This window comes from Oceanicaulis alexandrii DSM 11625 (genome assembly GCF_000420265.1).
Taxonomy (GTDB): Bacteria; Pseudomonadota; Alphaproteobacteria; order Caulobacterales; family Maricaulaceae; genus Oceanicaulis; species Oceanicaulis alexandrii.
This window is the reverse complement of the sequence record NZ_ATUP01000001.1, coordinates 2425238-2481247: the sequence shown is the minus strand read 5'-3', so window position 1 is coordinate 2481247 and position 56010 is coordinate 2425238. Positions and strand designations below refer to the sequence as shown.

Below are 56010 nucleotides of genomic sequence, written 5' to 3'. Positions count from 1 at the left end.
ACGCCGATGATGGGCCAGGTGGAATACCAGCTGTTCCGTCCGTCGCGCGACGGCCAGTCCATCCGCCTCAATTACCTGCCGGGCGACGCCTCGGCTTCTTTTGAGCGGCTGGACGCCCTGCCTCCGTCTTGCGGCGCAGAAGACCTGACCACGGAAACCGCAATCTTTGATGTTTTCGCCAGCGTGATGGCCCGGCATTACAGCTTCTTTGATGCGCGCGGCGTGGACTGGGATGCACAAATCGCGGCGGCTCATCCTCATGTGCAGGACGGCATGGGCGAAGCGGCGCTGTTGGCTGTGCTGGCAGGCCTTCTGGACCCGCTGGGCGATTCCCACACCAAGCTGATCGGGATGGTGGACGGTGAACCGCGCCGCGCCCAGGCAGGCCTTGGAGCCACCTTGCCGATGATCCGGAACGGCATGGGCGAAGGCGCTTGGCTCAATGGTCTTGTCGATCAGCTCTTCAACGACGTGCTCGACCCCGGCGCCGAGCTGATCGCCGACCGGGTGATCGTGGGCGAGATCACGCCCGAAAGCGGCGCGCCGATCGGCTACATCCAGATCTTCACCATGGGCGGCTTCACCACTGAGCACACGCCGGGAAGCCTTGAATGGTCACAGGCCGAGCTTGCCGCGCTCTCTGACATTCTTGATGACGCCCTCACCCGGTTTGCGGACCATCAGGCGATCATTCTGGACCTGTCCAACAATCGCGGCGGCTATGACGCCGTCACCCGCGCCATTGCGGCCCGCTTCACTGATGAGGCGTTTCTCGGCTATCGCGTCAGCGTGCCCGGCGCGCCCGAGGCGACGGAAGACTATGAGATCACGCCCCATGACGGCGTGCGCTTTACGGGCCCGGTCTATGTGATGACCAGCGATGTGACGGTGTCGGGCGGGGAGATCACCACGATGATGCTACGTCAGCTGCCCAATGTGATTCAGGTGGGCGGCGTTACGCGCGGCGCGTTCAGCACGCCGCTCGCCAAACCCTTGCCCAATGGCTGGTATCTGGAACTGTCCAACGAAGTGTTTGAAGACGGGTCAGGCGCCGTATTTGAAGGCCGCGGCCTTCCGCCCGCCATCATGGTCGACATCTATCCCGAGGCCGCCCCCGTCGCCGGCCATAGAGCTGCGATCGAGCGCGTGGTCGGGATGATCGAGGGCGGTTAAGCCGGCTCGATCACCGCCTCGACCGAACGCCGCAGCGAGCGCGGCGCCGCGGGGCCTCTGCCGACGCGCAGCAGCAGGTTGGGGCGCCGCCCCGGCGCGCCCATCAGGGCGGCCAGTTCAGGGCGCAAGGACGCCACTTCCACGGGCTGGTTGAGATAGGCGGTCTTGAGACCCAGCACTGTGGCTTCCAACTGCAGGCGTTGAGCGGCGCGCCCGGCCTCCATCCAGCCGCGCGGCGAGTTCTCCTCCGCCATCAGGGCGATCAAACCGCCGCTGCTCTCGATCTGGCGGGCGATCTTGGCGTTCTCGGCGTCTGCGGTGAACACCAGACCAAACAGGCGCCGCCCCAGCCAGCCGGGCAATTGCGGATTGCCAGAGGACGCCGCGAACAAGCCATCGCGCAAACGCGCCGCCTCCGCCTCGTTAAAGCGGATCCAGTCGCGCAACTCCCTCACAAAGGCAGGGTCTGCGATCTGGGCGCTATTGCCTTGGATGATCAGCTCCGTCAGCCGCGTCTTGTCCGCGGCGCCGTCAAAAACGGTCGCGGACACCTGACCGCCTTGCTCGACCGCTGCGATCAGCCGGGCGCGCTCCTCAGCGCTCAGCGCCGAGCCGGCATACTCCAACCGCGTGCACTGGCGCTGCGGGATGACGTCAAACCGGGGCGAGGCTTCAGCGGCGCCGGAGGCCAGCGCCACAGACAGCCTCTCGCCCTCCATGTCGACTTCGCCTCCCAGACCCGATGCGCGCGCAGCAAGGCTGAGATTTTCCGCCGCGCAGCCCAGCGAGGCGAACAGGTGATGATCATCGGGGTCCACGACCGGCGTACGGCGTGAAAAATCCGGCGACAGCTCGATCACAGGATCAGACACCGTAAAGCGCCAAGGCTGGGTGTTGTGCCCGCTCGCCGCCAGACTGGCGTATCGCACCAGCTGCTGGTGCGAGCGAGGAAAAGGCGCCGTGACGGGCTCCGCCGGGGCGCTCAGGGCTTCAGCAAGCGCGTCATAGCCCTCATCGCCGGACGAACAGGCCGTCGCTGCGCCGCCCAGCACCAATGCGCCCGCTGCAAAGCTCTGCCGACGCGTGATCGTGCGAGTTGAGCCTGAAAGACCGGTCCGCATGCAACCACCCTCCCGTCTTCACAGGCAAAGGGTCGATCATCATGGCAGGTCGCGTCAACGCAAAAGCCAGGCGCTGCGACGCTATGGCCCGGCCGGAAAGACCTCAGGCCAAAGCCGCCGCGGCGTCAGCCTGGCGGCCCAGCGCGTCCAGCACTTTCGCGGTGATGTGCTTGGCGTTCAGCCCTGCCGTCTCGTACATGGCGTAGGGGCTGTCCTGATCCTGGAACACGTCGGGCAAGGTCATGGTGCGGATTTTCAGCCCGGCGTCGAGCGCGCCGTCTTCGGCCAGGAAGTGCAGCACAAACGCGCCGAAACCGCCCACAGCGCCCTCTTCAATGGTGATCAGCACTTCGTGCTCGCGCGCCAGCTCACGGATCAGATCATGATCGAGCGGCTTGGCGAAGCGGGCGTCCGCTACGGTCGGATGAAGGCCATAGGCCGCCAGCTCTTCCGCGCTTTTGAGCACTTCGCCCAGACGCGCGCCGAAGGACAGGATGGCGACGCCGGAGCCTTCGCGCACGATGCGGCCCTTGCCGATCTCCAGCGGGATCAGTTCCTTGGGAATTTCAACGCCCAGACCCTCGCCGCGCGGATAGCGGAAGGCGCTCGGGCGGTCGTCGATTTCATTGGCGGTGGCGACCATGCGCGCCAGTTCAGCTTCGTCGGCGGCGGCCATCACCACCATGCCCGGCAAGGCGCCCATATACCCCACATCAAAGGAGCCGGCATGGGTGGCGCCGTCCGCGCCCACAAGCCCGGCCCGGTCGATGGCGAAGCGCACCGGCAGCGACTGGATCGCCACATCGTGGACGACCTGATCATAGCCGCGTTGCAGGAAGGTCGAATAAATCGCGGCGTACGGCTTGAGCCCTTCAGCGGCGAGGCCGGCTGCAAACGTGACAGCGTGCTGCTCGGCGATTCCGACGTCAAACGCCCGATCGGGGAAGCGCGCGGCGAATTTGTCCACGCCCGTCCCGCCGGGCATCGCGCCGGTGACGGCGCAAATCTTGTCGTCGGATTCGGCCAGCTGGATCAGCGCATTGGCGAAAACGCCCGTATAGCTCGGAGCGGCGGGCTTGGATTTCTGCTGCTCGCCGGTGATCACATTGAACTTGGCGACGCCGTGATACTTGTCGTCGGCGGCCTCGGCAGGGGCGTAGCCCTTGCCTTTCTGGGTCACCGCATGGATCAGGATGGGGCCTTCGCCCGCATCGCGCACGTTGCGCAGCACGGCGACCAGCTGGTCCATGTCATGGCCATCGATCGGACCCACATAGCGAAAGCCCATTTCCTCAAACAGGGTGCCGCCCATGGCCATGCCGCGCAGATACTCTTCAGCCCGGCGCGCATGCTCCTTCACGCCCAGCGCTTCAGCGACGCCTTTGCCCAGCTTGCGGATGGAGTTGTAGCTTTTCGAGCTGACCTGGCGCGCGAAATAATGGCTCATCGCGCCTACGGGCGGGGCGATGGACATGTCATTGTCATTGAGGATGACGATGAGGTCCTTGTTCATGTCCCCGGCATTGTTCATGGCCTCATAGGCCATCCCTGCGGACATGGAGCCGTCGCCGATCACCGCGATGACCTTGCGGCCTTCTTCATGCTTGAGGTCGCGCCCCACGGCGAAGCCCAAGCCCGCCGAGATCGAGGTCGAGGCGTGCGCGGCGCCGAACGGGTCGTATTCGCTTTCAGACCGCTTGGTGAAGCCTGACAGGCCGCCGCCCTGACGCAGGGTGCGGATGCGGTCGCGGCGTCCGGTCAGGATTTTGTGCGGATAGCATTGATGGCCCACATCCCAGATCAGAATGTCGCTGGGCGTATCAAACACATGGTGCAAGGCGACCGTCATTTCGACCACGCCGAGCCCCGCGCCCAGATGCCCGCCGGTCACAGATACCGCATCAATCGTCTCAGCCCGCAATTCGTCCGCCACGGCCTTGAGAAAGTCGAGGTTGCGGTTTTTAAGATCATCGGGAGACTCGATCTGGTCGAGATGCGGAGTGTCAGGCATGCGCCGTGTCCTTATTGTCTTCTTCTAAGCTAGGCGTCAGGACTGCCGGGCCAACACATAATCCATCAGCTCACGCAGCATATCAGCATCCTTGCCGAACGGATCGAGATGGGCCTTGGCCTGATCGGCCAGCCGCGCCGCCCGGTCCCGGGCGTCCGCGACGCCCAGTATGGAGACGAAATTGGCTTTTCCTTGACCGGCGTCCTTGCCGGTGCGTTTGCCCGTCAGGCTTTCATCCCCTTCGGCGTCCAGAAGGTCATCGACGATCTGGTAACATAATCCCAGGTCATGCGCGAAGCCTTCTAGCGCAAGCCGGTGCGCTCGATCCGCATGACCGATCAGGGCGCCCGCCTCGGCGCAGAAACTGATCAGGGCGCCGGTCTTCATCCGCTGGCACCGGGTGATGATCCCGATATCGGTTTCCTCGCCCGCCTCGACCGCCATGTCGATCATCTGACCGCCCACCATGCCGCGCGGCCCGGCGGCTTTCGCCAGCCGCATCACCAGCTCGGCGCGCACGGCGGCATGCTCATGGGTTTCAGGGTCCGCCAGCAGTTCATAGGCCTGGCTTTGCAAGGCGTCGCCCGCCAGAACGGCGGTCGCCTCGTCATATTCGCGATGCACAGTCGGCCGTCCGCGACGCAGGTCATCATCATCCATGCACGGCAGATCATCATGGATCAGCGAATAGGCGTGCACGCATTCCACCGCGCAGGCGGCACGCAGCAAGGCCCGCTCATCGCCGCCCACCAGATTGCCCGTCTCGATCAGCAAGAAGGGGCGCAAGCGCTTGCCCGGTCCCAGGGCCGCATAGCGCATGGCGGAAATGACGCGTTGCTCCGGCCCGTCCGGACGCTCAAGCAGCGCGTCGAGCGCCACCGTCACCCGGTCCGCGGTCTCGGTCAGATGGTCAGAGAATGCGCTCATGACACCCGCGCTCCGTTCGGCGCGTCGCCGTCTGCGTTCAGAAGCAGGATCGAGCCGTCGGCATCGGGTACGCCCAGCACCAGCACTTCAGAGCGAACAGGGCCGATCTGGCGCGGCGGGAAATTCACCACCCCCAGCACACGGCGGCCCACCAGCGTCTCGGGCGTGTAATGGTCGGTGATCTGGGCGGAGCTTTTGCGCTCGCCGATCTCCGGACCAAAATCGACCCACAGCTTGATCGCGGGCTTGCGCGCTTCAGGAAACGGCTCGGCGCGCACGATCGTGCCCAGTCGGATATCCGTCCTGAAAAAGTCCTCGGGCGCGATGTCGGGCTGTGCGGGGCCTGCGCTCATGGGATCAGTCCAGACCCGCCGGCTCGGCGGAGATCGCGCCGTCAGCGTCCACCACGATCTTTTCGACCTTGAGCTGGGCTTCTTTCAGGCGCGCTTCGCAATGCGCCTTCAGCGCGGCGCCGCGCTCGTACATGGCGATGGATTTTTCCAGCTCCACCTCGCCGCGCTCAAGCTGCGCCACAATGGTCTCGAGCTCTCTGAGCGCGGTCTCAAAGCTCATCTGGGCGATTTCGGCGGTGGGGGCGTCAGTCATCGCTACTGCCTTCTCATCGGGGAGGTCACGCTCCCACAATCGCGAAAGATCGCGCCGGATCAAGCCGCCAATGCGCTAGCGTTTCAGCTCATAGCGGCGCCAGGACCAGTATCCGTCACCGCCATCGCGCACGCAGGTCCAGCCCTGAGCCTTGAGTTGGGGGCGCAGCATGCGATTGAACCAGCCATGCGCGAATAGCGCCACGGCGCCGTCCTGAGAGGCTTCAACCAGCTTTTCCGCGGCGGCCGCCGCGCGCACTTCGGCCTGGGCCCGGCTCTCACCGTCGCGTGAAAAGCCCAGCCACCATGAACACCGTGCATAAACACCCCAGGTCCGCGCCTGCAGTTTCAAAGGCAAAGGCGGCGGCGGCAAGGGCGCTTCCACAAACAGGGCGTCATGCTCGATTGGCCGGTCGCCCACAGCCGCGCGGGCTGTTTCGATGGCGCGCGGCAGCGTGGAGGAATAGAGCGTTTTGGCCATCGCGGCCTGTTCAACAAGACTGTCCGGCGCGCTCTGGCCGGGTTTCAATCCGGCGCGATCATAAGCCGCCCACCAGTCCACATAGCCGCGCCAGTCCATACGCGCCCGACGGTCAGCGTCAGGCTCGCCATGGCGTGCGATAATGATGGGACCCGGCTGGGCCGGGCTGTCGGCTTTGGTCATGAACGGTCTTGAGCGATCTTGATGAATACGCGCCGCCATCCCTGCCTCGCCCAGGCCCGATGACGCCAGCTCCACGCCCCCCGTCGTGCGAGCGTCAGCTCCCATGAGTCAAGCGTGAGGGGAGTGGTACCCGCCCTCCCCCACAGAGACAAGCCGGGAAGACGCGCGCGTGTGCTAACAGGCCGATGCGGCGTTGCAGGACTGCGCCTGCGATCAATTGAAGGCCCGGCCGTGGCGCAGCGCTTCAGACATGCTGCCATAAATGATTCGGGCGAGGACAGGCGCCGCCCCGGCGATGCTCATCGCCGGGGCTTGTTTGGCCTAATGGCTGGGATCAATGCTCATGATCTTGACGCCTTCAGGGGCTTTGGGCTCCTCGGGCACGAAGAAGTCCGGCAGCAGCTCCTGTGACGGGTCGACGGCGAACTGATCAAGATCGGTGACGCCTTCGCTGACCAGGAAGCTGTCATCGATCAGGAAATTGCCGGTGAACTCGGACGCCGGCTTGGTGAGCACGCGATAGGCGGTCTCGGCCAGGATGTCGGGCTTGCGGCAATTCTTGAACGCCTCTTCACCCGCCAGCACATTGGCGATAGCGGCGGTGGCGACGGCGGTGCGCGGCCAGATGGCGTTCGCGGCGATCTTGCCCTTGAACTCGCCCGCCCAGCCCAGAATGCACAGGCTCATGCCGTATTTGGCCGAGGTGTAGGCCACGTGCGGGGCGAACCATTGCTCGCGCATGTCGAGCGGCGGGGACAGCGCCAGAATGTGCGGGTTTTCGGACTTTTCGAGGTAGGGCAAGCATTTCTGGGTCACCAGAAAGGTGCCGCGCGCATTCACCTGATGCATCAGATCCCAGCGCTTGATCGGCGTGTCCTTGGTGGGCATCGGGAAAATGGCGGAGGCGTTGTTGACCACGATGTCGATGCCGCCAAACGTCTCGACCGCCTTGGCGACGGCGGCGTCCACGCTCGCCTCGTCGCGGATGTCGCACACCAGCGGCAGCGCCTTGCCGCCCGCTTTCTCAACCGCTTCAGCGGCGGTGTAGATCGTGCCCGCCAGCTTGGGATGGGGTTGGTCGGTCTTGGCGGCGATGACGATATTCGCGCCGTCGCGTGCGCAACGCTCAGCAATCGCCTGACCAATGCCGCGGCTGGCGCCTGTGATGAAAAGGGTCTTTCCCTTCAAGCTCATAAAAATTCTCCCGCTCCTGGATGGAGCGGGAGAATAACAGCGTTATGCTCGAAAGGACAGGGCCTTTGAGACAGTGTCTGAGACCAAGAGTCTAGATCGGCCGCCAGACGCGCCAGCCCGGACAGGTCATGCCTTCCTCGCGGCGGCAGGAGGCGAAGGTGAACAGCACCGTCCAGGCCTTGCCCACCACAAGATCGCGATGCACATAACCGATCCCGCGCGAGGCGCGGCTGTCCAGCGAGGCGTCGCGGTTGTCGCCCATCAAGAACAGATGGTTCTCCGGCACGTTGAACGGCCCGACATTGTCGAGCGCCGCATTGTCGGCGCGCTCGTAAATCTCATGCACATTGCCGCCTGGCAGGGTCTCCAGATAGACGGCGGCCTCAACGGCCGCGCCCGCCCGGTCGCGATATTGAACCACGCCTTCAGGATCGCGCGGCACCAGCTCGTCATTGATGTAAAGGCGACCTGCGCGCATCTCGATCCGATCACCGGGCAGGCCGATGACGCGTTTGATCAGATTGATGCCCTGAGCGGGATCACGGACCACGACCACATCGCCACGTTTGGGGGTGGAGCCGAACAGGCGCCCCGACCAGTTGCCCGGCAGCACATAGCCAAGCCCCAGCGGCAAGGAATGACGCGAATACCCGTACGCGAATTTCGACACCAGAACGCGGTCTCCCACCTGAATGGCGGGCTGCATACTTTCTGACGGAATGTGGAAGGCGGCGAACACGAACGTGACCAGCACGAACCAGACCGCCACAACGCCCCCAAGGAAGCGGATTGTCTCACCCACTTCCGCAACCGCCTTGCCGCCGAAACGGCGTACTTTTTCATTCATTTCAGCTTTACCGCCGTTCCATAGGCGAGCACTTCCGCTGTGCCTTCCATGACCGCAGCAGTGGAAAAACGGAAGGTGACGACCGCATCCGCTCCCATTTCTTCGGCATGGCTGACCAACCGGCCCAGCGCTTGTTCCCGCGCCTCGGCCATCAGCTTGGTGTACTCGCTGACTTCGCCCCCGACCAGATTGCGCAATCCGGCCACAAAATCACGTCCAAAAAAACGTGCGCGAACCACGCTGCCGCGCGCAATCCCGATGACGGCTTCGACTTCATGGCCGGGAATATCGTCGGCCATGGTCACAAGCACGGGGGCGCGCGTCGCGGGATGTTCAGGGGTGTTGCTCATGGAAAGCCCTTCAAAACAAACCTGTTAACCCAGCAAATTGCTCGCGCCACAATCACACAGAGAAAGTTAAAGATTAACTCGCACCGGTCAGTTCACAATGCTTATTGGCGCCTGACAAGGCAGCGAGTGACAGGCTCTTCACTTGACGCAGCAGGAGTGACTGAGCTGAGTTATAAAGGTCACAGAATGAGCAGCAGACAGTTTGCGGAGTAAAGACATGGCCCCCACCGACACCCAGGGTGACGCCCCGACCAGCGCGCGCGATCAGAACGGGGACCGCATCCTGGCGGTGATCAACTACGCCTTGCTGCTTGTGGGGATCGGCAACGGTCTGACCGTGCTGATCGCCGCCATTCTCGCCTATGTGCGCAAGGATAACGCCGACCCGCTGGTGAAAAACCATTTCCAGTTTCAGATCCGGACCTTCTGGTACTGGCTGGCCATGGTGGTGGTCGGCTTGCTGACCTGGGTCTTCCTGATCGGCATGCTGATCCTGCTGATCGCCAATATCTGGCTGGTGATCCGGTCGGTGGTGGGGATGATCCGTCTTGTGGACGGACGTCCGCACTCTGACCCGACCGGGTTCTGGGTCTAGCGCCTAGGCGCTGGCCAGCACCGCTTCGCCCGGACCGAACACCGGATCATAGCCCAGCTTGATCTCACCCAAGAGGCCCGCCGCGCCGGCCAGCGCGGTCTGGGCGAAGATGTTGGCGATGGCGATGCGCGCCTGAGCGTAGCTCTCCTCGCCATCGGCTTCCTTGAGTTTGCGCTGCGCCGCGACGGCGCCCACGCAGAGCAGCCAGCCGCCGGTCACGTCGCCCGCCAGTTTGAGATAGGCCGTGGCGCCGGCGAGGCGGTCAGCGTCGCTGGCGTCCAGCATCCATTTGGTGGCGTCTTCCAGTGCGTCGCAGGCCGGTTTCAGGGCTTCGGCCAAGACCGGCAAGTCCGGGTTCGAACTGGTGATGCAATCCTCGACGGTCTGGCGCACATCCTCGATCAGTTCGGCCATGGCTGTCCCGCCATCGCGCGCCAGCTTGCGGCCCACAAGGTCGATCGCCTGAATGCCGTTGGTGCCTTCATAGATCGGCGCGATGCGCGCATCGCGCAAATGCTGGGCGGCGCCGGTTTCTTCAATGAAGCCCATGCCGCCATGCACCTGAACGCCCATGGACGCCACGTCCACGCCCATATCGGTGCACCAGGCCTTGGCGATCGGGATCATCAGGTCTTCGCGGCGCTTGGACCAGGCCTTCTCATCCGCGTCATCCATATGCTCGCCCAGATCGGCTTCGACCGCAGCGTGATAGCAAATGGCGCGGCCCGCCTCGATTTTAGCCTTCATCACCGCCAGCGTGCGGCGCACATCGGGATGATGAATGATCTCGTGCGGGCCATGATCGTCCATATTGATGGCGCGGCCCTGCTTGCGGTCCTGCGCGTAGGCGAGCGCTTGCTGATAGGCGCGCTCGGCGATGCCGACGCCCTGCACGCCCACATTCAGACGCGCCGAGTTCATCATGATGAACATCGCGGCCATGCCCTTGAACTCGTCACCCAAGAGCCAGCCTTTGGCGCCGTCATATTCCATGGTGCAGGTAGGCGAGCCGTGAATGCCCATCTTGTGCTCAAGCCCGATGGCCTGAAGCGTGTTGCGCTCGCCCGGTTCGCCGTTCGCATCGGGAATGAATTTCGGCACGATGAACAAGGAAATGCCCTTGGTTCCTGCCGCCCCGTCCGGCGTGCGCGCCAGCACCAGATGGATGATGTTGTCAGCGCAATCGTGTTCGCCCCAGGTGATATAGATCTTCTGGCCCGAAATCGCCCAGGAGCCGTCGCCATTCGGCTCGGCCTTGGTGCGCAGCGCGCCCACATCCGACCCGGCGCCCGGCTCGGTCAGGTTCATGGTGGCGGTCCATTCGCCAGACATGATCTTGCCCAGATAGAGTTCGCGCTGTTCATCGGTGCCCACGGCGATCAGGGATTCAATGGCGCCGAACGACAGCATCGGCCCCAGGCCGAACGCCATGTTGGACGATTGCAGCATCTCCATCAGCGCGCAGCCCAGCGCCTTGGGCAGGCCCATGCCGCCCATATCGGTTGAAAACTGCAGGCCTTGCCAGCCGCCCTCAACATATTGCGCATAAGCGTTCTTGAACCCGTCCGGCGTGGTCACGGCGCCGTCTTTCAGGGTGCAGCCCTGCTGGTCGCCGGTCCAGTTGAGCGGCGCCAGCACGTCATTGGCGAGCTTGGCCGCCTCATCAAGGATGGCGGGCGTCAGGTCGGAGGAGAATTCGGGAAACACTCCCGTCGCCTTTACGCTGTCCAGCGCAGCGATTTCTTCCAGGGCGAAGCGGATATCGCGAACCGGGGCGCGGTAGCTCATGGTGACTTCCCTTCCAGCAGGATCATTTGGTCCGAACATAGCGCGTTTGCTGCAAAGCGGGAGTCGCCCGGATGGGATTTGATCAGAGCGCTCGCATCACAGCTCTTTCCAACCTAGTCTCACAGGCAGAGGAGACCGGCTTATGACAGTGCTGCGCACGCTCACCCTCACGCTGATCGCAACTCTACTCAGCGCCTGCGTCTCGGCGCCCACGCTGGAGCCGGCGCGTTTGCCGCCCGGCGAGTGGCGGCTGGATCCAGCCCACGCCAGCACGCTCTGGCGCATCCGGCATATGGGCCTGTCCTGGTATACGGGGCGGTTCGACGCCATCGAGGCGCAGCTCAGCTTTGACGCCGACAGCCCGGAAGACGCCCGACTGACCGCCATTATCGAGACGGCCTCCCTCTCCACGGGCGATCCTGACTTTGACCAGACCCTGTGCGGCGCCAGCTGGTTTGACTGCGACGCCCATCCGCAGATCGTCTTTCGGTCTGAGCGGATAGAGGTGACCGGCCCGGACACCGGCCTGATCCACGGTCAGCTGACCCTGAAAGGGGTCACACAGCCAGCCGTTCTGGAAACACAGTTTTACGGCGGCGTCTTCAACCCCCTCGAAGCCCGTCAGGCCTTGGGGTTTGGCGCGGATATGACAATTAACCGCACTGAATTCGGGGTCGGACGGCTTCCCGGAAACCTGATCGGCGATACAGTGGTCATCCGTATCGAAGCGGAATTCCTTCGCGACCGAGGAGACTAAGCCATGTCCGCCACCACCACATCGCATCGCTATACGACTGTCGCCATCATCCTGCACTGGGTGATCGCGGCCATGCTGGTGTCCATGGTGTTTGTGGGCTGGTGGATGGAAGATCTCCGCCACGCCTTGCTCGACGGTACGGGCTCGCTGACGCTGACCCAGGCCGTCTATAACTGGCACAAGACGGCGGGTCTGATCATTCTCGTTCTGTCGCTGGCGCGGCTGGCCTGGCGCTTGACCCATAAAGCGCCGCCCCTGCCCGAAGGCATGAAACCCTGGGAGCGTTTCGCCGCGCAGTTCACTCATATCGCCTTTTACGGCGTCATGCTCGGCGCGCCGATCATGGGCTGGATCACGGCGTCGGCCTCAAGCTTCCCCTCCAAGCTTTTCAATCTGGACGGTTTGCTGCTGCCCCATTTGCCGGTGCCGCAAACCGAAAGCTTCGCCTCGCTGGCCGGGTCGGTCCATGGCGCCTCTGGCTGGGCGATCCTGATCCTGCTGGCGCTGCACGCGGGCGCCGCGCTGAAGCACCACATCCTGGACCGGGACGGCGTCCTGACCCGCATGATTCCGGGGCTGAACATTCCGCCGCAGACGGGTCGCGACTGACCCTTTCCAGTTCGGAAGCGGAGCTGTGCGCGGGCGACGTCTTGTGGCGCTCTCAGATCGACGTATCTGTACGGGCATGACGTTTCCCCGCTCAGGAGCATAGCCATGCGTCCCTTGTTCGCCCTCGCCCCGCTCGCCCTGCTGGTGACCACCCCCGCCCTCGCCCAGTCTGACGCCTGGATCGTGGATTACGACGCCAGCTCGGTGGGCCTTCAGACCGAGGTCTTCGGAACCACGATCCAGGGCGATTTCCCGCAATTCTCCGCTGATATTCGCCTCGATCCCGAGGACCTGTCCGACGCCCGCATTGAAGCGGTCGTGCAGGCGGGATCTGGCCAGCTTGACCCGACCGAACGCCAGTCCGACATGGAGGGCGAAGCCGGTCTGAATCCGTCTGAGCACCCCGAGATGCGCTTTGTGTCTGAGACAATCACGCGCGAAGGCGACGTCTACACAGCCCTTGGAACCCTGACCATCAAGGGCGTTTCGCAAGAGCAAGCGCTGACCTTCACCCTCGACATCACGGACGGTCGCGGCGTTGCGGATGGCGGTTTCACCCTCGCGCGCCGTGATTTTGGCGTCGGGGCTGGCGATTGGGGCGCCGCCGCCGCCCAGATTGATGTGCGGGTGCATATCGAGGCCGAGCGCGAAGACTAGCCTGATTGCACCGCCCGCTGACGAGCGCTACCTAACCGGCATGACACGCCCCAGCCCGCCCCCTGACACGCCGATCCTGCCGGCGGACGATCCAGATGCTCTGGACCAGGCCGCCCGGATCCTGAAGGCGGGGGGCTGCGTGGCCGTTCCGACCGAAACCGTGTACGGGCTGGCGTGCGACGCCACGAACGCGCAGGCGGTAGCGGGCGTGTATGAGGCCAAGGGACGTCCCAGCTTCAACCCGTTGATCTGTCATGTGGATACGCTGGAGCGCGCCAGAAGCCTTGTTCAACTGGATGATCAAGGCCTGGCGCTGGCCGAACGCTTCTGGCCCGGACCGCTGACGCTGGTGGCCCCCAAACGCACCCCCTCTCCCGTCAGCGAACTGGCGGCGGCGGGTCTGGACAGTCTGGCTGTGCGTTTGCCGTACTCAGACACCTTGCGCACGCTGGTCCAGCGTCTGGACGCGCCTTTGGCCGCGCCCAGCGCCAACGCATCCGGCACGATCAGCCCCACCACCGCCGAACATGTGAAAGACAGCCTGAACGGGCGCATTCACCTGATCCTGGACGGCGGCCCCTGCCCTGTGGGCGTGGAGAGCACCATCGTCTCTGTGCTGGATCCGGCTCATCCGGTGATTTTACGCCCGGGCGGGATCGCCAGGGATGCGCTGGAGGCGGTGATCGGGGTGATGCAGCGCCCGACGCCAACGAATCACAGTGCGCCGACAGCGCCCGGTCAGCTCACCTCCCACTACGCGCCGAACGCGAGTGTGCGCCTGAATGCAACCCAACCCCACAACAACGAGTCCTTTTTGGGGTTTGGCGCGCAACCCAAAAGAGAAGGCGTTGTATTTTTTGATCTTTCCCCAAGCGGTGACCTAGTCGAAGCGGCCGCGAACCTGTTTACTGGCCTGCGCTGGCTGGACAGAGTCAGCGATCGCATCGCTGTCGCGCCGATACCGGAAACCGGATTGGGCGAGGCGATAAACGACCGCCTCAGACGTGCAGCTGCAGAGCGTTAGAACAACTGCTCAAGGTTGTGTTCAGACTCTGGATGATAAGACGCAAGCTATGCAAAACGGTCTCTACATCGCCTCCTTCCGCACCCCGCTTGATGACGCCAAGGGCGTGATCATCATCCAGGACAGCCGCGTACTGGGTGGAGATTCGGGTATGTATTATGTCGGCAGCGTTTCGGGTCCCGAAAACGAGCTGCAGGTGAAGATGGTGGTCACCAATCACGACCCCTCCCGCCTGTCGGTCTTTGGTGAGTTCGACAAATTCGCCCTCACCCTGACCGGAAAGCGCGAAGGCGACGCCTATGTCTTCCAGGGCCGGGCGGACGCCGCTCCCTCCATGCGCTTCGAAGCTGTTCTGGAAAAAGCCGCAGATTAACCGCGGCGGACGTCTTTGGGCTCTTGTTCTACCCAATGCGGCGGTTGCACACTGCCCGTATGAGCACCGAAACCCTGACCGCCCTGAAAGCCGCCCTCGACCCCAAAGCGTGGAGCGAGGATCCTGATGAACTCGCCCCCCATGTGCGCGATTGGCGCGGGCGGTATCAGGGCGCGTCACCTCTGCTGCTCAAACCCTCCACCACCCAGGAGGTGAGCCGCATCCTCTCCATGTGCAATGAAGCCGGCGTGGCGGTGATCCCGCAAAGCGGCAATACCGGCCTGGTCGGCGGCTCGACGCCCCAGGGTGAAGTCGTGCTGTCGTTAAAGCGCATGAACGCCATCCGCGCCATCGACGCCGATAACGACTCACTCACCTGCGAAGCGGGCGCGATCCTTGAAAGCGTGCAAGGCGCCGCGAAAGACGCCGGCAAGCTGTTTCCCTTGTCTCTGGGCGCGCAAGGCTCGGCGATGATCGGCGGGCTGATCTCCACAAACGCAGGCGGCGTGCACGTGCTGCGCTATGGCATGATGCGCGAGCTGGTGCTGGGCCTGGAAGCCGTCCTGCCTGATGGCCGAGTCCTGTCTGACCTGTCGGGCCTGCGCAAGGACAATACCGGCTATGACCTCAAACAGCTCTTCATCGGCGCGGAAGGCACGCTGGGCGTGGTCACCGCCGCCACGCTGAAGCTGTTCGCCCGCCCCGCCTCCACCGCTGTCGCCATTGCGGCTGTCGAGAGCCCGGCTCAGGCGGTCGAGTTGCTGGGCCATATGAAAGACGCCACCGGATCGGTCGCCGCGTTCGAACTGATGCCGAAAATCGGGCTGGACCTCGCCGTCCATCATTTGCCCGGCGCGCGCCATCCGCTGGACTCAGACCCTGCCTGGACGGTGCTGGTCGAGCTTGTGAGCCCGGAAACCGATCGCGCCCAGTCGCTGATGGAAAGCGCGCTCGAAACCGCCTTTGAAAAGGGCCTCGTTTCTGACGCGGCGCTGGCGCAGACCGAAGCGCAAATGGCTGAGTTCTGGGCCCTGCGCGAAGGCATTCCCGAGGCGGAGAAAGCCCATGGCAAAGCCGCCAAGCACGATGTCTCGGTGCCCGTCTCGCGCATGGCCGCCTTTATGGAAGAAGCCACCGCCAAGGCCGAAGCCATGATGCCCGAAGCCCTGGTCATCGCCTTCGGCCATGTGGGCGACGGCAATGTTCACTTTAACGTCGCGCGCAAGACGCCCGGCTCAGGCGATGATTTCGTCGCCGCCTGCGCCCCGGTCACAGAAGCGATCTATGACCTGGTGGACAAGCATGGCGGGTCTATCAGCGCCGAGCATGGCGTCGGCGTGCTGAAACGCGCTGAGCTGGCGAAACGCAAACCTGTTGAAGTCGCGGTGATGCGCGCGATCAAGCAAACCCTCGATCCCAACGCCATCATGAACCCGCGGGTGATGCTGGATATAGGCTGAGCCTATAGCTCCGGCTGGTGAAATTTATTGGCGCCGTCGCGACCCGCCCCCTATCTCTGCCTCATAGATGACGGAGACGCCCATGCTGATTCTGCTTTCGCCCGCCAAGAAGCTCGATTTTACAAAGCGCGGTCACGCCCCGACCGCGACGCGTCCGGCCCTGATGGATCGGACGAAAGAGCTGTCGAAAACCACTGCGAAACTGTCGGCGAGCGAAATCAAATCCCTGATGCATCTCAGCGATGATCTGGCGGATTTGAACCGGGAGCGGTTCAAGGCGTTTGATCCAGACAGCACCGAAGGCCGCCCTGCCGCCATGGCGTTTAACGGCGAGGTGTATTCAGGTCTCGACGCACCGTCCCTCAGCCCGGAAGACCTGCAATGGGCGCAGCAGCGCCTTCGCATCCTGTCGGGCCTTTACGGCGCCTTGCGGCCGCTCGATACGATCCAGCCCTATCGTCTGGAAATGGGCACGCGGCTGAAAACGCCCAAAGGCGGCAATCTCTATGATTTCTGGGGCGAGGATATCGCCGATCTGCTGAAGTCCGATCTTGAAGGTCATCCGTCAAAAACCGTGATCAACCTGGCGTCCAACGAATATTCCAAGGCGGCGAAGCTGAAATCACTGGGCGTCCCGGTGATCAGCGTCGACTTCAAGGAAGAAAAAGACGGCCAGCTGCGCGCCCTGATGGTCTACGCCAAGAAGGCCCGCGGCCTGATGGCGCGCTGGATCATCGAGAACCGGATCGAAGACCCCCAAAAGCTGCCTGAGTTCAATGTGGACGGCTATCGCTTCGATGCAGACGGCTCGACGGAATCCACCTTGTTGTTCACCCGTCCCCAGCCGCCGAAGAAAAGCTAGCGCAAAGCGCGTGCGAGCCTGATATCAGGAGCTTTGCGGACTTGACGCGGGTGCGAAATTCATCACCTGTTGAAGCTCTGGAGAATTGCCTGTTCGGAGACCCTGCATGAGCTCGATCCGCGTGGACCTGTCCGGTCATGTCGCCGTCATCACCGGCTCCACATCCGGCATTGGCCTGCACATGGCCGAAGGGTTGGCCGCGAACGGCGCCGACATCGTGCTCAATGGTCTGGGCGATCCGGACGTCATTGAGAAAGAGCGCCAACGCATCGCCGAAACCCATGGCGTCAAAGTGCGCTATCATGGCGCCAACATGCTCAAGGCCGATGAGATCGCAGACCTGATCGCCTTCACCGCCCGCGAACTGGGCCGTCTGGACATTCTGGTCAATTGCGCGGGCATCCAGCACGTGGCGCCGATCGAGGACTTCCCCGCCGACAAGTGGGACGCCATCATCGGCATCAACCTGACCAGCGCCTTTCACACGATGAAGCACGCCGTGCCGATCATGCGCGAACAGGGACGGGGCCGGATCGTCAACATCGCCTCCGCCCACGCCTTGCGCGCCAGCCCGTTCAAGGCGGCCTATGTGTCGGCCAAGCACGGTCTGATGGGACTGACCAAGACCGTGGCGCTGGAAACCGCTGAAGACGGCGTCACGGTGAACTGCATCAATCCGGGCTATGTGAAAACGCCGCTCGTTGAGAACCAGATCGCGGACACCGCCAAGGCGCGCGGCATTTCCGAAGAAGAGGTGGTGCGCGATGTCATGCTGTCCGCCCAACCCACCAAGAAATTCGTCACCTATTCAGAGCTGGTGGGCGCGCTTCTCTACCTGGTCAGTGATGACGGGGCGAATGTGAACGGCAACGCCATCACGATTGATGGCGGATGGACGGCGAAATAGCGATGACAGGGTCGGCTTCCTCTCCGTCGACCCGCAAGCGGTCAGCTTCGCCCCGGCCGGTCTCGCTGGCTCTACAGGGCGGCGGCGCGCACGGCGCTTTCACCTGGGGCGTTCTGGACGCCCTGCTCGAAGACGGGCGCCTGTCCACCAAAGCCATCAGCGCCACCAGCGCCGGCGCCATGAACGCCTGCGCCTTGGCCATGGGTCAGATGCGCGGCGGGCCGGAGGGCGCGCGTGAAGCGCTGGATGACTTCTGGCGAGCGGTGTCCCGGGCGGGCGGCGGCTTCATGCGCGCGCCGGGCCTGTTCAAGTTCGCGCCCTGGCTGGACGCCCTGACCCGGCTGACCAGCCCCTATGACACCAACCCGTTCGGATATGATCCGCTGAGCCATATCCTGGACCGGCAAATCGATTTTGACGCCGTGCACGCCTGCCAGGACATCCAGCTGTTCATCGCCGCGACTTGCGTGACGTCCGGACGCAGCCGGGTCTTCAGCGGCGAAGCGGTGACGCGCGACGCGGTGCGCGCCTCGGCGACCCTGCCCTTCATCCATCAGGCGGTCGAGATTGAGGGCGAACCGTTCTGGGATGGCGGATTCACCGGCAACCCGGCGCTCTGGCCGCTGTTTTACGCCGAGGCGCCTCATGATGTGCTGATCGTGCACATCAATCCCATGGAGCGCGCCGGCACGCCGAAAACAGCCGAAGACATCCTCAACCGGGTCAACGAGATCACCTTCAACGCCAGCCTGCTGGCGGAACTACGCGCGATCGCCTTCGTCAAGCGCCTGATCAAGGACGATTTGCTCAAGGATCCGCGCAAGGCCCGGCTGAGCGATATCCGCCTGCATTCGATCCGGGCAGATGACGCGCTGTCGCAGTTTCCCGCCTCCAGCAAGTACGACGCCAGCTGGGGCTTTCTCACCGATCTGCGCGACCGGGGCCGCGAGGCGGCGAACACCTGGCTGGAGACCTGCTTTGATAAGGTCGGCCATGACTCAAGCGTCGACGTCCGCAAGGAATTTCTGGGCGATTAGGCTTCGTCGGACACGATCAGCCTTGAATCGTTTTCACGCACGGCGTTCACCCGGTCCGAGGCTTTGCGCAGGGTCAGCGCACCCTCTGGCGGCGCCTTGAGATAGGGCTGCGGGTCCGTCTCCGGGTTCAGCCAGTCGGCAAACCGCCCCTCGGGGATGAAGACCGGGCTGCGATGGTGGATATGGGCGATGTCCGCGCTGGCCGCCGTGGTGAGAATGGCGAAGCTGTCCACGCGGTCAGCGCCCTCGCCCCAGCGCTCCCACACCCCCGCCATCACCATGGGCTGGCCGTCAGTGCGGGTGATGTACCAGGGCTGTTTGCGCCCCGACTCCTCTGTCGACCATTCATAAAACCCGTCCGCGGGGATCAGCGCCCGACGACGTTGCAAGGCCTGGCGGAAGCTGGGCTTGTCGGCGGCGGTTTCAGACCGGGCGTTGATCAGCGGTTTTGATCCGTCAGGGCCGGTTCTGGACCAGTGCGGCACCAGCCCCCAGCGCACAGCCGTCAGACGAAAATCAGCCTGCCGTCCGAGCCGAATAATCGGCAAAGCCTGGGTCGGCGCCGCATTCCAGCTGGGCGGATAATTCAAACGATCCAGCTTTCCGAACAGGGCTTCGAGCTGGACCAGGTTCAAACTCATGACATAACGACCACACATACCCTTTCCTCCCGTCTGCATGCAGCGAGGTCAAGCATGAAGGATCTGCCCCGTATCAGCGTCGGCCTTGTGGTCTGGCGCGAAAACGAGGTGCTGCTCATCCGGCGCGCCAATCCGCCCTATCAGGGCTGCTGGTCCATTCCCGGCGGCAAGGTGGAGTTCGGTGAAACCCTGCACGAAGCCGCCCTGCGCGAGCTGAAGGAAGAGACCGGGATCCATGCCGAGATTGAAGGCCTGATCGACATCTTTGAATCCATCACCGAGCATGGCCATTACGTGATGGCGGATTACAGCGCGCGCTGGCGCGCCGGCGAACCCCGAGCCGGCGATGACGCGCTGGAGGCGGCGTTCTTCCCGTTTGCACGCGCCAGCGCGAACGTCTCATGGGACATCACGCGCACCGCGATCCAGCAAAGCGCCCGCAACCGCGGGCAAAAGCCTTGAATTCGCCCTGTTCCGCGTTCAGGAAAAGGGCATGGTGATTAGAGCTCTTATCCTGGTGCTTGGCGTGTGCGCCTTGCTGGCGTCTGTGGCGGACGCCCAGACGATTCGCAGGCCGCCGAGCTATGTGGACCCTTATCCGGTGGAGTCCCTCGCCCGCGTAATGGGTGAAATGCACTATCTCGATTTCGCCTGCAAAGGACGCGACTCCCAAGGCTGGCGCGAAGCCATGCTCGAGCTTTTAGAGCATGAAGCGCCCACGCGCGGCTCTTACCGGCAACGCCTTGTGGATCGCTTCAATGAAGGCTTCCGCATCCAGGAACGCCGCACGCCCCGCTGCGGCGCGGAAGAAGAGATGGTGCGTCAGGCGCTGGCCGCCGAAGGCGAGACGCTCGCTGAGCAATTGCGGCGCACCTATCTGCAATAAGGCCTGTCAGGCGCCTGCGGTTTCCGCCAACAGCGCCAGCGCGGCGCGTTCCGCCGCCTCCACCGACAAGGCGCCCATCAGCGATTGCGTGCTGGTGTCCGCCAGGCTCCGCCGATCAGCTTCGTCAAAACGGTCCCCCGCCCGCACGATGCAGGCGCGCGCCCCCCATGGCGAATAAAGCCGCTCATCAGTGGGGCCAAACAGACCCAGGGTCGGCGTTCCCGCCGCCGCCGCCATGTGCATCAGCCCGCTGTCATTGCCCACAAACAGCGCCGCACGTTTCAGGCACGCCGCAGCCTCAACCAGATCAAGCTTTCCCGTCAGGTCAATGACGGTCCGCTCGCCCAGGCCCTCGGCCACCGCCTGCGCGCGCGCTTCATCGCCGGGACCGCCAAACAGCGCGATGGCCGCGCCCGGCAACACGCCGTCCGGCGCGGTCAGGCGCAGCGCCAGTTGCGCGAACCGTTCGGTCGGCCATTCCTTGAAGACCGCTGAGGCGGCGGGCGAGAGCGCCAGTACGGCGCGATCTGCGGGAAGTTCTCTATCGGCGCGGGCCTCAGCCGCCGCATCCAGCCATATCCGTGTGCCCGGCGCCGCGTCCAGCCTCAGAACGTCAGCGGCTTCCTCAACCCGGTGACGGACGCCGGCTTTCGGGTTGGGGCGTTTGACATAACGCTTGCGCGCCCACAGGAACCAGCTGGTCAGCGAGCCGCGCATGTCCACGACCATATCCCAGCGCTGGCTGACGCTTTGCCGCCAGAGCGACAGCCAGTGGCCGCCACCCTTCTGCTTTTTCATCACGATGACCCGCTCCACCTTAGGCGTCGCACGAAACAGCGGCGCAGCCAGTGGTCCGCAAGCCACCGTGATGCGCGCATCGGCATGCTTGTCGATCAGATGCTGCAGCACGCCCGAATTGAGAATGGCGTCGCCGATACGGGTGGAGGTTATGAAAAGAATGCGCGTCATGACGCTTGGCACTTAGCCCGACACGGCCGCTCGCGCCAGTCTCTGGCGCCCTCTTGATTACAGGCCCGCTTCAGCCCCATCTAGCGCTTATGACCCAAGACTATCTCACCGCCCTGCCCCATCGCGCCGTCCTGTCCATCACCGGACAGGACGCGCGCAGCTTTCTCCAGCGTGTGCTTACCCATGGCCCCGAAGGCGTGACGCCCGATCAGGCGATGCTGTCGGCGCTCCTGACCCCGCAAGGCAAGGTGTTGGCCGACCTGATTATTTTTGACGATGGCGAGGGGGGATTGCTCTTTGACCTGCCCGCCAGTGAAGCGGAAACCTTGCTCAAGCGCTTCACGCTCTACCGTCTGCGCTCGGACGCTGCGATTGAACGGCGCGAGGATTTGTCTGTGATCGCCGCCTCTGGTGAGGGCGAAGCGGAGCTGCGCACTGTGGCGCTCACCGCCAGCCTCGACCCTAGAAACCCCGCGATCGGGTGGCGCGCCATCGCGCCAGCGGGCGGCCCCGCCAGAGATCTGGACGCCTATCACGCCGCACGCATCAAAGCTGGCGCGCCTGAAATGGGCATGGATTTCGGCTCCGCCGAAGTCTTCTCCACCGATGTGAACCATGATCTGCTGGGCGGTATTGATTACAAGAAAGGCTGCTTTGTCGGCCAGGAAGTCGCCAGCCGCATGCATCGCAAGGGCGGCGTGCGCAAACGCAGTCTACGCCTGTCCACGCAAACCCCGGCCCAGCCCGGCGATCCGGTCATGGCGGGTGATGTCTCGCTCGGCGCTGTCAGCTCGGCGGCGCCGACGTGCGCGCTGGCCCGCGTTCGGGTGGACCGCTTGAAGGACGCCCTGTCAGAAGGCGCCTCGCTTACGCTGCGCGGCGCCCCGGCGCGCGTGATCGACGATCTCGACACGCTCTGACAGACCGCCCTGGCCCTGAGACTGAAGGACGATCCATGACCGAACGCTGTCCATGGTGCGGAACCGACCCGCTATACACGCACTATCACGACACCGAATGGGGCGTGCCGGAGTGGGACTCGCGCGCGCTGTGGGAAAAACTCATCCTGGACGGCTTTCAGGCCGGCCTCGCCTGGATCACCATCCTGCGCAAGCGCGACACCTTGCGCGCGGCGTTTCATAGCTTCGATCCCGAACGGATCGCCCGCTATGACGACGCCGATATGGAACGCCTGCTCGGCAATCCCGGCATCATCCGTTCACGCTCGAAAATCAACGCCGCTATCGGCAATGCTCAGGCCTATCTGGAGATGGCGGAGCGGGGTGAAGATTTTTCTGATTATCTGTGGGGCTATATGGATGGGACCCCGCACATCAACCGGTTCAGAACCCAGACCGAGGTTCCGACCCAGACAGAACTGAGTCAGACAATCTCGAAAGACCTGAAAAAGCGGGGCTTTAAGTTTTGCGGCCCGGTGATCGTCTACGCCTTCATGGAAGCCGTCGGCATGGTCAATGACCATCTCGTGACCTGTCACCGTCACGCGCCAGTTACAAAATAGCGTAACGGCTGCGTGGAAGCGGTTGGCGCTCAGCGCTTCGTGCGGCTAAGTTGCGCACCTTCTGATTTAAGAATCTTGCGTCGGAGCACTTCATGACCGCGGCCGTAATTCGTTCCACTGGCTTGTGGACGCCAGACAACTCCATCTCCAATGAGGAGCTGGTGAAGAGCTTCAACGCCTACGTCGCGCAATACAATGAAGAGCATGCGTCCGATATCGAGGCGGGTCTGACCGAACCGCTCTCGCCGTCTTCGGCCGGGTTCGTGGAAAAAGCCTCCGGCATCAAGTCGCGCTTTGTCATCGACAAGGAGGGCGTGCTGGATACGCGCCGGATGAAGCCTTTCATCCCTGCCCGCGCCAACACCGAAATTTCCATCCTGGCCGAGATCGGCGTCAAGGCGTGCCAGAATGCGCTGGAGCGCGCCGGCAAGTCCGCCGCTGATGTGGATGGTGTGATCGTCGCCGCCTCCAACCTGCAGCGCGGCTATCCCGCCGTCGCTGTGGAGATCCAGGACGCGCTGGGCATTGAAGACGGCTTCGGCTTTGATATGAATGTCGCCTGTTCGTCCGCGACCTTCGGCATCCAGACCGCCGCCGACCAGATCGCAGCGGGCCATGCGCGCGCCATTCTGGTGGTGAATCCTGAAATCTGCTCGGCGCACCTGAACTGGTGCGACCGCGACAGCCATTTCATTTTCGGCGATGTGGCGACCGCGATTCTGTTGGAGCGCGAAGATCTGGGCGATGGCGGCTGGCGCATTCTGGGCACCAAGCTGAAGACCAAATTCTCCAACAATATCCGCAATAATTTCGGCTTCCTGAACCGCACCGAGCGCGCCACGGGCGACGCGGCGAAGGAAGACCTGCTGGCGCCCAAGGACGACAAGCTGTTCATTCAGGAAGGGCGCAAGGTCTTCAAGGAAGTCGTGCCGATGGTATCGGACATGATCCGCACTCATATGGGCGAGCTGGGCCTTGAAGCGGACGATATGCGCCGGGTCTGGCTGCATCAGGCCAACATCAACATGAACCTGATGATCGCCAAGAAGGTGTTTGGCCGCGAAGCGGGCGGCGAAGACGCGCCAACCATTCTGGACGAATACGCCAACACCTCCTCGGCGGGCTCCATCATCGCCTTCCACAAGCATTCTGACGATTTCGAGACGGGCCAGAAAGGCGTGATCTGTTCGTTCGGCGCCGGGTATTCCGCCGGCACGGTCTTTGTGGAGCGGCTTTGAAGTGAACCTTCCCGCCGACACCACGCTGTTCGCCCGCGTCCTGGCGAAAACCCATGAATATCTCGACTTCCCTTCGGTGGTCGGGCACGAAACGCCGTTTCTCGACCATCTGGCGCGTGATTTCACCGCCCTGGGCTGCACCGTGGAACGGTCGCAAAACCTGTGTGTGATCAAGCTGGGCGAGCCCGGACCGGTCTATCTGGCGCATGCGGACCGCCACGGCGCTGTGATCGCCGAGGACGGCGCGGCGATCTACGCCGCCCACGCCGTGAAAAACACCAAATACGCCGATGGCGCCAAGGCCAGTGAGACCTTCACGGACATCGTCTCCAAACGCTATGCGGGCGAGGACGTCTTCGCCTATGACCGCAAGACCGGCGGACGCCTGGCCTATGGCGTGATCACGGGCGCGCACCTGGACGCGCAAGAGCGCCTGGTGATGGACATCATCGGCCTGCCGCCCCTGCCTGGCGGCACGCCCGTGGCGCTGGCGCGAGACGTGACGCCGAACAAGTCAGGCTGCGTCGCCGGACAGCTTGATAATCCGGTCTCCCTCGCCGCCCTGCGCATCGCCGCCGAATTCGGGCTGAACGGCACGATCATCGTCACCGCCGAGGAAGAAATCGGACGCTCCGCCACCCATTTCCTCGATTGGGCCAGCGCTGGCGGACTGCCGCCGACCAAAGAGCTGATCGTGTGCGACACCTCGCCGTTTGACGACGGCGCCGCGGCCATGGCGGGGGCGATCATTCTGCGCCGACGCGACGCGACCGCCAGCTTTCATGACGCAACGATCTCACGGCTTGAAAACGCCGCCAGCCGCGCCGGCGCGCCGATGATCTTCAAGGACAGTTTCATCACGCGGGAAAACGACGCCCGCGCCCGACGCGAGCTGCCGCTAAAATCCATGGGGCTGACCGAGCTCGGCAAGATCACGGCGAACAGCCAGGGCGTCTATGCCGGCGCCACCTTGCAGCTGCCCACCTATAACTATCATTCCAATGAAGAGACGACCTCGGTGAAGGCGCTGACCGCCTTTGTCCGCACGCTTCTGATGATCTGACAAAAAAAGTCCCGCTTTGGCGCAAGGCCGAAGCGGGACCAGTCAGGGAGGATAGTCGGATCAGTCCCGAAGCGTTGACGCATCCAGAGACTGAAATTCGTGTCAGGCGCTCTCCCCGTGCAGCGCCACATCGAGGCCGGTGACCTCGTCTTCTTCCTCAACGCGCAGCTTCATCACCCGTTCCATCAGCCACAGGATGGCGAAGGTGGCGACGCCGCACCAGGCGGCTGCGGCCAGCGCGCCCCAGGTCTGGGTGAAGACCAGCATGACATTGCCTTCCACCGCGCCGGGCGTGCCCCCGATCGCGGATGAGGCGAAGACGCCGGTCAGGATCGCGCCCGCCAGGCCGCCCACGCCATGAAGGCCGAAGGCGTCCAGGCTGTCGTCATACTTGCCCAGCTTTTTCAGGCCGGTCACGCCCCAATAGGCTACGCCCGCCGTCAGCACCCCGATCAGGAAAGCCGCATAGGGTTCGACAAAGCCCGCCGCGGGCGTGATGCCCACCAGGCCCGCGATGGCGCCCGAAGCCGCGCCCAGAACCGACGGTTTGCCGCGCAGGATCCATTCCATCAGCGCCCAGGTCAGCGCGGCGGCCGCGGCGGCGATTTGCGTCACCAGAGCCGCATGGGCGGCCAGGGCGTTGGCGCCCAGCGCGGAGCCGCCGTTAAAGCCGAACCAGCCCACCCAGAGAAGACCGGCGCCGATCACCGTCAGCACCAGATTGTGGGGCGGCTGGCCCTCTTTGGGCCAGCCGCGCCGCGGGCCCAGCTTAAGCGCCAGCACCAGACCCGCTACACCGGCGTTGATGTGGACCACGGCCCCTCCCGCGAAATCCAGCACGCCTGCGTCATACAAAAATCCCTCGCCCCAGACCCAATGCGCGATCGGCGCATAGACCACCAGCAGCCAGATCGGCGCGAACACCATCCAGGCCTTGAAGCTGAGACGCTCCGCCGCGCCGCCGGCGATGATCGCCACGGTGATGATCGCGAACGTCATCTGAAACAGGATGAACACCGCTTCAGGCAGGCCCGCCGCCTCGCTGTCGAGCGTCAGCCCGTTCAGGAAAACCTTGCCGAATCCGCCAAACAGCGCGCCGTCACCCGAAAACGCGAAGGAATACCCTGCGATCACCCAGACCAGGGAGACCACCATCGCTGCGCCCAAGGACTGCATCAAGGTGGAGAGCACGTTCTGACGACGCACCATGCCGCCATAAAACAGCGCCAGCCCTGGCAAGGTCATCATCAGCACCAGCGCGCACGCGGTGAGAATCCACGCCACATCGCCGCCTGAAAACTCAACCTGGTCCATACCCGCGCTCCTCTTCGCCCGATTGCACGGACAAAGCCTGCGCCGGAGCTCGCGCCACTGTCAGCGCCTGAGCGTGATTTTGCGATGCAGCAGAATGCAAGCGCTGCATTCGTGAGCGCCCTTGCCCCAATATCGAGCAGCGCACTTTGCGCCAAGCGCCATAAAAAAAACCCCGGCGTCTGCAGCGCCGGGGTTTTCATCTCAGCGGGTGGTGATCGGACTAGCCGTTCACTTGAGTCGCTTCGGTGATTTTGTGCACCAGATCGTCGCCGTCCGCTTCGTGGATGGTGACATAATCTCCCAGCCGCAGCGTGTGGTCGCCGAGCTTGTAGACGGGCTCATCCGGGCCTTCATGATCCTCATCATAATGGAAAAACCAGTTCGCGCCACGATGAGTCAGCCAGCCGTCCGCTTTCTCCGACTCGTCGGGAGAAAAGCGGATCACGGTGCAGGCTTTCTTATGAGCGCGCCACAGATCGGCGTCGAGCTTGCCGTCCTTATCCAGCGGCGCAGTGATCACATAGCCTTGTGAATCATCGCCTTCGGGAAATCCGGCTTCCGGGTTGCGGCTCAGCCGCAGGGTCAGACGGGTTAAAGCCATCAAAGTCTCCAGTTTCGTCTTTTTCTGAGAAGGTCAGTGCGCCATCAGCAGGGACGGACCGTCCTCCGCCGTCAGCAATTGCCGGGTGACGCCGCCAAACATGAATTGCGCGATCCGCGAATGCCCATAGGCGCCCGCCACCAGCAGGTCGGCATTGGCCGCCGCGTCCAGCAAGCCGTCGCCCAGACCGCTCTTGCCGTCAATCTCTCGCGACTCAGCTTCTACGCCGCGCGCCGTGAGCCAGTGTGACAGACGATTGGGCGCGGATGCGGCGCGGTCATGATAATCGAGATTCCGCGCGCTATGCAGGATGGTCACCTCCATCCCCTCTTTGAACAGGGGCGCCGCCGCGAAGGCAGCGCGCGCCGCTTCCTTGGAACCGTCCCAGGCGATGCAAATGGATTTGGGCGGGATCGCCCCGCCGCGCGGCACGTAGATCGGGCAGCCTTCCTCGACCAGGCACGCAGCGGTGAAGTCCGCCAACGAGCCCTTTCCCGCTGCAGCGCGCGGACAGGTCACCAGCAATCGCACCAGACGCGCCTGTTCGGCCGCTTCGGACGGGCTGTCGATAATGCGCTTGTAGCTGGCGTCCTTCAGTTCGTGGGCGCTGATCGCTTCATCAAACTGGCGTTGCGCTTCCACAGACGCCTTGGCGGCCTCCTCGCGCACGGTGTCGATTGCGGAGGACACCACAGACGCGCCCGCAGCGCCCGGCCCGGTCCACAGCATGTAAGCGGCGGGATCAGGCTCGACGAACAGGCCGCGAATATCGGCGTCGAACAAAGGCGCAAGCTCGCAAGCGGCCTTCAGCGAAGTCGCGTCGCTGTCCGAGCCTTGAAGGGCGACCAGAATACGTTCGGGCTTCATAAAATCCTCCCACATCGTCATGACGCCGCCCGTGTTCAGCAGCTTAGCTTGAACTTACGCTGTTTCACGCTAGGACGGAAACCAGTTGCAAGCGGTATGGAGCGGGACAAAGTGGCGCGGTCAGGACACTCGAGCGGCAAACCCGCAGCCGACAAACCCGTCAGGGCCTGGCAGCGCATGTTGTCAGGGCGTCGCTTGGACTTGCTTGACCCCTCGCCCTTTGATGTGGAGATCGACGACATCGCCCAGGGCCTCGCTCGTGTGGCGCGCTGGAACGGTCAGACCATGGGCGATCATGCGTTCTCGGTCGCTGAGCACTCGGTCGTCGTGGAGCATTTGTGCGGCGTGCTGGAGCCGGGTTGGCCGGCGAAATGGCGCCTCGCCGCCCTGCTGCATGACGCGGCGGAATACGTGATCGGAGATATGATCTCGCCCTTCAAGGCCGCTTTGGGCTATGACTACAAAGCGTTTGAAGCCAGGCTGGAAGGGGCGATCCACATGCGTTACGGCCTGCCCCCTGAACTGCCCAAACCCATCAAGACCACGATCAAGCGCGCGGACCGGATCTGCGCCTATCACGAGGCGGTCCAGATCGCCGGCTTCTCCGTGGAAGAAGGCCGCAAGCTGTTTGGCCGCCCGCCCGCAGGCTCCAAAATCGAGATTGATCCGCTGCCGGTGAAACAGGCGCAAATCCTGTTCCTTGAGCGCTTTAGCGAGTTGCACGCCGCAACCGAGCAGGAGCTGGGGCGATGAAACCCGACCTCAACACCGTGATCCAGCCGCTGGTGGTGGGCCTGAACGCGGTGATTTTCGCCGCCTCCGAAGGCGAGCTGAAAGTGCTGGTCACAGAAAGCCTGGAAGGCGGCGAGCCCGCTTTGCCTTTCGGCCCGTTTGATCCCAGCGCCCACCGCACCTTCGAGATTGGTCTGCGCGAATGGGTGCGCGGCCAGACCGGGTTTGAGCTCGGCTATGTGGAACAGCTCTATACGTTCGGAGATCGCGGCCGCGAGGCGCCGCTGGCGGCGCTGGCCGGGGCGCAGGACGCGCGCGTGCTGTCCGTGGGCTATCTGGGGCTGACGCCGGACGCCCGCCCGCTAAACAACACCGATGCGCATTGGGACAGCTGGACGCGGTTTTTCCCCTGGGAAGACCATCGCTGTGGTCGCCCGCCCATCCTGACGAAAGTGATCGAGCCCGCGCTGCGATCCTGGTGTGACGAAGCCGCCGCGCCGGGCCGCCGCGCCGCGCGGTTTGACCGGGTGCGGGTCACCTTCGGCCTTGATGGCGCACTGTGGAACGAGGAACGCGCGCTCGATCGCTACGAGCTCTTGTATGAGGCGGGGCTGGTCGCCGAGGCCGGGCGCGACCGCGGGGAAGCGAACACCGCGCCTGACGGCATGGGCGTCGCCATGGCGTCCGACCATCGCCGCATCCTCGCCACCGCGCTGAGCCGCCTGCGCGGCAAGATCAAATATCGCCCCGTGGTGTTCGAGCTGATGGGCGACAGCTTCACCCTGTCCGATCTGCAGCGCGTGGTGGAATCCATCTCTGGATTTCCCTTGCACAAACAGAATTTTCGCCGCGCGCTGGATCGTGCGGGGTTTGTCGCCGGCACGGGCCGGGTGGAAAGTCAGACCGGGGGGCGTCCTGCAGAACTGTACCGCTATGCCCGTGAAAACATGACTGCGGGCACGGCTCTGGGCCTGAGCATTCCGCGGGCGAAAGAGAGCTGAGCCTTATCCGGGCGTTCACCATACGGTGATCAGCGGCCCTGTCAGAGAAGTTTCAACTTGCTCCCCCCTTTCATCGGCGTATATAAGTCCCCACTTAGGCTCATAGAGAGCAAAAGGTCGGCGACACCCATATGGGATCGCCGTCGTTTAAGGCCCCTGAAATGCTCATATCGAGCATAAGTCTGCACATAACCGGGGCTCAAGGGAGATGACCATGGACGGAATGAGCTGGACCGAGACCGGGACTGACGCATCCGAGCGCATTTGGCCCGAGGCGAGCGCGCTGGTCTATGACGACGCCGTCAAGGCGCGCACCGATCATCTTTACGCCCGCGTGAAAGACGTGGTCACCCCGATGGAATGGCCGGCCTTCGCGCCGCTGATCGACGCCATCAACCAGCTGAAAGCGCTGCGCGGCGCGACCATCCTGGCGCACAACTACATGACGCCGGAAATCTTCAATTGCGTCGGCGACATCACTGGTGATTCCCTGAAGCTCGCCCAGGTCGCCGCCGAAGCGGAAGAAGACGTGATCTTGCAGGCGGGCGTGCACTTCATGGCCGAAACCGCCAAGATCCTGTCGCCGAACAAGACCGTGCTGATCCCCGACATGGAGGCGGGCTGCTCGCTCGCCAGCTCCATCACCGGCGCAGACGTGCAGGCGATCAAGGCGGCGTACCCCGACTATCCGATCGTCACCTATGTGAACACGTCCGCCGAAGTGAAAGCGTATTCAGACATTTGCTGCACCAGCTCGAACGCGGTGCAGGTGGTCGAAGCGGTCGCCCAGCAATGGAACACCGATACGGTCATCATGATCCCCGACCAGTATCTGGCCAAAAACGTCGCCGCCCAGACCGGCATCAAGATCCTGACCTGGCAGGGCGAGTGCGAAGTGCACGAGCAATTCACGCCCGAGGACATTCAGGATCTGCGCGACGCGCACCCGGACGCGGTGATCATCACCCACCCTGAATGCCCGCCGGAAGTCATGGCCGCCGCCGACTTCGCCGGCTCCACCGGGGCGATGGCCAATTATGTGAAAGAGAAATCGCCGAAAAAGGCGATCCTGATCACCGAGTGCTCGATGAGCGACAATGTCGCCGTCGAAAACCCCGGCGTTCAGTTCATCAAGCCGTGCAATCTGTGCCCGCACATGAAGCGCATCAGCCTGAAAAACATCTATGAAGCCCTGCGCGACATGAAGCATGAGGTCGAGGTCGACCCGCTGATCGCGGAGAAAGCCAAGGCCAGCCTGCAAGCCATGCTGGACCTGCCCAAGGCCGACAATCCGCCGAGCTTTGACACCGGAAAAGCCGCGGTCGCCGTGCCCTATGTGGCGATCTGATCCTGCTCAGCGCCCGCTTCGGCGGGCGTTTTGATCTGTGGTGATGCTTTGACCCAACCCCTCCTCATTGTCGGCGCCGGGATCGCCGGGTTGTGGACGGCCCTCAAGGCCGCGCCAAACCCCGTGGTGCTGCTGACCGGCGCGCCGCTCGGGCACGGGTCTTCGACCGGCTGGGCGCAGGGCGGGGTGGCGGCTGCGCTCGGGCCTGACGACAGCGCGGCGCTGCACGCCCAGGACACCGTGATGGCGGGCGCCGGGCTGGTGGATGACGCCGCCGCTCAGGTTCTGGCTGAGGCCGGGGCCGACGAGGTGCGGGCGCTGTATGATCTGGGCGCCGGGTTTGAACGCACGCCGGAGGGCGGCTGGGCGCTGTCGCGTGAAGCCGCGCACAGCGTAGCGCGGGTCGCCCGGATGAAAGGCGATCAGGCGGGGGCAGGCATCCTCAAAACCCTTATCGACGCCGTGCGCGCCGCCGATCATATCGAGATCAAGGAGGGCTGGCGCGCTGAAGCCCTGCTGCCTGACCTCAAGGACGGCTGCGCCGGCGTGCTTGCGCGCGATCCGGACGGTGAACTTCACCGGCTTGAAGCCCAGCACACCGTCCTCGCCACCGGCTCAATCGGCGGGCTCTATGCGGTCACCACCACGCCCTGGACCAGCCAGGGTCAGGCGATGGTGATGGCGGCGGAGCTGGGCGCGGTGATCCGCGATCCGGAATTTGTCCAGTTCCACCCCACCGCCATCGATATTGGCCGCGATCCCGCCCCGCTCGCCACCGAAGCCTTGCGCGGCGACGGCGCCATTCTGGTGGACCGCAAGGGGCGCCGCTTCATGCCGGACGTGCATGAGCTGGCCGAGCTGGCGCCGCGCGATGTGGTCGCCCGCGCCGTTCATGCCCAAAACCTGTCAGGAAAGGGCGCGTTTCTTGACGCCCGCGAGGCGATCGGCGCCGCCTTCCCCGATCATTTCCCGGCCGTCTTCAAGGCCTGCATGAGCGGCGGCATTGATCCGCGCATCGACCTGATCCCGGTCGCCCCCGCTGCGCACTATCATATGGGCGGGATCGAAACCGATCTTGATGGCTCTACCGGCGTCGCCGGCCTGTGGGCGGTGGGCGAATGCGCCTGCACGGGCGTTCATGGCGCGAACCGTCTGGCGTCCAACTCGCTGCTGGACGGGCTGGTCTTCGGCCATCGCGCCGCGGACGCCATCAAGCGCGCACCCGTGCGAGCGGTGTCATCGGAGCAGGCTGAAGCGCCGCCCGCCCTGCCTGACGACGCCTTGCAAAGCCTGCGCGCCGCCATCAGCGCGCAAGCGGGAGTGATCCGCGACGGCGCAGGACTGAGCCAGCTCCTCAGCCTGATTGACGCGCTGCAGGCCTTACACGGGCCCGCGCCCGCCCTGATCGCCGCCCGTTTTCTGGCCGTCGGCGCGCTCCAGCGCGAAGAAAGCCGCGGCGGGCATTGCCGCACGGACTTCCCCGCGCGCAGCGTTCTCGCCCAACCGACGCGCCTGCGCCTGGATGATCTATCCAATGCGAGCCTGAACCCCCGCCAAGCCGGAGCCGCCTGAGCCATGATCCCTCGTCTGCCGCGCCATTTGATCCACGCGCTTGTCACCCGCGCGCTCGACGAAGATCTGGGCGGGCGCGGCGACGTCACTTCGCTGGCGACCATCCCCGCGGACAAGAACGCCAATTTCGTGATCAAGAGCCGCGCGCCCGGGGTGCTGGCCGGCCAGCAACCCGCCGACGCCTGTTTTGATCTGGTGGACCCCGAGATTTCCGTCACCTGGCGCAAACATGATGGCGATGCGCTGGAGCCCGGCGATGTGGTCGCCATTGTGGACGGCCCTGCGCTTGGCATCCTCACCGCGGAGCGCCCGGCGCTGAATTTCCTGGGCCGGATGAGCGGCATCGCCAGCCTGACCCGCCAATATGTCGCCGCTGTCGCCGAGACCGGCGCGGTGATCGCCCATACCCGCAAGACGACGCCGGGCCTGCGGGCGGTCGAGCTGCAGGCGGTGCGCGCGGGCGGCGGCGCCTATCATCGCTATGGCCTGGATGACGCCATTCTGATCAAGGACAATCATGTGGCCGTGTGCGGCGGCGTCGAGGAAGCGGTCAAACGCGCCCGCGCCTTCGCCGGGCACATGACGCGCGTCGCGGTGGAAGTGGATCGCCTCGATCAGCTCGAAGACGCGCTGTCAGCGGGCGCCGAAAGCGTGCTGCTGGACAATTTCAGCCTTGAAGATTTGCGCGCTGCGGTCCTTTTGACCGATGGCCGCGCCATTCTGGAAGCGTCCGGCGGCGTCAATCTTGAGACGGTACACGCCATCGCCGACACGGGCGTGGATGTGGTCAGCGTGGGCGCCCTCACCCATTCCGCCCCGAATTTCGATCTGGGGCTGGACGAGGGCTAGGCCGCAAGCCAACGCCGCATCTTTGGAAACGGCGCGGGATCAGCCGGATCGCCAAAGGGCGGCGGCGCGGCGCAGAAACCCGACTGCGCCAATCCCAGAACGCCCGGAAACAGGCCCTGCGCCACCTGCATCATGACCAGCTGCGGCGAGCCGCCGTGCTGGCCGCCATAGCCTTGCTCCCAGAATACGCACTCCGGCGACACGCCCGCTTCAAGAGCCGCGGCATAGGACCAGGCTATGGCCAAGGGTTCCGTGCGGTTGAGAATGCTGGCTTCTGTCTCGGTCACCTTGAGGTGGGGGTCATCGATCAACGCTGCAGCGCAGGCGTCGATGTCTGCGTCCAACCGACCGCGCAGCCGGGCCGGCGTCACCGCCAGATGCCCCGCTTCATGCAGGATATCGCCGGGAGAGCCCAGCTGGTCAGGATCAACCTTCAGCGCGCCGTGACGCACCGCCACGCCGGGAATGAAGCTGTCTGAGGGAAGCTGGGCGCGTGTGACCGGCAAGCCAATTGCGGTGAGAAACTGCTCGATGGGCGCCAGCGCATCCGGATGAATCACAGGCCCCAAGCCCCCCTTCGATGCGTATCAACGGCAATCTTAGAATGTGCTCTGTGAGGAAGCCAGCCCGGAGGATCGATTAAGCGCGCAGCGAAAGTCCGCACCCGTCATTTCCAACTGGACTTCGATCTCTAGCTGACAAACTATGAGTCCAGACCCGACATTTTGAGTGCAGGTCGACTTTCGTCGAAGGGGGACACCATGGCGACTTGGGAAGCCAAGAACATGCTCACGCGCGAGCAGACCTGTTCGATGTGCGATACCCGCTATCGCTTCAACGCCGAAATAAAGGCGGAATCTTCTGAAAACTCCTATGAAGCGGAGATGAAGCTTCGCGAGAAAATGCGTAACGAAATGGTGCGCGATTTTTCCAACGATCCGGTGAAATGTCCGGGTTGTCAGAAAATGACCCCAGCCATGTGGCGCAAAGCGATCACCAAATCCATGCTGACTCTGGTTCTGGGCGGCGTCGGGATCGGCATTGGCATATTGATCTGCGTCGGCATTCTCGACATGGCTCAGGATAGCGGTCTGTTCGCCTGGGGCGCGCTGTTGTTTGTGGGGTTCTGGACGCTGATGGCGATGATCGGCGTGCCCTATCTGGTGCTGGAGCCGGTGCTCAAACCCATCAAGGGCTTCCGGATAGACGCTCCCCCGACAACCTGATCCAGGGTCAACTCACGCATATGAGAAAGGCCGCCCTTGGGGCGGCCTTTCTGGTTCAGGATTTGCCGGGGTCAGGCTTCGCGTTCCGCCAGCAAACGGCGCTCTGACCGGTTGGGGAAGCGATAGAAGATGTGCGAGCCGATCCGGCGCGTGCGCACCAGGGAATCGTTCCAGTGCGGGTCCACAGCGGTGGTGTGATAGTGCGTGGCGCGATTGGTGACCGGGCGGGCGAAGCCCATCAGCGCGTGATCGGCGACATTCTGGGCGCGATCCCAGCCCCGGCCATAGGGCGCGGAAATCATCGAGCCGTCACAGGTGAAGGTGAACTGGCAACCGGTGCGGCGCTCTGAGCCTTGATACACCACGCCGCAGATCGAATTGGGATAGGCGCGGTGGCGGCTGCGATTGATCACCACTTCGGCCACGGCCATCTGCCCGGCCAGGGTTTCACTGCGCGCTTCGTAATAGATCGCTTCCGCCAGGCAGCGACGCTCACGCGCGGCGTTGCGAGCGGCGTCCAGATCGTTGAGATCGAACGCGCTGACGCTTGCAATCGCGCGCTGAACAAGCACGGCGCCCTGCTCGGCGTCAGAATCAATCTCGAAGGAGGCGAAGGTGAACGGGACATCGTCCAGTTGCGGCGTGCGGGATTGCTCAAATTCCAGGAATTCAAGCGCCAGCTCGCGCAGTTCGCCCGCTTCATCCTGCTGCTGTGCGCGCTCGGGCGCCAGGCTGATGCCGGCGCCGATCACGGCGAAGGCCGCAATCACGCCGATCCCGGCCAGAGCGCTTTTCGCGCGAAGGAGAAGTGTCGAAACCGTCAAACTGTCAAACTCCAGGGCGGCCGCCATTTATCAGGCGCGTCTCAACCCGCAAGAACAAGACCATATCATCGGACTTGGTTGCTCACACGCGAATAGTGGTGAGCCTGGATGAAGCCGGGGTCAATACAGATCCGCCATGTCTGAAATAAGGCAAGGGCCCGCTCCTTCAAGTGAAAGGGCGGGCCCGGCTTTATTCCGCAATGACTTACGCGTCGGTTCAGGTCGAGGCTTTCAGCGCCGCCTGCGCCGCCGCCAGACGCGCGATCGGCACGCGATAGGGCGAGCAGGACACGTAATCGAGCCCGGCTGATTCGCAGAAATGGATCGAAGCGGGATCGCCGCCATGCTCGCCGCAAATCCCGAGTTTCAAACCGGGACGGGCAGCGCGACCGCGTTCGACGGCGATCTTGACCAGATCGCCCACCCCGTCCTGATCGAGCGAAACGAACGGGTCTTTCTCGAAAATGCCCGCTTCCAGATAATCACTCAGGAATTTGCCGGCGTCATCGCGCGACAGGCCAAAGGTGGTCTGGGTGAGATCATTGGTGCCGAAGGAGAAGAACTCGGCGTGCTGGGCGATGTCGCCGGCGCGCAAGGCGGCGCGCGGCAGTTCGATCATGGTGCCGATCAGGTATTTCGGCTTCACGCCGGTTTCGCGATCCACGTCATCGGCGACCGCTTCCACCCGCACTTTGAGGATTTCGAGCTCTTTTGCAGTGGCGACCAGCGGGATCATCACCTCGGCGACCGGTTTGACGCCGGTTTCCTTTTCCACCAGCGCCTGCGCTTCGAAAATCGCGCGCGCCTGCATCTCGTAGATTTCCGGGAAGGTGATGCCCAGGCGGCAGCCGCGATGGCCCAGCATGGGGTTGGATTCAGACAAGTCCTTGGCGCGCTGCCACAGCCCTTCCACCGGCAGGCCGGTGGCCTCGGCGACGGCGTGCACATCCTCTTCGGTGTGCGGCAGGAATTCATGCAGCGGCGGATCCAGCAGGCGGATCGTGCACGGGCGGTCTTCCATGATGCGGAAGATCTCCGCGAAATCATCGCGCTGCATCGGCAGGATTTTCGCCAGCGCGGCCACGCGGCCCATCTGATCCGTCGCCAGGATCATCTCGCGCACAGCGGCGATCCGGTCGGCGTCAAAGAACATGTGCTCGGTGCGGCACAGGCCGATGCCTTCCGCGCCGAACTCCTTGGCGGTCTGAACATCGGCGGGGGTTTCCGCGTTGGTGCGCACATGCATGCGGCGCGCCTTGTCGGCCCATTCCATCAACGCTGCAAAATCGCCGGTCATTTCCGGTTTGATCATCGGGGCTTCGCCCATCAGCACTTCGCCGGTGGCGCCGTCCACGGTGATGATGTCGCCATCCTTGATCACCCGGCCGCGGGTGGTGAAGGTCAACGCTTCGGAGTCGATGCGGATCTCGCCCGCACCGGACACGCAAGGCCGGCCCATACCGCGCGCCACGACAGCCGCGTGGCTGGTCATGCCGCCGCGCGCCGTGACGATCGCTTGCGCGGCGTGCATGCCGTGAATGTCTTCAGGGCTGGTCTCAACGCGGACCAGGATGACTTTCTCGCCCTGGGCGGCGCGGGTTTCCGCTTCGTCCGCGTCAAACACCACAGCGCCCGAAGCCGCGCCGGGGCTGGCGGGCAGGCCCTTGGCCAGCACGTCGCGGGTATAGCTCTCGTCGATGGTGGGGTGCAGCAGCTGATCAAGCTGGGTCGGGTCGACGCGCAGCACGGCCTCGTCCTCGGAGATCAGTTTTTCCGCCACCATGTCCACGGCGATTTTCAGCGCCGCCTTGGTGGTGCGCTTGCCGTTGCGGGTCTGCAGCATCCACAGCCGACCCTGCTCCACGGTGAACTCGATGTCCTGCATGTCGCGGTAATGGTTTTCGAGATTGTCGAAGACCTCGGTCAGCTGGGCGAACACGTCCGGCATGGCCGTTTCCATGGACGGCAGCGTGTCATTCATCTTGATGCGCATGGCCTCGGTCAGGCATTGCGGCGTGCGGATTCCCGCCACCACGTCCTCGCCCTGCGCATTGATCAGGAATTCGCCGTAATAGCCTTTTTCGCCCGTCGACGGGTCGCGGGTGAACGCCACGCCGGTGGCGGACGTATCGCCCATATTGCCGAACACCATGGCCTGGATATTCACGGCCGTGCCCCAGCTGGAGGGGATGTCGTACATGCGGCGATAGGTGTTGGCGCGATCATTCATCCACGAGCCGAACACCGCCCCGATCGCGCCCCAGAGCTGGTCGCGCGGATCGGTCGGGAACGGGAAGTCCAGCGCGCGCTTCACTGCGGCCTTGTACTGGACGATCACCTCTTCCCACTCTTCCGCGGAAATCTCGGTGTCCAGCGAGTAGTCGCGCTCTTCCTTGAAGGTCTCAAGAATCTCTTCAAACGTGGAGTGCGGCACGCCCAGAACCACGTCGGAATACATGGTGATGAAGCGGCGATAGCTGTCGAGCGCAAAGCGGCGATCGCCCGAAAGCTTGGCGAGCCCCTCAGCCGTCTCGTCATTCAGGCCCAGGTTCAGGACCGTATCCATCATGCCCGGCATGGAGGCGCGAGCGCCCGAGCGCACAGACACCAGAAGCGGGTTGGACGGATCGCCAAAGGATTTGCCGACCTTGGCTTCCAGCGCCGCCAGCGCGTCTTCCACCTGGTCATTGAGATCGGACGGATAGCTGCGGTCGTTCTCATAGAACGCGGTGCAGACCGCCGTCGTGAGCGTAAAGCCCGGAGGCACCGGCAGGCCGAGCTTGGCCATTTCCGCCAGGTTCGCGCCCTTGCCGCCCAGAAGATTGCGATCCTCGCGGTCGCCGTCTGCAGAACCGCCGCCGAATGCATAGACCCATTTAGTCATGGGGCTCACCTTCCTGATCGTCAAAACGGAGAAAAGAGCAGACGCCCCCGCGCCTACCCTTCCAACCGTGAGAAATCCGCCACTTGATCGGCCGCCGCGCGAATCCGCGACAACAGCAACAATCTATTGCGACGCACCATATCGTCTTTGTCATTCACGACAACCGCCTCGAAGAAGGCGTCGACCGGTTCGCGCAGCTGCGACAGCGCCGACATGGCGCCTTCAAAGTCTTCCTTGGACAGAGCAACCGAGGCCACTTCGTCCGCGCCCTCGATGGCCGCGATCAAGGCGCGCTCTTCAGCGGCCTCCGCGGTCTTGGCGATGGCGATCATCAGGGCGGCGTCGGTGTCCACGTCCGAGCCCTCAACGGCTTCGACGCGGGCCGAGGCCAGATCAAAGCCCTTCTTCTCTTCCGCCGCCAGAATGTTCGCCGCGCGGCGATAGCCCTGCAGCAGCGCCTGACCGTCATCTGTGTTCATGAAGGCTTGCAGCGCGCGGGCCTTCTTGGTGACGCGCACCAGATCGTCATCGCCCAGCGCGAACACGGCGTCGATGACGTCGTATTTCACGCCTTCGTCCTTGAGGTGGACTTTCAGGCGGTCGGCGAAGAAGGCGAGGAGGTCTTTGGTCTTGCACAAAAGAGTTTCGTTCACCGCACGAACAACATCTTCCGCAGCACCAGAAACTGATCCTGTACTTTCAGCGGCAAAAGGTAGCATAGTAGCATCGAAAGAGAGCTGTAGCTCAACACCCTCTGGCAAGTGCAAACTTGACCGAATATCGCGTACCCAACTCGTATTGATTGCTGACGCAAAATCCAACCAGTGTGTCGCACTTACCGAATGGAGACGTATACGAATTTCTTCTACTAACAAAATCCGGATCACCCCCAGCGCAGCGCGGCGCAGGGCGAACGGGTCTTTCGAACCGGTCGGTTTTTCATCAATGGCCCAGAAGCCCACCAGCGTATCCAGCTTGTCCGCCAAAGCGACCGCGGCGCTGACCGGCGCGGTCGGCACGGCGTCTGACGGGCCTTGGGGCTTGTAATGGTCCTTGATGGCGTCGGCGATCTGTTCGATCTGGTCTTTTGACAGACCCTCAAACACACCTGAATTCCCGGACGGCGAAGCCGAGCCGGGACCTTGTGCAGACCGATCTCCGAGGCCCCGGCTCTCGCTTCGCTCGGCCGGGGATTCAGAGATTTTATCCAGCGCATAATAGCGGCCCATGGCGCCCTGAAGCTCGGGGAATTCATAGACCATCTGGCTGACCAGATCGGCCTTCGCCAAGCGCGCGGCCTTTTCGGCCATGTCCGCATCGGCGCCCACGACCGGGGCCAACTCGCGCGCCAGCTTGGCGACGCGTTCGACCTTGTCGGCCACCGTGCCCAGCTTTTCGTGGAAGGTGACCTTGGAGAGCTCGGACGCCATCGCCTCCAGCCCGGTCTTGCGATCAAGATCCCAGAAATGGCGGGCGTCTGACAGGCGGGCGGACAGCACGCGGGCATTACCCGCCGCGATCGCCTTGCCGCCATCGGGCGCGTCCTGATTGGCGAGGACGACGAACTTGCTGGTCAGCTTGCCGGATTTCGGGTCACGCACCGCGAAGTATTTCTGGTGCGTCTTCATAGTCAGCGCGATGACTTCAGGCGGCAGATCGAGAAAGTCCGGGTCCATATCGCCCAGGATCGGCGCCGGATGCTCAACGAGCCCCGTCACCTCTTCCAGAAGCCCCTGATCCTCGATCAGCTCCAGCCCCGCCTCTTCACAGACGCGGCGGGCGCCCTCGAGCACCAGCTGTTTGCGCTCATCCCGGCGCAAGATCACGCCGTTTGCGCGCAGCTTGGCCTCGTAATCGGCAAAGTCAGACACCTCGAACGGGCCGGCGCCGTGCACGCGGTGACCATCGGTGGTCTTGCCCGATGTGATGCCAAACACTTCCGTGTCGATCACCTGACCGTCCAGCAGACAGATCAGCGAGCGCAGCGGGCGCACCCAGCGTTGGGCGCGCTCGCCCTCGCCGAACTTCATGGATTTGGGCCAGGGGAAGCTCTTGATGATCTCCGGCACGGCCTCTGAGATCACCTGGGCGGTTTCGCGCCCCGGCTTTTCGATGACGGCGATATAGAAGCTGCCCTTTTTGCCCTCTTCGATCTTGCATTGATCCAGGCTGTCGATCCCGGCGCCGCGCATGAAGCCTTCCAGCGCTTTTTCCGGCGCGTCGGTGCGCGGCCCCTTGCGCTCTTCGCGCACGTCGGCGGTCTTGTGCGGCAGGCCTTCGATCACAAGGCCCAGACGACGCGGGCCGGAAAAGGCTTCAAGGCTGTCCCAATTCAGGCCCGCCTCTTTCAGGCGCTCAGACATCAGGCGTTTGAGGTCGTCCTCAGCGCGCGCCTGCATGCGCGCGGGGATTTCCTCGCAGAAGATTTCAAACAGAAACTGGGCCATGGGGAGATGCGTTACTCGAAAGGTCTAAATCAGGAATTCTGGGTGGCGAACGCGCGCTGGAAGGCGGGCCGTTCGGTGATCCGCTGGGCGTAGGCGCTAAGCGCCGGGGTCTTGGGGAACATGTCGAACTGGATCGCCCAGTTCACCGCCCCGCCCATAATCAGATCCGCCGCGGTGAACCAGTCGCCGAACAGGTACGGGTTCGCCAGCGACAGGCGGTTTTCCAGCACCTTCGCCACCAGCTGGACATTGCCCCAGCCCGCCGAGCGCTGATTGGTTTCAAACTTCATGCCCGCCTGCAGCATGGCCGGCTCGATGGAGGCCGCCTGAAAGACGATCCAGCGCAGGTATTCGCCGCGGCGCGGGTCATCAATCCCCGGCGCCAGATCGGCGTTGTCCTTGTACTTGTCCGCCAGATACAGCGCGATGGCGACGGTCTCGGTGACCACGGTTTCGCCGTCGACGATCACCGGGATCTTGCCCATCGGGTTGAGCGCCAGGAAGCTTTCAGACCGCATCGAGCCGTCTTCATAGTCGACCGGCTTGAGGTCGTAGGACACGCCCAGCTCTTCCAGCAGCCACAGCGTCATCACCGCCCGCGATTGCGGGTTGTAATACAGATGCACGGTCATGCCGCGGCCTCCTCACGTTGTTTCTCGAGCTGGACCCAGGCGCTGGCGCAGCCCTTGGCCAGCTCGCGCACCCGCGCGATCCAGCTGGCGCGCTCGGCCACCGAAATCGCCCCGCGCGCATCCACCAGGTTAAACAAATGGGACGCTTTCAGGCACCAGTCATAGGCGGGCAGCGGCAGCGGGGTCTCCAGCGCCAGCAGGGCCTGACACTGGGTTTCCGCGTCGGCGAACCATTTGATCAGCATGTCCACATCGGCATGCTCGAAATTGAACGCCGATTGCTGGCGCTCGTTCTCCAGGAACACGTCGCCATAGCTCATGCCGGCGCCGTTGAAATCGAGGTCGTAAACATTCTCCACGCCCTGCACATACATGGCGAGGCGTTCGAGGCCGTAGGTCAGCTCGCCGGAGACGAGCTCCACATCCATGCCGCCGACCTGCTGGAAATAGGTGAACTGGCTCACTTCCATGCCGTCGCACCAGACTTCCCAGCCCAGCCCCCAGGCGCCCACGGTGGGGTTCTCCCAGTCATCTTCCACAAAGCGCACATCATGCAGCTTGCGGTCGATGCCGATGGCGTCGAGCGAGCCCAGATACAGCTCTTGCAGATTGGCCGGGCTCGGCTTCAGAAGCACCTGAAACTGGTAATAGTGCTGCAGCCGGTTGGGGTTCTCGCCATAGCGGCCATCCGCAGGACGGCGCGAGGGCTGCACATAGGCCGCGCGCCAGGGCTTTGAGCCCAGCGAGCGCAGCGTCGTCGCCGGGTGCAGCGTGCCCGCGCCCACTTCGGTGTCATAGGGCTGCAGAATGGCGCAGCCCTGGTCCGCCCAATAGCGTTGAAGGGTCAGGATCAGGTCCTGAAAACTGGGGGCTTTGGAAGCGGTCATCGCGCGGCGGGTCCGGTCGTCAAAAGGTCAGGGACAGGGGCGCAAGCCCCCAGACTTGAAATCGCGCGCGACACTAGGCCCGCCAGCGCCCCCGATCAAGCAAGAGGGGCGGTTCGCGATGAGACGCCGCAACGCCTCCCCTCTCCCGCTCGAACAAGGGGAAGCAGGCGAGTGAGAGGGCGCGTTTCAATCCATGAGACATAAAGTGGGAGAAACCGCCCCGCCCTCCTCACGCCCTTTCGCAGCAGGGAGTATCGATCAGTGAGCCGAACGCCCTGAAGCGCACTCGATCAATTCCCATAGATGAACTAGGAATCCCACACACTGCATCACACTGAGAGGGCGCAGGACACGGACGCCCTTGCGCGTATAAAACAATCGCTGAATCGCCGCCACGCTGTGGAATTGTACGACCATCGGATCAAAGACTAATGACTAAGTATTCAATTGTAATACCCACTAAGAACCGTGGCTTTTATGCTATTGAAGCCACACGCTCTGCATTAAGTCTCGATTACGATGATTTCGAAATCATCGTGCACGATTGCAGCCCGGTTGATGCGCTTTCAGATAAAATTGAAAAAATTGATTGCCTCAAGAAAGTAAAATATTTTCACAGACCAGATATTTCCTCAATGACGGAAAATTGGGAAGCAGCACTCAATCAAACCTCCGGTCAATATGTCTGTGTTATTGGCGATGATGACGCCATTTTGCCAGATGCACTCTTATGGGCTGATTTTTATCTTGGGCTGTCTAGTGCAGATGTTTTGCGCTGCCCCTCAGCACGATACAAGTGGCCAGACTACCCATATTTACCCATGCAGAATACAATCCGGTTTACAACCGGAACAGATGCAAAATATGTCGATAACACTATTTCTGTTATCGAAAACGCCTACTCATATAAACTGCGAATAGGCACAGGTCCGGGAGTTTACCGAAACTTTGTCTCGAGACAATTATTAGAGAAAATCAAGTCCGCCCGCGGCGCCTATATTCTGGACATAATTCCTGATTTTGATTCAGGATATATGAATCTGGCTTTTGGTAAGGACCTGCTTGAAATCGAGCGGACCCTTTTCGTCTCCGGCGCCGGAGGAAAAAGTCAATCTGGTCATATCAGGCTGCCCCAGAGTCAGTCAGAAATGTATAAATCATTTGCTGGCGACGCGAAAATCCAGGCGAAAGATGTTAGCGGCATAGATGGAGTCTCTATTACATCTAACGCGGCCACGATTATTTCAGCGCAATTGCGAATGAAGCCTGAAATAGAAAAAGTGATCGGGCGCGAACTCAACTTCAATAATGAAGGTGCAATCCAGTACCTTCTGGACGGAGCGGTTGATCGACACGACAGCTCACACCTTCAAACAGAGCTGGAGCTGATCGGCGAGCTCGCGGAAAAATGGTCGGTGAGCATGACGGGGGTGGATATCAAGGCCATTAAGAATGACCCCGTCAAATTTGGCGTGACCAAAAGCAAGACCAGTGCGGACGGCCTGGTCTTTGTCATGGACTGCGACGGCGTCGGAGCAAACACGGTTCATGACGCCTCGCAGCTTGTCCATTCAGTCCTGCCGGGCATCGAGTCCGTCATGGCGCGGGCAGCCCCCAAGAAACTGGAGCTGATCCATCAAACCATTGCACATGCACGAAAGAAACGGGCGGACGCCCAGTTTTCCAAAGGGCAGTTTGCGGACGCCGAAAAGACGCTGAAATCGCTGCTGAAGTTGCAGCCCGAGGACGTAGCGGCCAGCGCTTTACTCGAGAAAGTCCGCACTGAAATGAAAGCCGATGATCATTGTGACCAGGCCGATACTGAACCTGCTTCAGAACACAATACGGAATCCTGAAGGTGGCTAATGCTATGAAAGTCGTAATTCTCGCTGGCGGATTGGGAACACGCATTAGCGAGGAATCCCATTTGAAACCCAAACCGATGATCGAGATCGGCGGCCGGCCGATCATCTGGCACATCATGAAGCATTATAGCCAGTTTGGATTTGACGACTTTGTCATCTGCTGCGGCTACAAAGGGTATATGATCAAAGAGTACTTCGCGAATTACCTGCTTCACGTCTCTGATGTCACCATTGATCTTCAAAACGACAGAATCGATGTTCATCATCGTCGCAGCGAGTCCTGGCGAATTACCCTGATCGACACCGGCGAGCACTCCATGACAGGCGGCCGCTTGAAACGCGTGGCGCCGTTCCTCGACGATCGGTTTTTCCTGACCTATGGCGACGGTGTGTCCGATGTCGATATCGGTCAGTTGCTCAAGCACCATGAAGCCTCGGGGTGCGCAGCCACAGTCACGGGAATCCAGCCCAAGGGCCGCTTTGGCTCTCTCGAACTTGATGGCGACAATGTTGTGGGCTTCCACGAAAAACTTCCCGGCGATGGGCAGTGGATCAATGGCGGCTTTTTCGTCTGTGAACCCAGCGTGCTCGACCTCATCGACGGCGATGATGTTTCATGGGAGCGGGCGCCCTTGATCAGACTGGCGCAAGACCGAAAGTTGAGCGTGTACAAGCATGACGGCTTCTGGGCCGCCATGGATACGTTGCGCGACAAGCACCAGCTTGAAGAGCTCTGGGAAAGCGGGGCGGCGCCCTGGCGGAGCTGGGCGTAGCCATGACGGATTTCTGGTCCCGTCAACGTGTCCTGATCACCGGTCACACCGGATTCAAGGGCGCATGGTTGTCAGAACAACTCTTGATGAAGGGGGCGAACGTCTTCGGTGCGGCCTTGCCGCCTGAAGGTCCTAGCGACTTGTTCGTGCGCCTGGATCATGAAAACCGACTGGACCATCGTATCGTCGACATCCGCGACTACGCTGCTTTACGGGCGCGCCTGGATGAGGCTCAGCCTGACGTCATCATACACATGGCCGCCTGCTCCCTGGTGCGCAGGTCCTATCGCGACCCGCTTGAAACCTGGCGGACCAATCTGCTCGGCTCCGTCAATTTGATGGAGGCTCTTCGTGAGACGGGCGCCATGTGTGCGGTCGTCATGGTGACGACCGACAAGGTTTACGCCAATGCAGAGACAGGTGAATCATTCGAAGAGTCGGACCGGTTAGGGGGTAACGATCCTTATTCTGCATCAAAAGCCGCCAGCGAACTTGCGGTCCATAGCTACAGACAATCGTATTTCACAGACGGCGGAGCGCGTCTGGCGACCGCTCGCGCTGGAAATGTGATCGGAGGCGGGGACTATGCGGAAGATCGTATTGTTCCGGACCTGGTGAGAGCCCTGGCGGCGGAGAAAACCCTGAAATTGCGCAACCCGTCCAGCATTCGGCCCTGGCAACATGTGCTTGACCCTCTGGCGGGATATCTTCGTCTGGCTGAAGCCCTGACAAAACCCGAGACGAACCAGTTCCAGCGCGCTTTCAATTTCGGTCCCGCGAAAGACGACAGGCGCTCGGTCTCCGACCTCGTGGAGGTCGCGTTAAAGCAATGGCCCGGAGATGTGGAGACAGCCCCTTCCAGTTCCTCTCTGCCGGAATCGAAAACGCTGCGGCTGAACGCCGAGCTGGCGCTCGACCTTCTGGAGTGGCGACCGCGCTGGAGTTTCGAGCGCGCCGTGACGGAGACAATTGACTGGTATCATCAGGTCCATGAGGGAGTTGACCCGGTCACCCTCACGCAGAACCAGATTCTCGCCTATGAGGCGCAGACGTGAAGATTGAACCATTGTCCATCGAGGGCGCCTTCGAGATCAGTGCGCCGGTTCATGCCGATCACAGGGGAGAATTCTCCCGGTTCTATTGTGAATCCACGTTTTCAGATCACGGGCTGAACACGCGATGGGTGCAGCACAACCGTTCGCTGACAAAAGTGCGAGGGGCCGTTCGCGGGATGCATTTCCAGTATCCGCCTCATGCCGAGATCAAGTTGGTCCAGTGCGTGTCCGGGGCAGTCTTCGACGTCCTGGTGGACTTGAGGGCGCACTCGAGAAGTTTCGGACAATGGCTGGCTGTGACGCTGGATTCATCGCGGCACAATGCGGTTTACATCCCACGCGGCGTCGCACACGGATTCCAGGCGCTGACAGATGACGCCCGATTGATTTACCTGCATTCCAGCACTTACGCGCCACAGGCTGAGGGCGGGGTCCGCCATGATGACCCGGATCTGGATATCGCTTGGCCGCTCCCTGTCGTTGAGGTATCGCAGAAAGACCGCGCCCTCCCCTCTCTCTCACGCATTCAACCTGTTGAATTATGACCTTTTCATGCCGTCATTGCGCGTCGCCTGTCTCCCGCACCCTGGTCGATCTGGGGCATGCGCCGCCGTCTAACGCCTATATTGAGCCCGAAGCGGCGAATTCTGCGGAGCTGACATTTCCCTTGCGCGTCGGAGTCTGTGAAGCCTGCTGGCTCGTGCAGACAGAGGACTTCACTGAACGAGAGCGCCTCTTTTCGGCGGATTACGCCTATTTCTCATCAACTTCCACATCCTGGCTGAGGCATGCGCGTCAATACTGTGAAACCACGATTGAACGGTTCGCTCTGTCAGCAAACAGCTCTGTCATCGAGATCGGCTCGAATGACGGGTATCTTCTTCAATACATGAAGCAGGCTGAGATCCCCTGTTTAGGGGTGGAGCCAACGGCCAGCACGGCCGCAGCCGCACGCGCAGCCGGTATTGAGGTGGTGGAGGCGTTTTTTGGTTCGGAGTTGGCCCGTATGCTGGCCGAACGTCGCCCCGCGGACCTTGTCTTGGCCAATAATGTCTACGCCCACGTCCCCGACATTGTTGATTTCACTGAAGGTCTAGCGCAACTGCTTTCGCCTGAAGGTGTCGTCAGCCTGGAATTCCCACACCTGCTGAATCTGATCCGGGACTGCCAGTTCGATACGATCTATCACGAGCATTATTCCTACCTTTCATTGCTTTCAGTGCGGCAGATCTTCAATGCATGCGGCCTCCGGGTCTTTGATGTAGAGCGCTTGCCGACCCATGGCGGGAGTTTGCGGGTCTGGGGCTGCCTTCAAGGCGCAGGCCATATGGAAACTGAGGCTGTCCATGCGGTGCTGGCGCAGGAACGCGCCGCAAGCCTCGATCGGGCTGAGGGGTATGCGCCATTCCAGGGTCAAGCGAATGCGCGCAAGAACGCGTTCCTTCGCTTCTTGCTGAGTGCGCAACGGGATGGGCGCAGCGTTGCAGGGTATGGCGCCGCGGCGAAAGGCAACACCTTGCTCAATTATGCCGGGATCAAACCGGATTTGCTGCCATATGTGTGCGATGCGGCCCCGTCCAAGCAAGGCAAGCTCTTGCCTGGAAGCCATATCCCCATCCGCTCGCCCGAAGTGCTTGAGCAGGACCCGCCTGATTATCTGGTGATCTTCCCGTGGAACATTGCGGATGAAATCGAACGCCAGTTGGCGCACTTGAAACGCCATGGCACTCAATTCATCACATCCGACATTCCGGAGGCTTGAGGCGTGCGCATTCTAATCACGGGCGCCACGGGATATATCGGCCGAGCGCTCCTGCCATCACTGTCTCGTTCGGGTCATGTGCTCCGATGTGTGGTCCGGGACCCGTCGCAGACACTTGCAAGCGCAGATGAGCATGTCGTCTTGCCCGACTTGTTCACGGCTTCCGATGGCGAGCTTCGCGCGGCCCTGAACGGGATCGATCTCGTCATCCATCTTGCCTGGTATGTGGACGCCCGGGACTATCTGCATGCTCTGGACAATCTCGTATGCGTGTCCGGCACCCTCAGGCTCGCCCATGAAGCGCTTGAGCTGGGTATTAGCAGGTTTGTCGGTGTCGGAACCTGTCTGGAATATGATGCGAACTATGGCTATCTCACACCTCAGACCCCGCTCGCGCCCGTATCTGTTTATGCGTGCGCCAAAGCAGGCGTTTACCAGACTCTGCTCGCAGCATACGAGCGCGCAGACTCAGACTTCGCCTGGGCCAGGTTGTTCCACATTTATGGCGGGCAGGAAGACCCTCGCAGGCTGACGCCGTACTTGCGCGCCCGTCTCGCGGCGGGGCAAGTCGCCGAATTGACCTCCGGTCGCCAGATTCGCGACTACATGCATGTGGATGCAGTCGGTGAGCAGCTGTCCCGGTTCGCTTTGTCTGAAACTTCCGGCGCCGCCAATATCTGTTCGGGCGACCCCGTCACTGTCGCCAATTTCGCGCAACGCATCGCGGCCGAATACGGCCGCGATGACTTGTTGCGGTTTGGGGCTCGGCCTGATCGACCTGACGATCCGGCTTGCCTGGTGGGCGAGCCCTGGAGCGCCGCTCCAGCTATCGGGGATAGCCGGTCATGACCTCGACGCTCAAAACCCTTCTCCGCTTTGAAGGCTATCCGGCGTTACAGAACAAGATGTTCGACACCCGCCAAGCCGCATTGAACAGCCCGACCGGGGATATCCATCTGGTCGAGTGCCTTCAGACAGGACTGGTCTACAATGCGGCCTTTGAACCTGACCTCGTGGTCTACGATCAGGATTACGAGAACGATCAAGGGTTCAGCCCGCGGTTTGAAGCGCATCTCAAAGACGTTGCCGACCTTGTTCTGGAGCAGATGCGCGGACCGTCCTTTGTCGAGATTGGCTGCGGGATGGGGCGCTTTCTGCAGGTGCTGCGGGAGCGGGGCGGACAGGTGCGCGGTTATGATCCCGCCTATGTTGGGGATGACGGCGATATTGTCAGCGCGCCCTTTACGGGACAGGAGCCTCTGGCGGGCAGCCATATTGTGCTGAGACATGTGCTGGAGCACGTACCGGATCCAGTCGGATTTTTAGCCGGCATGGCCACCAAGGCAGACCCGGGAACACTCATCTACATCGAAGTGCCGTGTTTTGACTGGATTTGTGAAGCGCGCGCCTGGTTCGACATCTTCTACGAGCACGTCAACTATTTCAGGCTGTCAGACTTCCACAACATGTTCGGGCGGGTCCTGTTCGCTGATCGTGGTTTTGATGGCCAGTATCTGCGCGTCATCTGCGACCTCTCCACCTTGCGTGTCCCGACCTATCGGCCTGATCATGCTGTGCGTTTTCCGGACGACTTCATGAAGGGCGTGGAGGAAGAAGTGAGCGCGCAGCAAGGAGCTCAGCCGGTGATCTGGGGCGGAGCCTCAAAAGGCGTTATTTACGCTCTGCTATGCCAGCGCGCGGGCTGCGCCGTACAGCGGGTCATCGACATCAATCCCGCCAAGCAAGGACGTTTTCTGGCGTCCACAGGGCTGGAAGTCATGAGTGCGGAAGCGGGCTTGAAAGACTTGCCTGCAGGCACTGAAATCACCGTCATGAATGCGAATTATCTAGATGAAATTCAGAGCATTGTCGGTGATCGTTTTACATTAAGAGGCATGTTCAGTGGATCAGTATGAGACCGAAGTCAGGAAGCGCCTGCAGACGATGTCGCAGGACGCTGACTTGGAGTCTGCAGCCAAGGCCTTTCTCGAGGCCTCAATTGCAGCTCAGTACTCCTATAACTTCAACTGGTTAGGCGTACCCATCATACAATACCCGCAGGACATCATGGCGCTGCAGGAAATCGTCTGGCAGGTGCGTCCCGATGTAATTGTGGAAACCGGTATCGCGCGCGGCGGCTCGCTGAGCTTGTCCGCCTCTTTACTGGCGCTGCTGGACCTCAGCGAGATGGAAGCGACAGGCCAACAGGTTTCAAGCCAGCGGCGCGTCATTGGTGTCGATATTGATATCCGACCCCACACCCGGCAAGCCATCGACAAGCATCCGTTCAAAAATCGCATTACGATGATTGAAGGGTCTTCAGTGGACACAGACGTCATCGCATCCGTGCGCCGTGCTGTGGGAGATGCGAAGACCGTTCTGGTCTGCCTCGACAGCCATCATGGCCATGATCATGTGCTGCAGGAGCTGGAAGCGTATGCGCCGCTCGTCTCTGTCGGGAGCTATTGCATCGTCTTTGATACAATTATTGACGACCTTGAGGATTCCTTGCTCTTCGACCGGCCTTGGGGGCCGGGCGACAATCCCAAAACAGCCGTTGAATCCTGGCTAAAGAACCACAATGAATTCGAAATAAACAAAGAGCTGAACCACAAGCTACAAGTTACTGTCGCAAAAGACGGCTACCTCATAAGAAAGAAATAAGCCTTTACACCAATTGCAGGCATAGCTCTTCTTCGAGAAAAGAAGCCAGGCACGCCGCCTTTCCAGAATTTTCTCTACAAGGTGTTCGCGCCTGAACGAATGTGCTGTCAGAGTGGTTTCTTGGCGGCGGCTTCGGGATGTGAGCCAACTGGCCCTATTCTCGCCCGTCGCGTTCCAGTTTGCGACGCACGGCCTCAGCCGCCGCATCGGCCGTCTTGTCGCGGCGGGTCCTGGCGGGCTTGGTGAGGAAGATGAACGCCACCACCGCGCCCGCCGCCAGAAGAAGCGTCAGCTCCAGCATGGCTAGAGCCCGAAGCGCGCCCAGGCGGCGCGCAGCTCCACGCCGTCAAGAGCGATCCCGAACAGGCGGCTGAGCGGCCCCTGACTGGCGGGGGTGAAGACTTTTGTGCGGGTGTCCTTGCCAAAGCGCGCTTTCAGCACGGTGCGCAGATCGCCGATCTCGTCAGCGATGCCGTTTTCGATCGCTTCGGTTCCGGTGAAGACCGAGCCGTCAAACAGCTCTTCGCCCTTTTTGGGTTTGAGCATGTCGCCGCGGCGCGCTTTGACGAGGTCGATGAACTGGCTGTGCACCGAATTCAGAAGCCGCTCCATGCGCTTTTTCTGCTGATCGGTTTCAGGCGAGAACGGGTCTGCGATCAGCTTGCTCTTGCCGGCGGTCTTCACCCGGCGTTCGACGCCCAGCTTGTCCATGGCTTCAGTGAAGCCAAAGCTGGCGTTGATCACCCCGATCGAGCCAATGATCGTGGCGGGATCGACAAAGATCTCATCGCCCGACACCGCCAGGAAATACCCGCCCGACGCGGCCACATCTTCGCAGAAGGCGAGAACCGGCTTGTCCTTCTCCTCCGCCAGCGCGCGGATGCGTTCATGGATCAGGCGCGACTGCACCGGGCTGCCGCCAGGCGAATTGATCAGCAAGGCGACGGCAGGCGCATCCTGGATCGAGAAAGCGCGCTCGATCTGTTTCTCAACCCGCTGCAGGTTCAACGCGTTCGCATTGCGTCCCCCCGACATGATCATGCCTTCAAGGCGGATCACCGGCACCAGCGGCGTGTCCTGTCCCAGAAGCTGACGGACAGTCTTTTGCGCTTTCGTCCAGGCCGCACTCAGGGTGTCTTTTGCTGACATTCTTTGTCTCTCCAACCAGATAGGGAACAGTTGGGGGTTTTAGCGGCGCAAGGCAAGGCGGCGCTCGCCGCGGAAGATGGCGTCAGCCTCCGGCGTGATGCCTGATCCGCCGGTTTCGTGCAAGGTCAGGGGCGGCAGGAGTTGAAGCGGCCCCTTGCCGGTCTTGGTCGCCTGCACCAGCACCCGCTTTGCGGGCTCTGCGGCGCGCGCCTGAACAGGCAGGATGACGACCGCGCCCGCCCGCCCTTTCAACGCGAGAAGCAGATCATCAAGCCGGTCGGCGCGCTGGATCACCGTCAGCACCCCGCCTGATTTGAGCCGTTTGAGCCCCGCTTCCATCCACGCCTCAAGCCCGGCGTCCGACATCCAGGCGGGTGTTTTTCCGCTCTTGGGCGCGCGCAAGGTCGTCGGGTCGTCAAAGAAGGGTGGGTTGAAGAACACCGCATCCAGCTCGCGCGCGGCCCTGAAGCCCAGCGCATCACCCTCGGTCACCGAGACCCGGTCTTCACACCCGTTCAGCACGATATTGCTCTGCGCCAGGGCGGCGGCTTCAGGATCCCGCTCGATCCCGGTCAGGTGGGCGTCTGGATACAGCGCCGCCGCGCTCAGCAGCGCCGCGCCCGCGCCGCAGCCGAACTCGAGCGCGCGCTGGCCCGGCTTTAGCCCCAGCGCCGCCGCCAGCACCGCCGCGTCCATGCCGGCGCGATAGCCGTCTTCAAGCTGGTGCAGTTTGATCTTGCCGCCCAGAAAGGCGTCCGGCGCACGGGTCACTGTTCCGCATCGTCCTTGAGCGCATCAATCAGCATGGCCTTGGCGCGATCGGCATCCTGCTCCCGGACCAGAATCCGGCGCTTGATCCAGGGCAGCGCCCCGCCAAAGGTCGAGGAGGTCTGCTCGTCCAGCGTCACCGCCTCGATCCCCGCCTCCTTGAGAATCGCCTGGGCGAAACTCAGTTTCACGGGATCGTTTGTCGCCAGCACTTCGATCATTTAGGTCTCCGCCCTATATGGTGTTGAGGCATAATGAACCATCCAATGCGTTCGCACAGCGTCATGTGCTTGCCGCGTCATGGGGCGCCACCTATTGTGCGGCGCGCTGAACGAGAACATCAAGGGGCTCGGGGTGAACGGACTCCCTCAGGCAGATATTCCGGCAGAACCGGTGAATCCGGTGATCCGGCTGGCGACGCTCGCCAGCGATGACATGGCCGCTGTTGAGGCCGTGATCGAAGAACGTATGGCCAGCGCCACCCATTCGATCCCGCAAACGGCCGACTATCTGGTGGCTGCGGGGGGCAAGCGCATCCGGCCGCTGATCACCGTCACAGCCGCGCGCATGCTGGGCTATGAAGGCGCGGGCCATGTGTCATTGGCGGCGGCGGTGGAATACATCCACTCCGCGACGCTGCTTCATGATGACGTGGTGGACGAAAGCGAGCTGCGCCGCGGCAAGGCGCCCGCCAACGCCGTCTGGGGCAACGCGCATTCCGTGCTGGTCGGCGATTTCCTGTTCGCGCGCTCTTTCATGATGATGGTCGATGCGGGCTCCATGGACGCGCTTCATGTGCTCAGCCGCGCCGCGTCGGTGATCGCCGAAGGCGAGGTGCGCCAGCTGGCCGCCGTGCGCAATATCGACATCAGCCGCGCTGAATATATGAGCATCATCGACGCCAAGACCGCCGCGCTGTTCTCGGCCGCCGCCCAGGTGGCGCCGATCCTGAACGGCTCGGACAAGGCGGTCGAAGACGGGCTTGAGACCTATGGTCGCGAGCTGGGCCTCGCCTTCCAGCTGGTCGATGACGCGCTTGATTATGGCGGCATGGCGGCTGAGCTCGGCAAGAACACCGGCGATGATTTCCGCGAAGGCAAGATCACCCTGCCCGTCGCGCTGGCGCTGGAAGCGGCAGATGATCAAGAACGCGCTTTCTGGAAACGTGTGATCAGCGATGGCGAGCAGTCGGACGCTGATTTCGACGAAGCGCTCGCCATCCTGACAAAGCATGGCGCGCTTGACGCCACGCTCGAAGCCGCCCGCGCCCATGCCGCGAACGCGGTCAATGCGCTCAACATCGCGCCTCGCAACGAGTGGACAGAGGCGCTGGCCGCCCTGCCCGAGTTTGTTGTGGAACGCGCATACTGATCCTTGAGGGCGGCGCAGAGCCGCCCTTTTCACATCTTCCCCAGAAAGAGGTCCGCCATGCGCATCTCCAGCCAGTTTGATTCCGGCAATATCGTTGTGAAGTCCGCTTCCGACCCCAAGGACATTCGCCTTGAGATCAAAAAGGACAAGGGCTCGGACTTCTATCAATGGTTCCATTTCCGCCTGTCCGGCGCGAAGGGCCAGACCTGCTGCATGGTGATCGAGAACGCCGGCGGCGCCGCGTATCTGGACGGCTGGGACGGCTATCAGGCCGTCGCGTCTGAAGACCGCGAGCATTGGGAGCGGATCGAGACGTCATACGCTGACGGTCAGCTGACCCTGACGCTCACCCCGGATGCGGACGCCGTGTGGATCGCTTATTTCGCCCCCTATTCCATGGCCCGCCATGACGCCCTGATCGCCGCCTGCCAGGCCGATCCCCGCGTCACGCTCGATGTGATCGGCGAGACGCTGGACGGTCGCGATATCGACCGGCTCATCGTGGGCGAACCCGGCGACGGCAAGAAGACGCTATGGATCACCGCGCGCCAGCACCCAGGCGAGAGCATGGCGGAATGGGCGGCCGAAGGCCTTCTGGAGCGTCTTCTGGATGACAATGATCCGGTGGCGCGCGACCTGCTGTCAAAAGCCGTCTTCCACATCGTGCCGAACATGAATCCGGACGGGTCGTTTCGCGGCCATCTGCGCACCAACGCCAAGGGCGTGAACCTCAACCGCGAATGGGACAAGGCGAGCGCCGAGAACTCTCCGGAAGTCAAATGCGTGCTCGACGCCATGGAGCAGACCGGCGTCGACTTTTTCCTCGACATGCATGGCGACGAAGGCCTGCCCTATAACTTCATCGCGGGCGCCGAAGGCGTGCCGGGATGGACGGAGAGCGATCAGAAAAAGCTCGACGGCTACAAGGCGGAACTGAAACGCTTCAACCCCGATTTCCAGACCGCGTTCGGCTATGACGTCGATGCGCCGGGCAGCGCCGACCTTTCGATCGCGACGCACTGGATGCGGCATCATTTCAAATGCCTCGCCATGACCCTGGAAATGCCGTTCAAGGACAATGCGGACATGCCTGACGCCATCTATGGCTGGTCGACAGAGCGCTCGATGAAACTCGGCGCCAGCCAACTCGACGCCATTCGCGCGATGCTCGATCAGCTCTGATCAAAGGTGAAGTCCCGGCCTGACCTTGCGTCAGGTCGGGCGCTACCGCCCGACAACCCGCCCGACCGACACGTGAAGCGCGGTCAGGACCACCGTCCAGAGCGCGAACACCATCGGCACGGCGCCGTCCATCATCTGGGCGGCGATCAGGCCTGTGAGCCCGATCCCGGCGGTCAGCCCGCCATAGACGAGCGCGATCGCCTGATGGCTCCAACCTGAATCAATCAGGCGCTGATAGGCGTGCTCACGATGGGCCGACAACGAAAACCGGCCATGCCGCGCCCGGCGCAGCAGGGTCAGCAGAACGTCCGCCAGAAAGACCAGCACGAACAAGGGCGCCAGCCAGAGCGTGCCGGAAAAGCCGTGATTGACCAGCGCCAGCGCACCGCCCGCATAGAGCGCCCCGGCGCCCAGCGCGCCCACATCGCCCGCAAACAGTTTCGCCGGCGGCCAGTTCAGCACAACAAAGCCGGCAAGGCTCGCGGCCAGCAAGGCCCCCGCAATGACGCTGGTCATCACGCCTGCCGCCAGCCCGGCGACGCACAGCGCAACGCCCGCGGGGATCATCACCGCAGCAAGGATGCCGTCCGAGCCATCCATGAAGTTCGCCGCATTCACGACCACGAACACAAACAGCGCCGAGCCGATCCAGCCGACGAGCATCGGCAGCGCAAAGCCGAGCTCATAGGTCAGCCCGAACCGGGTGACCGGTCCGGCCGCGGACACCATCGCCGCGCAGAAAACGATGAAGGAGACCAGTTTGAGGCGTTCATCGAGCACAAAGAGGTCATCGAGAAACCCCAGCAGGCCTAACAGCGCCGTCACGATCAGAACACCCCCCAGCGCCGAGGCGCCCAGGGGAAAGGCGCTGGCCACCAGCGCCCCGGCGCCCACACCCGCCAGAACGCCCACCCCCCCGCCGCGCGGCGTGGGGGTCTTGTGACTGGACCGAGCGTT

Annotated in this window: 59 protein-coding genes (2 of these 59 only partly in view); 33 read left to right on the top strand and 26 right to left on the bottom strand. The window is 62.6% G+C overall.

All coding sequences use genetic code 11. The features are described 5' to 3' along the window. A protein-coding gene (locus tag G405_RS15940) for a S41 family peptidase (RefSeq protein WP_022701752.1) crosses the window boundary here: on the top strand, positions 1-1173 show its 3' portion. 216 nt of this gene lie to the left of the window's left edge; only the last 1173 of its 1389 coding nucleotides appear in the window; its start codon lies beyond the left edge, outside the window; the stop codon is at positions 1171-1173. Here G405_RS15940 and G405_RS0111885 read toward each other — a convergent pair. The 9 genes from G405_RS0111885 to G405_RS0111840 all read right to left on the bottom strand — a co-directional run bounded on the left by G405_RS0111885 (position 1170) and on the right by G405_RS0111840 (position 8892). Further along, positions 1170-2294 carry an Acg family FMN-binding oxidoreductase gene (locus G405_RS0111885; RefSeq protein WP_022701751.1) on the bottom strand — a complete coding sequence of 375 codons (1125 nt, stop codon included), beginning with the start codon at positions 2292-2294 and terminating at the stop codon, positions 1170-1172. The genes G405_RS15940 and G405_RS0111885 overlap by 4 nt on opposite strands. Before the next feature lie 103 nt (positions 2295-2397). Next, positions 2398-4305 carry a 1-deoxy-D-xylulose-5-phosphate synthase gene (gene dxs, locus G405_RS0111880; RefSeq protein ID WP_022701750.1) on the bottom strand — a complete coding sequence of 636 codons (1908 nt, stop codon included), beginning with the start codon at positions 4303-4305 and terminating at the stop codon, positions 2398-2400. 36 nt (positions 4306-4341) lie between these two features. Further along, positions 4342-5232 (bottom strand): polyprenyl synthetase family protein, encoded by an 891-nt coding sequence (locus G405_RS0111875; protein WP_022701749.1) that lies wholly within the window; start codon positions 5230-5232, stop codon positions 4342-4344. Then, on the bottom strand, positions 5229-5585 hold the full coding sequence (locus G405_RS0111870) for a tRNA-binding protein (RefSeq protein WP_022701748.1): 357 nt from the start codon (positions 5583-5585) through the stop codon (positions 5229-5231). The genes G405_RS0111875 and G405_RS0111870 overlap by 4 nt, the downstream gene beginning before the upstream one ends. A 4-nt stretch (positions 5586-5589) precedes the next feature. Then, positions 5590-5838, bottom strand: coding sequence for an exodeoxyribonuclease VII small subunit (locus G405_RS0111865; protein ID WP_022701747.1), 249 nt, complete (start codon positions 5836-5838; stop codon positions 5590-5592). Positions 5839-5913: 75 nt separating this feature from the next. After that, positions 5914-6606, bottom strand: coding sequence for a histidine phosphatase family protein (locus tag G405_RS0111860; protein WP_022701746.1), 693 nt, complete (start codon positions 6604-6606; stop codon positions 5914-5916). Between the two features lie 216 nt (positions 6607-6822). Beyond that, complete coding sequence (locus G405_RS0111850) at positions 6823-7695, bottom strand: SDR family oxidoreductase (RefSeq protein ID WP_022701744.1); 873 nt, start codon at positions 7693-7695, stop codon at positions 6823-6825. A gap of 91 nt (positions 7696-7786) precedes the next feature. Further along, a complete protein-coding gene (gene lepB / locus G405_RS0111845) occupies positions 7787-8542 on the bottom strand; it encodes a signal peptidase I (protein ID WP_022701743.1) in 756 nt (251 codons plus the stop codon). Beyond that, positions 8539-8892 carry a YbjQ family protein gene (locus G405_RS0111840; RefSeq protein WP_022701742.1) on the bottom strand — a complete coding sequence of 118 codons (354 nt, stop codon included), beginning with the start codon at positions 8890-8892 and terminating at the stop codon, positions 8539-8541. Before G405_RS0111840 ends, lepB begins: the two co-directional genes overlap by 4 nt. A 217-nt stretch (positions 8893-9109) precedes the next feature. Here G405_RS0111840 and G405_RS15935 point away from each other — a divergent pair, with 217 nt between their 5' ends. Next, complete coding sequence (locus tag G405_RS15935) at positions 9110-9487, top strand: DUF4870 family protein (RefSeq protein WP_022701741.1); 378 nt, start codon at positions 9110-9112, stop codon at positions 9485-9487. A 3-nt stretch (positions 9488-9490) separates the two neighbouring features. Here G405_RS15935 and G405_RS0111830 read toward each other — a convergent pair whose 3' ends face one another. Next, a complete protein-coding gene (locus tag G405_RS0111830; protein ID WP_022701740.1) occupies positions 9491-11275 on the bottom strand; it encodes an acyl-CoA dehydrogenase in 1785 nt (594 codons plus the stop codon). A 142-nt stretch (positions 11276-11417) separates the two neighbouring features. Between G405_RS0111830 and G405_RS0111825 the strand changes: the two genes are divergently transcribed. The 9 genes from G405_RS0111825 (at position 11418) to G405_RS0111785 (ending at position 18961) form a co-directional block, all read left to right on the top strand. Beyond that, positions 11418-12032: a YceI family protein gene (locus G405_RS0111825; protein WP_022701739.1), complete on the top strand. Its 615-nt coding sequence runs from the start codon at positions 11418-11420 to the stop codon at positions 12030-12032. A gap of 3 nt (positions 12033-12035) precedes the next feature. After that, positions 12036-12641: a cytochrome b gene (locus G405_RS0111820; RefSeq protein ID WP_022701738.1), complete on the top strand. Its 606-nt coding sequence runs from the start codon at positions 12036-12038 to the stop codon at positions 12639-12641. A 105-nt stretch (positions 12642-12746) separates the two neighbouring features. Then, on the top strand, positions 12747-13298 hold the full coding sequence (locus tag G405_RS16630) for a YceI family protein (RefSeq protein WP_022701737.1): 552 nt from the start codon (positions 12747-12749) through the stop codon (positions 13296-13298). Positions 13299-13338: 40 nt separating this feature from the next. After that, positions 13339-14322, top strand: a complete 984-nt coding sequence (locus G405_RS0111810) for an L-threonylcarbamoyladenylate synthase (RefSeq protein ID WP_022701736.1) — start codon at positions 13339-13341, stop codon at positions 14320-14322. A 49-nt stretch (positions 14323-14371) separates the two neighbouring features. Next, a complete protein-coding gene (locus G405_RS0111805) occupies positions 14372-14695 on the top strand; it encodes a GrlR family regulatory protein (RefSeq protein ID WP_022701735.1) in 324 nt (107 codons plus the stop codon). Between the two features lie 59 nt (positions 14696-14754). Continuing rightward, complete coding sequence (locus G405_RS0111800) at positions 14755-16155, top strand: FAD-binding oxidoreductase (protein WP_022701734.1); 1401 nt, start codon at positions 14755-14757, stop codon at positions 16153-16155. Between the two features lie 82 nt (positions 16156-16237). Further along, positions 16238-17017: a peroxide stress protein YaaA gene (gene yaaA, locus G405_RS0111795; RefSeq protein WP_022701733.1), complete on the top strand. Its 780-nt coding sequence runs from the start codon at positions 16238-16240 to the stop codon at positions 17015-17017. 106 nt (positions 17018-17123) lie between these two features. After that, on the top strand, positions 17124-17924 hold the full coding sequence (locus G405_RS0111790) for a 3-hydroxybutyrate dehydrogenase (RefSeq protein WP_022701732.1): 801 nt from the start codon (positions 17124-17126) through the stop codon (positions 17922-17924). Between the two features lie 2 nt (positions 17925-17926). Further along, on the top strand, positions 17927-18961 hold the full coding sequence (locus G405_RS0111785) for a patatin-like phospholipase family protein (protein WP_028284768.1): 1035 nt from the start codon (positions 17927-17929) through the stop codon (positions 18959-18961). Here G405_RS0111785 and G405_RS15925 read toward each other — a convergent pair. After that, the gene (locus tag G405_RS15925; protein WP_022701730.1) at positions 18958-19620 is read right to left on the bottom strand and encodes an SOS response-associated peptidase; all 663 of its coding nucleotides are present in this window, start codon (positions 19618-19620) and stop codon (positions 18958-18960) included. The genes G405_RS0111785 and G405_RS15925 overlap by 4 nt on opposite strands. Before the next feature lie 36 nt (positions 19621-19656). Here G405_RS15925 and G405_RS0111775 point away from each other — a divergent pair, with 36 nt between their 5' ends. After that, the gene (locus G405_RS0111775) at positions 19657-20064 is read left to right on the top strand and encodes an NUDIX hydrolase (protein ID WP_022701729.1); all 408 of its coding nucleotides are present in this window, start codon (positions 19657-19659) and stop codon (positions 20062-20064) included. Positions 20065-20095: 31 nt separating this feature from the next. Then, positions 20096-20488, top strand: coding sequence for a TIGR02301 family protein (locus tag G405_RS0111770; RefSeq protein ID WP_022701728.1), 393 nt, complete (start codon positions 20096-20098; stop codon positions 20486-20488). A gap of 6 nt (positions 20489-20494) precedes the next feature. Here G405_RS0111770 and G405_RS0111765 read toward each other — a convergent pair whose 3' ends face one another. Next, positions 20495-21457, bottom strand: coding sequence for a glycosyltransferase family 9 protein (locus tag G405_RS0111765; protein ID WP_022701727.1), 963 nt, complete (start codon positions 21455-21457; stop codon positions 20495-20497). 89 nt (positions 21458-21546) lie between these two features. On the opposite strand from G405_RS0111765, the gene ygfZ reads away from it, so the two are divergent. From ygfZ to G405_RS0111745, 4 genes are all read left to right on the top strand, one after another. Then, positions 21547-22377, top strand: coding sequence for a CAF17-like 4Fe-4S cluster assembly/insertion protein YgfZ (gene ygfZ / locus G405_RS15920; RefSeq protein ID WP_022701726.1), 831 nt, complete (start codon positions 21547-21549; stop codon positions 22375-22377). A gap of 35 nt (positions 22378-22412) precedes the next feature. Further along, a complete protein-coding gene (locus G405_RS0111755; protein WP_022701725.1) occupies positions 22413-22979 on the top strand; it encodes a DNA-3-methyladenine glycosylase I in 567 nt (188 codons plus the stop codon). Positions 22980-23071: 92 nt separating this feature from the next. Continuing rightward, complete coding sequence (locus G405_RS0111750; protein ID WP_022701724.1) at positions 23072-24217, top strand: beta-ketoacyl-ACP synthase III; 1146 nt, start codon at positions 23072-23074, stop codon at positions 24215-24217. A gap of 1 nt (position 24218) precedes the next feature. Then, positions 24219-25280: a hypothetical protein gene (locus tag G405_RS0111745; protein WP_028284766.1), complete on the top strand. Its 1062-nt coding sequence runs from the start codon at positions 24219-24221 to the stop codon at positions 25278-25280. 102 nt (positions 25281-25382) lie between these two features. On the opposite strand, the gene G405_RS0111740 is transcribed toward G405_RS0111745, so the two are convergent. The 3 genes from G405_RS0111740 to G405_RS0111730 all read right to left on the bottom strand — a co-directional run bounded on the left by G405_RS0111740 (position 25383) and on the right by G405_RS0111730 (position 28062). Continuing rightward, a complete protein-coding gene (locus tag G405_RS0111740; protein ID WP_022701722.1) occupies positions 25383-26594 on the bottom strand; it encodes an ammonium transporter in 1212 nt (403 codons plus the stop codon). Between the two features lie 220 nt (positions 26595-26814). Then, positions 26815-27195: a hypothetical protein gene (locus tag G405_RS0111735; protein ID WP_022701721.1), complete on the bottom strand. Its 381-nt coding sequence runs from the start codon at positions 27193-27195 to the stop codon at positions 26815-26817. Positions 27196-27228: 33 nt separating this feature from the next. Then, positions 27229-28062 carry a universal stress protein gene (locus tag G405_RS0111730; RefSeq protein WP_028284765.1) on the bottom strand — a complete coding sequence of 278 codons (834 nt, stop codon included), beginning with the start codon at positions 28060-28062 and terminating at the stop codon, positions 27229-27231. A 177-nt stretch (positions 28063-28239) separates the two neighbouring features. On the opposite strand from G405_RS0111730, the gene G405_RS0111725 reads away from it, so the two are divergent. From G405_RS0111725 to nadC, 5 genes are all read left to right on the top strand, one after another. Next, positions 28240-28815, top strand: a complete 576-nt coding sequence (locus tag G405_RS0111725) for a YfbR-like 5'-deoxynucleotidase (RefSeq protein ID WP_040705033.1) — start codon at positions 28240-28242, stop codon at positions 28813-28815. Beyond that, a complete protein-coding gene (locus tag G405_RS0111720; protein WP_022701718.1) occupies positions 28812-29795 on the top strand; it encodes an NUDIX hydrolase in 984 nt (327 codons plus the stop codon). Before G405_RS0111725 ends, G405_RS0111720 begins: the two co-directional genes overlap by 4 nt. Before the next feature lie 214 nt (positions 29796-30009). Further along, on the top strand, positions 30010-31143 hold the full coding sequence (gene nadA, locus G405_RS0111715) for a quinolinate synthase NadA (RefSeq protein WP_028284764.1): 1134 nt from the start codon (positions 30010-30012) through the stop codon (positions 31141-31143). 48 nt (positions 31144-31191) lie between these two features. Then, positions 31192-32715 carry an L-aspartate oxidase gene (locus G405_RS0111710; RefSeq protein ID WP_028284763.1) on the top strand — a complete coding sequence of 508 codons (1524 nt, stop codon included), beginning with the start codon at positions 31192-31194 and terminating at the stop codon, positions 32713-32715. A 3-nt stretch (positions 32716-32718) separates the two neighbouring features. Then, entirely contained in the window at positions 32719-33564 is an 846-nt protein-coding gene (gene nadC, locus G405_RS0111705) for a carboxylating nicotinate-nucleotide diphosphorylase (protein WP_022701715.1), read from the top strand. Here the strand turns inward: nadC and G405_RS15915 are convergent. Continuing rightward, positions 33561-34133 (bottom strand): hypothetical protein, encoded by a 573-nt coding sequence (locus G405_RS15915; protein WP_022701714.1) that lies wholly within the window; start codon positions 34131-34133, stop codon positions 33561-33563. The genes nadC and G405_RS15915 overlap by 4 nt on opposite strands. 192 nt (positions 34134-34325) lie before the next feature. Between G405_RS15915 and G405_RS0111695 the strand changes: the two genes are divergently transcribed. Next, on the top strand, positions 34326-34790 hold the full coding sequence (locus tag G405_RS0111695; RefSeq protein ID WP_022701713.1) for a hypothetical protein: 465 nt from the start codon (positions 34326-34328) through the stop codon (positions 34788-34790). 71 nt (positions 34791-34861) lie between these two features. Here G405_RS0111695 and G405_RS0111690 read toward each other — a convergent pair whose 3' ends face one another. From G405_RS0111690 to G405_RS0111670, 5 genes are all read right to left on the bottom strand, one after another. Then, a complete protein-coding gene (locus tag G405_RS0111690) occupies positions 34862-35641 on the bottom strand; it encodes a cell wall hydrolase (protein ID WP_022701712.1) in 780 nt (259 codons plus the stop codon). 190 nt (positions 35642-35831) lie between these two features. Further along, the gene (ppdK, locus tag G405_RS0111685; protein ID WP_022701711.1) at positions 35832-38498 is read right to left on the bottom strand and encodes a pyruvate, phosphate dikinase; all 2667 of its coding nucleotides are present in this window, start codon (positions 38496-38498) and stop codon (positions 35832-35834) included. 53 nt (positions 38499-38551) lie between these two features. Further along, positions 38552-40945: a glycine--tRNA ligase subunit beta gene (gene glyS, locus G405_RS0111680; RefSeq protein WP_022701710.1), complete on the bottom strand. Its 2394-nt coding sequence runs from the start codon at positions 40943-40945 to the stop codon at positions 38552-38554. A 29-nt stretch (positions 40946-40974) separates the two neighbouring features. Beyond that, the gene (locus tag G405_RS0111675; protein WP_022701709.1) at positions 40975-41577 is read right to left on the bottom strand and encodes a glutathione S-transferase family protein; all 603 of its coding nucleotides are present in this window, start codon (positions 41575-41577) and stop codon (positions 40975-40977) included. Continuing rightward, positions 41574-42464, bottom strand: a complete 891-nt coding sequence (locus G405_RS0111670) for a glycine--tRNA ligase subunit alpha (protein WP_022701708.1) — start codon at positions 42462-42464, stop codon at positions 41574-41576. Before G405_RS0111670 ends, G405_RS0111675 begins: the two co-directional genes overlap by 4 nt. Before the next feature lie 431 nt (positions 42465-42895). On the opposite strand from G405_RS0111670, the gene G405_RS16850 reads away from it, so the two are divergent. From G405_RS16850 to G405_RS0111630, 8 genes are read left to right on the top strand one after another with little or no spacing between them, the layout of a single operon-like run. Further along, a complete protein-coding gene (locus tag G405_RS16850; RefSeq protein ID WP_084683476.1) occupies positions 42896-44320 on the top strand; it encodes a tetratricopeptide repeat-containing glycosyltransferase in 1425 nt (474 codons plus the stop codon). A 14-nt stretch (positions 44321-44334) separates the two neighbouring features. Then, positions 44335-45102 carry a glucose-1-phosphate cytidylyltransferase gene (rfbF, locus tag G405_RS0111660; protein WP_022701706.1) on the top strand — a complete coding sequence of 256 codons (768 nt, stop codon included), beginning with the start codon at positions 44335-44337 and terminating at the stop codon, positions 45100-45102. Positions 45103-45104: 2 nt separating this feature from the next. After that, a complete protein-coding gene (rfbG, locus tag G405_RS0111655; protein WP_022701705.1) occupies positions 45105-46157 on the top strand; it encodes a CDP-glucose 4,6-dehydratase in 1053 nt (350 codons plus the stop codon). Then, on the top strand, positions 46154-46702 hold the full coding sequence (gene rfbC / locus G405_RS0111650; RefSeq protein ID WP_022701704.1) for a dTDP-4-dehydrorhamnose 3,5-epimerase: 549 nt from the start codon (positions 46154-46156) through the stop codon (positions 46700-46702). Before rfbG ends, rfbC begins: the two co-directional genes overlap by 4 nt. Then, positions 46699-47919 (top strand): class I SAM-dependent methyltransferase, encoded by a 1221-nt coding sequence (locus G405_RS0111645; RefSeq protein ID WP_022701703.1) that lies wholly within the window; start codon positions 46699-46701, stop codon positions 47917-47919. Before rfbC ends, G405_RS0111645 begins: the two co-directional genes overlap by 4 nt. Positions 47920-47922: 3 nt before the next feature. Beyond that, complete coding sequence (locus G405_RS0111640; RefSeq protein WP_022701702.1) at positions 47923-48768, top strand: NAD-dependent epimerase/dehydratase family protein; 846 nt, start codon at positions 47923-47925, stop codon at positions 48766-48768. After that, positions 48765-49835, top strand: a complete 1071-nt coding sequence (locus tag G405_RS0111635; RefSeq protein ID WP_022701701.1) for a class I SAM-dependent methyltransferase — start codon at positions 48765-48767, stop codon at positions 49833-49835. Before G405_RS0111640 ends, G405_RS0111635 begins: the two co-directional genes overlap by 4 nt. Continuing rightward, the gene (locus G405_RS0111630; protein ID WP_022701700.1) at positions 49822-50583 is read left to right on the top strand and encodes a cephalosporin hydroxylase family protein; all 762 of its coding nucleotides are present in this window, start codon (positions 49822-49824) and stop codon (positions 50581-50583) included. The genes G405_RS0111635 and G405_RS0111630 overlap by 14 nt, the downstream gene beginning before the upstream one ends. Before the next feature lie 154 nt (positions 50584-50737). On the opposite strand, the gene G405_RS17025 is transcribed toward G405_RS0111630, so the two are convergent. The 4 genes from G405_RS17025 to G405_RS0111610 are packed head-to-tail and all read right to left on the bottom strand — an operon-like array spanning position 50738 to position 52721. Continuing rightward, positions 50738-50884, bottom strand: coding sequence for a hypothetical protein (locus G405_RS17025; RefSeq protein WP_022701699.1), 147 nt, complete (start codon positions 50882-50884; stop codon positions 50738-50740). A gap of 2 nt (positions 50885-50886) precedes the next feature. After that, on the bottom strand, positions 50887-51732 hold the full coding sequence (locus G405_RS0111620) for a S49 family peptidase (protein ID WP_022701698.1): 846 nt from the start codon (positions 51730-51732) through the stop codon (positions 50887-50889). A 39-nt stretch (positions 51733-51771) separates the two neighbouring features. After that, positions 51772-52503, bottom strand: coding sequence for a tRNA1(Val) (adenine(37)-N6)-methyltransferase (locus G405_RS0111615; protein WP_022701697.1), 732 nt, complete (start codon positions 52501-52503; stop codon positions 51772-51774). Continuing rightward, entirely contained in the window at positions 52500-52721 is a 222-nt protein-coding gene (locus G405_RS0111610; RefSeq protein ID WP_022701696.1) for a putative signal transducing protein, read from the bottom strand. The genes G405_RS0111615 and G405_RS0111610 overlap by 4 nt, the downstream gene beginning before the upstream one ends. 214 nt (positions 52722-52935) lie before the next feature. Here G405_RS0111610 and G405_RS0111605 point away from each other — a divergent pair, with 214 nt between their 5' ends. Both G405_RS0111605 and G405_RS0111600 read left to right on the top strand, forming a co-directional pair. Then, the gene (locus G405_RS0111605) at positions 52936-53871 is read left to right on the top strand and encodes a polyprenyl synthetase family protein (protein WP_407667932.1); all 936 of its coding nucleotides are present in this window, start codon (positions 52936-52938) and stop codon (positions 53869-53871) included. Between the two features lie 57 nt (positions 53872-53928). Then, positions 53929-55053 (top strand): M14 family metallopeptidase, encoded by a 1125-nt coding sequence (locus tag G405_RS0111600; RefSeq protein WP_022701694.1) that lies wholly within the window; start codon positions 53929-53931, stop codon positions 55051-55053. A 42-nt stretch (positions 55054-55095) separates the two neighbouring features. Here the strand turns inward: G405_RS0111600 and G405_RS0111595 are convergent, their stop codons facing one another. Beyond that, positions 55096-56010: the 3' portion of an MraY family glycosyltransferase gene (locus G405_RS0111595; RefSeq protein ID WP_022701693.1), read on the bottom strand. The gene runs 96 nt beyond the window's last position; 915 of the gene's 1011 nt are visible here — the last part of the coding sequence; the start codon falls outside the window, past its right edge; the stop codon is at positions 55096-55098.

Bases quoted from the DNA above. Each gene is read 5' to 3' on its own strand.
- G405_RS0111755 (WP_022701725.1), top strand. From the start codon at position 22,413: ATGACCGAACGCTGTCCATGGTGCGGAACCGACCCGCTATACACGCAC.
- G405_RS0111820 (WP_022701738.1), top strand. From the start codon at position 12,036: ATGTCCGCCACCACCACATCGCATCGCTATACGACTGTCGCCATCATC.
- ygfZ (WP_022701726.1), top strand. From the start codon at position 21,547: ATGACCCAAGACTATCTCACCGCCCTGCCCCATCGCGCCGTCCTGTCC.
- glyS (WP_022701710.1), bottom strand. From the start codon at position 40,945: ATGGCCCAGTTTCTGTTTGAAATCTTCTGCGAGGAAATCCCCGCGCGC.
- G405_RS0111670 (WP_022701708.1), bottom strand. From the start codon at position 42,464: ATGACCGCTTCCAAAGCCCCCAGTTTTCAGGACCTGATCCTGACCCTT.
- G405_RS0111875 (WP_022701749.1), bottom strand. From the start codon at position 5,232: ATGAGCGCATTCTCTGACCATCTGACCGAGACCGCGGACCGGGTGACG.
- G405_RS0111765 (WP_022701727.1), bottom strand. From the start codon at position 21,457: ATGACGCGCATTCTTTTCATAACCTCCACCCGTATCGGCGACGCCATT.
- G405_RS0111870 (WP_022701748.1), bottom strand. From the start codon at position 5,585: ATGAGCGCAGGCCCCGCACAGCCCGACATCGCGCCCGAGGACTTTTTC.
- G405_RS0111810 (WP_022701736.1), top strand. From the start codon at position 13,339: ATGACACGCCCCAGCCCGCCCCCTGACACGCCGATCCTGCCGGCGGAC.
- G405_RS0111770 (WP_022701728.1), top strand. From the start codon at position 20,096: ATGGTGATTAGAGCTCTTATCCTGGTGCTTGGCGTGTGCGCCTTGCTG.
- ppdK (WP_022701711.1), bottom strand. From the start codon at position 38,498: ATGACTAAATGGGTCTATGCATTCGGCGGCGGTTCTGCAGACGGCGAC.
- G405_RS0111675 (WP_022701709.1), bottom strand. From the start codon at position 41,577: ATGACCGTGCATCTGTATTACAACCCGCAATCGCGGGCGGTGATGACG.
- G405_RS17025 (WP_022701699.1), bottom strand. From the start codon at position 50,884: ATGCTGGAGCTGACGCTTCTTCTGGCGGCGGGCGCGGTGGTGGCGTTC.
- dxs (WP_022701750.1), bottom strand. From the start codon at position 4,305: ATGCCTGACACTCCGCATCTCGACCAGATCGAGTCTCCCGATGATCTT.
- nadC (WP_022701715.1), top strand. From the start codon at position 32,719: ATGATCCCTCGTCTGCCGCGCCATTTGATCCACGCGCTTGTCACCCGC.
- lepB (WP_022701743.1), bottom strand. From the start codon at position 8,542: ATGAATGAAAAAGTACGCCGTTTCGGCGGCAAGGCGGTTGCGGAAGTG.
- G405_RS0111840 (WP_022701742.1), bottom strand. From the start codon at position 8,892: ATGAGCAACACCCCTGAACATCCCGCGACGCGCGCCCCCGTGCTTGTG.
- G405_RS0111735 (WP_022701721.1), bottom strand. From the start codon at position 27,195: ATGGCTTTAACCCGTCTGACCCTGCGGCTGAGCCGCAACCCGGAAGCC.
- yaaA (WP_022701733.1), top strand. From the start codon at position 16,238: ATGCTGATTCTGCTTTCGCCCGCCAAGAAGCTCGATTTTACAAAGCGC.
- G405_RS0111850 (WP_022701744.1), bottom strand. From the start codon at position 7,695: ATGAGCTTGAAGGGAAAGACCCTTTTCATCACAGGCGCCAGCCGCGGC.
- G405_RS0111690 (WP_022701712.1), bottom strand. From the start codon at position 35,641: ATGGCGGCCGCCCTGGAGTTTGACAGTTTGACGGTTTCGACACTTCTC.
- G405_RS16850 (WP_084683476.1), top strand. From the start codon at position 42,896: ATGACTAAGTATTCAATTGTAATACCCACTAAGAACCGTGGCTTTTAT.
- G405_RS0111860 (WP_022701746.1), bottom strand. From the start codon at position 6,606: ATGGGAGCTGACGCTCGCACGACGGGGGGCGTGGAGCTGGCGTCATCG.
- G405_RS0111800 (WP_022701734.1), top strand. From the start codon at position 14,755: ATGAGCACCGAAACCCTGACCGCCCTGAAAGCCGCCCTCGACCCCAAA.
- G405_RS0111740 (WP_022701722.1), bottom strand. From the start codon at position 26,594: ATGGACCAGGTTGAGTTTTCAGGCGGCGATGTGGCGTGGATTCTCACC.
- G405_RS0111785 (WP_028284768.1), top strand. From the start codon at position 17,927: ATGACAGGGTCGGCTTCCTCTCCGTCGACCCGCAAGCGGTCAGCTTCG.
- G405_RS15925 (WP_022701730.1), bottom strand. From the start codon at position 19,620: ATGTGTGGTCGTTATGTCATGAGTTTGAACCTGGTCCAGCTCGAAGCC.
- G405_RS0111830 (WP_022701740.1), bottom strand. From the start codon at position 11,275: ATGAGCTACCGCGCCCCGGTTCGCGATATCCGCTTCGCCCTGGAAGAA.
- G405_RS0111805 (WP_022701735.1), top strand. From the start codon at position 14,372: ATGCAAAACGGTCTCTACATCGCCTCCTTCCGCACCCCGCTTGATGAC.
- G405_RS0111725 (WP_040705033.1), top strand. From the start codon at position 28,240: ATGTTGTCAGGGCGTCGCTTGGACTTGCTTGACCCCTCGCCCTTTGAT.
- G405_RS0111720 (WP_022701718.1), top strand. From the start codon at position 28,812: ATGAAACCCGACCTCAACACCGTGATCCAGCCGCTGGTGGTGGGCCTG.
- rfbG (WP_022701705.1), top strand. From the start codon at position 45,105: ATGACGGATTTCTGGTCCCGTCAACGTGTCCTGATCACCGGTCACACC.
- G405_RS0111695 (WP_022701713.1), top strand. From the start codon at position 34,326: ATGGCGACTTGGGAAGCCAAGAACATGCTCACGCGCGAGCAGACCTGT.
- G405_RS0111790 (WP_022701732.1), top strand. From the start codon at position 17,124: ATGAGCTCGATCCGCGTGGACCTGTCCGGTCATGTCGCCGTCATCACC.
- G405_RS0111610 (WP_022701696.1), bottom strand. From the start codon at position 52,721: ATGATCGAAGTGCTGGCGACAAACGATCCCGTGAAACTGAGTTTCGCC.
- G405_RS15935 (WP_022701741.1), top strand. From the start codon at position 9,110: ATGGCCCCCACCGACACCCAGGGTGACGCCCCGACCAGCGCGCGCGAT.
- G405_RS0111750 (WP_022701724.1), top strand. From the start codon at position 23,072: ATGACCGCGGCCGTAATTCGTTCCACTGGCTTGTGGACGCCAGACAAC.
- G405_RS0111885 (WP_022701751.1), bottom strand. From the start codon at position 2,294: ATGCGGACCGGTCTTTCAGGCTCAACTCGCACGATCACGCGTCGGCAG.
- G405_RS0111600 (WP_022701694.1), top strand. From the start codon at position 53,929: ATGCGCATCTCCAGCCAGTTTGATTCCGGCAATATCGTTGTGAAGTCC.
- G405_RS0111730 (WP_028284765.1), bottom strand. From the start codon at position 28,062: ATGAAGCCCGAACGTATTCTGGTCGCCCTTCAAGGCTCGGACAGCGAC.
- G405_RS0111620 (WP_022701698.1), bottom strand. From the start codon at position 51,732: ATGTCAGCAAAAGACACCCTGAGTGCGGCCTGGACGAAAGCGCAAAAG.
- G405_RS0111865 (WP_022701747.1), bottom strand. From the start codon at position 5,838: ATGACTGACGCCCCCACCGCCGAAATCGCCCAGATGAGCTTTGAGACC.
- G405_RS0111605 (WP_407667932.1), top strand. From the start codon at position 52,936: ATGGCCGCTGTTGAGGCCGTGATCGAAGAACGTATGGCCAGCGCCACC.
- rfbF (WP_022701706.1), top strand. From the start codon at position 44,335: ATGAAAGTCGTAATTCTCGCTGGCGGATTGGGAACACGCATTAGCGAG.
- G405_RS0111645 (WP_022701703.1), top strand. From the start codon at position 46,699: ATGACCTTTTCATGCCGTCATTGCGCGTCGCCTGTCTCCCGCACCCTG.
- G405_RS0111635 (WP_022701701.1), top strand. From the start codon at position 48,765: ATGACCTCGACGCTCAAAACCCTTCTCCGCTTTGAAGGCTATCCGGCG.
- G405_RS0111825 (WP_022701739.1), top strand. From the start codon at position 11,418: ATGACAGTGCTGCGCACGCTCACCCTCACGCTGATCGCAACTCTACTC.
- G405_RS0111775 (WP_022701729.1), top strand. From the start codon at position 19,657: ATGAAGGATCTGCCCCGTATCAGCGTCGGCCTTGTGGTCTGGCGCGAA.
- nadA (WP_028284764.1), top strand. From the start codon at position 30,010: ATGGACGGAATGAGCTGGACCGAGACCGGGACTGACGCATCCGAGCGC.
- G405_RS16630 (WP_022701737.1), top strand. From the start codon at position 12,747: ATGCGTCCCTTGTTCGCCCTCGCCCCGCTCGCCCTGCTGGTGACCACC.